This is a genomic window from Streptomyces sp. NPDC040405, from assembly GCF_055595765.1.
In genome coordinates this window covers 228,308-285,365 of the sequence record NZ_JBVIVI010000006.1, presented here as the reverse complement: position 1 = coordinate 285,365, position 57,058 = coordinate 228,308, and the positions used below count along the sequence as shown (strand labels likewise).

The window sequence follows — 57,058 nt, the reverse complement described above, 5'->3', positions numbered from 1 at the left end:
CGTGTACCACGGCTGGGACAACGTGGCGACGGACTTCTTCGGCAGGCTGATGCCGCATTACGAGTCCTTCGGCCCGGTGGCCGAGGAGTTCTCCGCGGACGACGACGACCACGTCTTCGTATACGGCCACTACCACGCCGAGACGAAGACCGGAAAGAAGGCCGACGTCCGGTTCATCCACCGGTGGACTCTCCGCGACGGCAAGGTCGTACGCATGCAGCAGGCCGCCGACAGCCATGTCCTCCAGGAAGCCCTGAAGGGCTGAGACAGCCGCTGTCCCGGACACCCCCCTAGGTATGTTCGGGCGGGTTGATCCGCGAGGTCTTGATGGCGGAGGCACCGGTGCCCCACTTGTCGAGGATGCGGGCATAGGCGCCGTCCTTGATCAGCTCATTGACGGCGGCCCGGAAGGCGCCGGTGAGCCGTGAGCCCTTCTTGAAGGCGAAGCCCACGTCGAGCCGGTGGTACTCGCCCAGGAAGGCGGTCTGCGCGGCCTGCTGCGACGCCTGGTGGCGGAGCCCGTTGATGGTGGACATCTCCACGTCGACGCGGCCCTGCTGGAGCGCCGTGAGGAGGGCGCCGTTCTCCGAGAACACCTTCACCTCGTACGGCTTCTTGCCCGCCTTCACGCACACCTTCTTCCGCGCTTCGAGGGTCGCCTCGAACGTGGTTCCCGCGCCGGTGCCGATGGTCAGGCCGCACAGCCGGGTGAGGTCGGTGACCTTGCTGCCGAGCGCGGTGTTGCCCTTCTTCACCGCGAAGCCCTGGCCGTCGTTGATGTAGGTGGCGAAGTCGATGGTCTTCAGCCGCTCGGCGGTGACGCCGAAGTTGCCGGTCCCGACGTCGTACTTGCCGCTGCCGAGGGCGGGCAGGATCGTCTCGAACGAGGCGTCCTGCCGCTGGAGCTCGACGCCGAGGACCTTGGCCACCGCGTTCGCGAGATCGATGTCCTGGCCCACGGGCTTCCCGCCCGTCCCCTGCGGGTAGTACGCGCCCGGCGGTCCCCCGACCGAACTGCCGATCCGCAACGTGCCCGACTTCCTGACCTCGGCGGGCAGCAGAGCGGCGACGGAGTCGACCTTGTGCACCTCGGCGACCGGGTTCTGGGTCGGTGCGGGGGACGCGGCGCCCGCCGCCGCGGTCCCGCCGGTGCCACCGGAGCCGCAGCCTGCCAGCGTCGACACGAGGACGGTCGCGGCGGCGACCGGACGGAGGCGCAGTCTCGCGCGGGTGTGGTTCACGGGGCGATTGCCTTTCGGGTACGGGCGTCGGTGCGGGTGGCACTGTCGGTGGCGAGGTGTTTCTCGAACGGGAGCGGGCCGATGGTCTCCGGGTCGGCCTCGGTGTCGAACAGCGGTGTGTAGCCGGTGGCCAGGTACAGGCCGCGGGCCTCGGGCTGGCGCGGCCCGGTGGTCAGATAGACGCGCCGGTAGCCGTGGGCCCCTGCCTCGCGCTCCAGTTCGGCCACGACCCGGCGGGCGAGTCCGCGTCGGCGGTGGGCGGAGTGGGTCCAGATCCGCTTCAGCTCGGCCGTGGTCTCGTCGTAGCGGCGGAAGGCGCCGCCCGCGACCGGCTCCCCGTGCTCCAGCAGCAGGAGCAGTACGCCGCCGTGGGCGGGGGTGAACTCCTCGTCGGGGTACCGGGCGAGTTCGGCGTGCGCGTCCTTGCCGTAACGGGTGGAGTACTCGTTGCCCAGTTCACGCAGCAACGGCGCCACGCGCGGGTCGCCGACCTCGGCGGAGACGACGGTCAGCCCGGTGGACGATGCTTGCGTGACCGCGGTCATGCGCGCACCGCCGCGAGGGCCTGCGGGCCGCGCGCCGCGCGCTCGGCATCGCGCTTGGCGACCTCCTCGCGGACGATCGGGATCACGTGTCGCCCGAAGTCGATGGCGTCGCCGAGCAGGTCGTAGCCCCGGGCCGAGAGGATGTCGACGCCCAGGTCGTAGTAGTCCAGCAGCGCCTGGGCCACCGTCTCGGGGGTGCCGACCAGGGCGTTGGAGTTGCCCGCGCCACCGGTGGCGGCGGCGGTCGGGGTCCACAGGGCGCGGTCGTAGCGCTCGCCCTGCTCCGCGATGGCGAGCAGCCGCTGCGAGCCGGTGTTCTCGGGGGCGCCGTTGCGGTGGTGCCGTACGAGCCCCTGCTCACGCCGCGCGCGGATCGCGCCGACCGTGCGGTGGGCCTTCTCCCAGGCCAGTTCCTCGGTCGGGGCGATGATCGGCCGGAACGCCGCCTGGATGCGCGGCACATCGGTACGGCCCGCCGCCCGCGCGGCCGACTTCACCGCCTCGATCTGTTCCGCGGTCTTCTCCAGCGGCTCGCCCCACAGGCAGTAGATGTCGGCCTCCGCTCCCCCGGCCGCGTACGCCGCCGGGGAGGAGCCGCCGAAGGAGACCCCGGGCCTGGGCTGCTGTACGGGGTGGACGTCGCTGACGAAGTCGTGGAAGCGGTAGTACTCCCCCTCGTGGTCGAACGGCTCGCGCGCCGTCCAGATCTTCTTCACGATCCGGATGTACTCACGGGTGCGCTCGTAGCGCTGGTCCTTGGTGAGGGTGTCGCCCTCCCGGCCCTGCTCGTGGTCGTTGCCGCCGGTGATGAAGTGCACCGTCAGCCGCCCATCGCTGATCTGGTCGAGGGTGGCGAAGGTCTTGGCGGCGTACGTGGGGTACGAGACGTTGGGCCGGTGGGCGAGCAGGATCCGCAGGCGGTCCAGTCTGCTCGCGATGTACGCGGCGGCCGGGGCGGGATCCGCCGATCCGGAGCCGTAGGCGAAGAGCACCCGGTCCCAGCCGTGGTCCTCATGGGCCCGGGCGAGCCGGAGCGTGTACTCCTTGTCGAAGGCGGCGCCGGAGCGCGGGGTGGTCTCGGAGCCGTCATGGGTGGCGGCGATGCCGAGGAATTCCACGGGCATGCGAAGGGCCTTTCGGGATGGGTGTCAGGGGTCACGCGGGCAGAGCAACACCCGCTGATTCAGTCGTGGGTGACGGTGGATCAGCGTCGTGCGGAGCGTTGGGGGGGGACAGGCGTGATGAGGCCGGAGGGGTGCGAAGGCAGCGCGTGTCCGGGTCCGCGGGACCGCTCGTAGCCGGGCGGCGCCCGGGTGCTGCGGTCGTACGGGGAGAGAACTCGGCCCGCGACGGGGTCACCGAGGGAGGGAAGGGCCGGTCAGACAGCCCGCTGCCGAGTCAGGCGCAACACATCGCGGACCACACACGACCGAAGTCGATGTGGTCGCGGGAGACCAAGCGCAGCTGGGCAGTCATGCGACTAATTGAGCAGTACGAACGGCGTCGCGTCAACCAGTGCTCGGATGACGGACCGGCGGTGGCCGACCCGGCTGCCACATTGACAGTGGCAGGCGGTCGGCACATACCATCACCCCTTGGACCGGCTCCGCCGCGCGCGGCAGCCGCTCCGGCCGCGTTGAGGGACGTGGCGAGCGTGATGAACCGCCCTGCCCCGGGCCGCACCGTGCCACCGGGGCGCTCCCGCCCACGCCCGCGATCCTTCCCCGGAGAAGCCTCAGATGGCCACGCCTTCCGATGTCACCGCCCCCGATGCCGTGTCCGCATCCGCATCCGCATCCACATCCACGCGCAAGCGGCCGGAGGACGCGGCCCCGGACCCCGGCGATTCCGGCGGCGTGCCGCCGATCGTGCCGCGCCGACACCTCGGCCGGTGGTTCGCCGCGGCCGTCGCGCTGCTTGTGTTCGCCATGGTGGTCAATTCCGTCGTCCGCAATCCCGCGTTCCAATGGGACGTGGTGGGGCGCTACTTCACCACCACCGCCGTGCTGGAGGGGCTGCTGCTGACCTTGTGGCTGACCGCGGTGGTCATGGTGCTCGGCTTTCTGCTGGGCACCCTGCTGGCCGTGCTGCGGTTGTCCGCCAACCCCGTGCTGAACACGCTGAGTTGGGGCTATGTGTGGATCTTCCGCTCCACGCCGCTGCTGGTACAGCTGCTGTTCTGGTTCAACATCGGCGCCCTCTACCCGACGCTCGGTGTCGGCGTGCCCTTCGGCCCCCAGTTCGTCACCGTCAAGACCGTCAACCTGCTCGGCCCCGCCCTCACCGCCGTCATCGGCCTGACCCTGCACGAGGCCGCCTACGCCGCCGAGGTGGTACGCGGTGGCATCCTCTCCGTGGACCCCGGCCAGACCCAGGCCGCCCAGGCGCTCGGCCTGGGCCGGTGGCGCACCCTGCGCCGGATCGTCGTGCCCCAGGCGATGCGCTCCATCGTGCCGACGGCGGGCAACATGCTGATCGGCACCCTGAAGGGCACCAGCATCGTCAGCGTCCTGGCCGTGCACGATCTGCTCTACTCGGTGCAGCTGGTCTACAACCAGACCTACCAGGTCATCCCCCTGCTGATGGTGGCCACTCTCTGGTACATCGCCGTCACCACGGTGCTGAGCGCCGGTCAGTTCTACGTCGAGCGGCACTATGCGCGCGGGGCCGCCCGCACGCTGCCGCCCACTCCGCTGCAACGTGTGCGCGGACATGTGGCCGCTCTGCGCGCCCGACTGCGGTGAGACGGGGGCAGAGCGGCCGTGACGTGGCGTCAGCCGGGCTCGACGGGGGTCCTGAGCCGTGCGTGCGCCGCCCAGTCCAGAATCTGCACCGCCGCTCCGGCGGCCTCCAGCCCCCGGCAGTGCGCGTGATGCCTGCGGGCGATGCCGTCGAGATCGAGGTGGCGGCCGAACGCCGGGTGGGCGGCGAGCCGCCGTGCGTAGGCCCACAGGTGCGGATGGCCGGTGATGCGGTGCACCGCGGCGGCGTCCAGATGCTGTCGGTGCACGGTGTCGAGCCACACCAGGGTCACCCACACCTGCACATCGGAGGCGCTGAGTTCATCGCCCAGGACATGGGTCCGGGTCGCGAGCCGTCGCTCCAGTGCGTCCAGCGCGGAGAACACGGTACCGAGCGCGGTGTCGCGCGCCGCGTCGTCGGTGCCGGGCTGTCCGGCGCGCTGGACGGCATCGTCGATGCCGTGCTCGCAGAGGCGGGCGATCGTCTCCATCTCCCGCTCCGCGCCACACGGGTGGAGCACGGGGCGGTCGTCGCTCGCGGTGCCGAAACGGCGGTCCAGGTCGCGCAGGATGTCCGGCGCGTGGGTGCTGACGATCCTGCCTGACCAGTCGTCGCTGAGCACCGGCGCCGCGGTCGGACCGGCGTAGCGGTGCGCGCTGGCCTCGTACATCAGGCGCAGCGCGGAGTGCCCGCCGTCCGGTCCGTCGGGCACGGCGGGCAACAGGGTCACCGGGAGGGTGTCGCCGAGGCCGAGCAGGCTGTGGGTGATGGCGATCCGCAGACAGTGCCGGCAGGACAGCGACAGATGGAGGCGGTAGCGGCGCGGCACGGCGTAGTGTCCGCTGCGCGCGTCCCGGCCGATCCGGCCCCGGAACGATGCGACGGACAACGAGGACGGCGCGGCTTTCCCAGGTGTGACGGACACGTTTCTCCCCAGGTCGGGTTCTTCGCTGGTGGTGAGACGTACGGTGAGCGGCCTGCCGGGGAGCGCGGGAGTGGGCGCGCGGCAAGGGCTGGCGCGCAGCGCTTCGCCGCGTGACGACGGTCTCGGATTCCCCGAAGGCCGGTCGGCTCAGGTCGGAGAACTGGCCGCGCTGCAGACGCGCAGCAGGTCGATGTGGCGGCGGGAGGTCAGAAGGGGAGAGAGCCGATGCGTGCGGACCGCTCGATCGGCGGCCGCCTGCCCAGGCTCCATCATTCCCCACCTATCCGCTAGGAATCCCTCCCGAGGAGTGTCGAGTGCCGCGCGAGTCCCGTCAAGGGGTGTCCCACGTCCTGGTTACGGGTTCGTCCACGCGTCGGGGTCCTCGGCGAGGTCGAGGACCTGTTCGGGCAGCTCGGCCGCGGCGACTTCGGCGAGGGTGACCTCACCGAGGATCTTGCGGACATTGGCCCGCACCGCGATCCACAGCGGCAGCAACGACTCCGCGGGCCCGCGGTACGACAGCTCGGGCGGGCGCACGCCCCGGACGGATACCAGGGGCCCGTCGACCACGCGGATCACATCGGCGATCGTGATCTCGTCGGCGGGGCGGGCCAGCCGGTAGCCGCCGTTCCCGCCGCGCTGGCTGGCCACCAGCCCGCCGCGGCGCAGATCGCCCAGAATGCCTTCGAGGAACTTGTGCGGAACGCCCTGCGAGGCGGCGATCGCCTCGGCCTTGACCGAGGTACCGTCCGCCGCCACGGCCAGCTCCAGAGCCGCCCGCACCGCATAGTCCGCCTTCGCAGAAATCCGCATGCGGTGATTATCCGCCACCGGTACGCACGGCGGTCAGAAGGGCAGGGCGAACGGAGGGTGCTCACCGTGGAGGAAGTAGTCCCCCACCTCCTGGAGCCGGGGGGCGACCGGAACGCAGAGGGTGTGGGTCCGTACGTTGCGCCAGAACCGGTCGAATCCGTACGCCGAGGCGGCGGAGCGGGCGCCGAGGACGTCCAGCGCCCGGGCCGTGACGTCCTGCGCGGCACCGGCGGCGACCGCCTCGGCCGCCGCCGCCAGCATGGTGATCTCGGCACACTCGTCGTCGGTGAGGTCCTGTCCGCGCGCCAGGCCGCAGTCCAGCGCCTCCAGCGCCTGGTCGGCGAGCGCGGACGCGGAGAACGTGGCGACGGTCAGCTCGCCGTAGGTCGTCAGCACGTACGGGTTCCGCGGCGCGCCGTACGACGGCCCGTCCAGCCGCCAGGGCACGTCCGCGGCCCTGGTGTACTCGCGGGCTTCGGCGAGCACCCCCTGGGCGATCCCGAGACAGATCTGGGCCGAGACCAGCCGCCCGGTCGGCGCGGACAGCCCGGCGAACGGCGACAGGGTGCTGTCGTCCGAGGAGAGCGGGCCGAGAACGGCGTCGGTCTCGACCGCCACCGCGTCGAACTCCACGCTCCCGCCCGCCGCCAGCCGCTGGCCGAAGGTCTCCCCGCCATCGCCCCCGGACACCACGCCGGGCCGGGCGGCATCGACGAGCACGGCCAGCGGCTCCCCCGTCTCGGAGTGGTCGGCGCGTACCGCGAGCCGGTCGGCGACCAGGACGCCGGTGGCATACCCCTGGCGTCCGTTCAGCACATAGCCGCCCGGCCCCGGGGTGAGCATCAGCCGCGGCTCCACGGAGGCCAGCCCGCCGCCCCAGCACCACTGACCGGCCGCGGACTCCCGCTCGACGCGGGCGGCGAGGTCGGGCCCGCCGAAGAACCGCGCGCTGGAGGACAGCAGGTAATGACAGCCGAGCACTTGGCCGATCGCCCCGTCGGCCGCGGCGATCGTCCGGATGACGGCGTGGGCCGTGGGCCAGTCCGCCCCGCCGCCCCCGCTTTCGGCGGGTATCAGCAACGACAGCAGCCCCGCCTCCCGAAGCCGCGAGACCTCGTCGAAGGGCGTCTTCCCGGCCTGGTCGCGGACCACCGCGTCGGTGGCCAGGTCGTCCGCCGCCTCGTGGGCGACCTGCAGCCAACGCGCGCGGTCACGTGTTTCCGTTACCGCATCTACCACCGTCACGCCTGCTCCTCTTCCTCCGGCACAAGCCGCCTCGTCCGGCACAAGCTGCCTGCCATGATTCCCTATTAACCCAGTAGGAAAAATAGGGAATCAAGCCGCAGACGTCCACCCGGGTATCGTCTGGAGCAACTCCACAACGTGGGCGGCGAACAGTTGATGGCGGAGAGCGGCGGCAACCACCGGCAGGCGGCGCAGTTCGAGGCGGCCACGGGCGATGAAGCACCCCTCGATACGGACCCCCGGAAGCGGGCGGCGGCGGTGCGGGCGGCGTTCGACGGCCTGCTGGAGATCCGTCGGCTGATGAACACCGACCAGGACGACCCTCTCGCCGCCCCCGCCGCCTGGGAGCGGCGCCAACCGCTGCGGGCCGTCGCCATCGCCCTGGAGGCGGCGGGTATCCCGCCCTCGGCCACCGCCGACGACGGCCACCGGCTGGCGACGGGATACCGCTGCGCCGAGGCCGGGCAGGCGGGTGCGGTGCGGGTCGAGTGGCTGGGACCCACGGGAAGCGGCGCCGCCTACGCGGCGGGCGAGGAGCTGGGCAACTGCGCCCGGGTGCTCCGCGGGCTGGGCTGGGAGGCCCTGGAGTACCGCGGCCGCGGCCGCCACCGCTACCTGGAGGTCGAACCACTTCCCTGACGCCTTGCCCGTACGGTCCGGGTCATGGTCAGCGGTGCGGCGACGCACGCGGCGGCGAGGAGAATGCCGAAGCCGACCGTCAGGGCGGTGGTGTAGCCGTGCACGGATGCCGCGGCCGGTGTCGCGTGTCGTGCCGACGCCAGGTGGGCCGCCGTGGCACTGGCGGCGATGGTGTTGAGCAGCGCGGTGCCCAGTGCGGCGCCCAGTTGCTGGGAGGCGTGGTACGCCGCCGACGCGGCCCCGATGTCGTGCGGCGGCATGTCGGCGGTGGCCAGACCGGCGGTCGGTGGCAGGACGCAGCCGAGGCCGAGCCCGGTGAGCACCAGGGCGGGTGCCAGGTAGAGCGGCAGGATGTCCGTGCTCTGCGGCGTCAGGCGGGTCAGGACGAGCATCCCGGCGGCCGCGGCGATCAGGCCGGGCAGGATCAGCGCCGCGGGCGCGACGCGGCCGTGCGGCCTCCCGGCGATGCACCAGCACGCGCATCGGCAGCAGCGGGTGGGGAGCGCGGACCTCTACGGCGGCGAACGCGGCCAGCAGCAGCACCCCGGCGGCCAGCAGTGCCCGCACCTTCGGCGCGCCCCAGCCGAGCGGTACGGCTTCGTTGAGGGCGTACACCACCGCGGCGAAGCCGGTGGTGCTGAGCAGCGCGCCCGCGACGTCGAGCCGTCCGCCATCGCGGACCGGGCGGTCAGGCGGCACGAACGCCGTGCCGAGCACGGCGGCGAACACACCCTGCAGGGCCCGGGCCCCGAAGAGCATCCCCGGGATTCACGGCGGCCCCGCCCAGCGCGGACGACGCGGCGAAGCCGAGCAGGCCGGTGACGAACGCACGCCGGTGGCCGAGCGCGCCACTGAACCTGCCGCCGATCAGCAGCAGTCCGCCGAAAGCCAGGGCATACGCGGTGATCGCCCATTGCCGGTTCGCATCCGACATTCCGAGCGCGCTCTGCGCGGAGGGCAGGGCGATGTTCACGATCGTCCCGTCCAGCACGACGAGCAACTGGGCCGCGCTCACCGCCAACAGCGTCCACCACCGCCGCGGCGGTGCGGGGGCAGGTTCAGGGCGGGTGGGCGGATAACCCTCAACCCTTCGGTTGAACCCGGCCGCGCAGCGTGATCAGGTCGTAGCCGTACCCGGTGTAACCCACCGATGCCAGATGCGCGGCCAGTTCGCCCACACCACAGCCCGCATCGAAGGCCCGGCCGCCCTCGGCGGGGGCGGGCACGTGCGTGGCCAGCAGCGCGCGCTCGGTGTCCCGCAGGGAACCGGGGTCAGGTCCAGCCGAGCTCGGTGTAGAGGCGCCCGTGGCGGATGCCCTCGATCGCGGCGCGGGTGTAGGCGACGGTCGGGTCCGGCAGGGCGTCGGGTGGCCACCAGTCCCAGCTGACGCATTTGTCGGGCTCCCGGACTTCGGGCTCGCCTGTCCACCGCCGGGCGCGGAAGAACATCTGCATGCGCGGCTGTGCGCCGGGCGTATCGATGAGGTGGACGGCGTGTACGAACTCGACGTCATCGGCGTCGATCAGCAGTCCCGCTTCCTCCTTCGCCTCCCGGATGAGGCAGGCGACCGCGGACTCCTGCTCGCAATGTCCGGCCAGGGCGTGGTGTTCCAACGGTGCGAAGGCCGAGTCGGGGTGGCGCAGCCCGAGCAGGATCCGGCCGTCGCGCTCCAGATAGAGGTGCACACCGATGACGTTCTTCACGGTCCGCGTGTCGTGACGCGCAAGCGAATGCGGCGCGGGCACGACTCCGTCGGCCTGGTGACGGGCGATGGCTTCGGCTGCCCACGACGACATCGTCAGCTGCGCGGTGGTCTCGGCGTCGAAGAAGGCGAACATGATGCCCTCGGTCACCGGCAGGCGCGCGGGGTCGCCGTCCCAGTGCCCCAGGTAGATCTGGATCTCTCCCCCGATGGTGCCGTAGCTGCCGGTGCGTTCGACGACCGTGACCGTGAAGGGGGTGAGGTCGTCGATGACGAGCCCGGTCTCCTCCAGGAGTTCGCGCGCGATCGCCTCCTTTGGGGTCTCGGTCCCCTCCGGGGCGCCGCCCGGGAGGGACCAGGTGCCCGGGTCGTAGATGGGTTTGTGCGCGTCGCGGAGATGCAGCAGATACTGCCCACGGCTGTTGACGAGGAGGGCCGCCGTTCCGGTGCACGGGAAGTCGGTCGTGGGCCGCGTGGTCATGAGACCTCCGGGTCTGGGTGGGGGTCCGGCGACGCAACCCGGCCGCAGGGCCGGGCTGTTGAGCGTGACTGCCGAAGACTTCCCCTCCACGTTCCGGCATACGCCCGGGCCACCGGGCGCCGGAGGGACGCCCCGGGTTTTGACTGGTCCAACCAGTCGGTATGTTGCAGGTCTGCCGAACAGACCTGTTGGGAGTGGACCATGACGCAGCAGTCCGTGCCGTCCGTACCGCACATCGAAGGCCACTGCGACCCGCGGTTCGCCGCCGTGCGCGCCGCGTTCGAAGCCAACTTCGCCGAGCGCGAGGAGCTGGGCGCGGCGGTGGCCGTCCAAGTGGGCGGGGAGACCGTGGTGGATCTGTGGGGCGGCTGGGCGGATGCCGGGCGCGAGCGGGCGTGGGAGCGGGACACCGTGGTGAACGTGTGGTCCACCACCAAGGGGGTGACGGCGCTGTGCGCCCATCTGCTCGCGGACCGGGGGCTGCTGGACTTCGACGCCCCGGTGGCCTCGTACTGGCCGGAGTTCGCGGCGGCGGGCAAGGACACGTTGCCGGTGCGCCATCTGCTCTCCCACCGGGCGGGCCTGGCCGGGCTGCGGGAGAAGCACACCGTGGCGGATCTGTACGACTGGGAGAAGACCTGCGAGCGGCTGGCCGCCACCGAGCCGTGGTGGGAGCCCGGCACCCGTTCCGGCTACCACGCCATGACGTACGGCCACTTGGTCGGCGAGGTCATACGGCGCATCACCGGTGTCCTGCCCGGTGAGTTTCTGCGCCGGGAGATCACCGGGCCGCTGGGCATCGATTTCAGCATCGGTCTGCCGGAGAAGGAGGCCGGGCGGGTGGCGGAGCTGGTGCATCCGCCCGCCGCCGCGTCCAGTGAACAGGCCGCGGTCTTCTCCCAGTTGGAGCCGGTGGCGATCGCCGCGCTGGCCAACCCGCTCGTCGGGGCCGCTGCCGCCAATACGCCGCAGTGGCGGGCGGCCCAGCTCCCGGCGGCCAACGGACACGGGACGGCCCGTGCACTCGCCACCCTCTACGGCATCTACGCCCGCCACGGCCTGGCCGGGGACCGCCGTGTGCTCTCGCCCGAGGCCGTCGAGCGGGCTCGTGAGGGGCAGGGGGCGGGCCGTGACCTGATCGTGGGGCATGGTTTCCCGCACGACACCGAGCTCGGGCTCGGCGTGTTGCTGAGCGGCGCCAACGGCTCGTACGGCCCCAACCCCCGTGCCTTCGGCCACGACGGCTTCGGCGGCTCCTGCGGCCACGCGGACCCCGAGGCCCAGGTCAGCCTGGGCTATGCGATGAACCGCATGGGTCCGCACATCTCCGACGACCCCCGGAAGAAGGCCCTGATCGACGCGGTGTACACGGCGCTGTGACCACGGGGTAGCAAAAAACTGTTATCGGCGGTGGTGTGGCTCCGTCTCCTGAACGTTCCCTGTCGTTCCCGTTCAGGAGTTGAGCCACATGCCGCACGACAACAAGCACCGCCTCAGCCGCAGGGGCCTGTTCACCCTCGGCGGTGGCCTCGTGGCGGCCGGGGCGCTCGGCGGCGGGACCGCCGCGCTCGTCGGAGGTGGCGCGGAGGCCGCCCCGGCGGGGTTCGCGCACCCCGGCGGGCTGCACAGCGCCGGGGACCTGCACCGCGCCAAGGTGCGGGTGGCGGCCGGCGACGACCCGTGGTCGGCGGGCTGGAAGAGACTCACCGCCAACCGGCACTCGGCGAGCACGTGGCAGCCCAGGCCCCAGGCCACGGTCGTCCGCGGTGGCACCGGCCAGAACTACCCCACCCTCTACCACGACGTCCACGCCGCCTATCAGAACGCCCTGCGCTGGAAGATCGGCGGCACCACGGCGCACGGCGACACCGCCGTGGCGATCCTCAACGCCTGGTCGGCCACGCTGAAGGAGATCACCGGCAACGCCGACCGCTTCCTGGCCGCCGGTCTCTACGGTTACCAGTTCGCGAACGCCGCCGAGCTGATGCGCGACCACGACGGCTTCGACCTCACCCGCTTCCGCGCGATGCTGAAGCGCGTCTTCCAGCCGCTCAACGAGGCTTTCCTCGCCCGCCACAACGACGCCTGCGTCACCAACTACTGGGCCAACTGGGACCTGTGCAACACCGCCTCGCTCATGGCGATCGGCATCCTCTGCGACGACACCGCGGCGTTCGACCGAGCCGTGACGTACATGAAGTCCGGCGAGGGCAATGGCTCCCTCCGGCACGCCGTCCCCTTCGTGTACGAGAAGGAGGGGCTCGCCCAGTGGCAGGAGAGCGGCCGCGACCAGGGCCACACCATGATGGGCATCGGGCAGCTGGGCGCGGTCTGCGAGATGGCCTGGAACCAGGGCGTCGACCTGTACGGCTACGACGACAACCGGTTCATGAAGGCCGCCCAGTACGTCGCTCGATACAACCTCGGGCAGGACGTGCCCTTCACCACCTACACCTGGGGCACCGGCCAGAAGTGCGCACAGCGGTCGCAGACGGTGATATCCGACGCGGGCCGTGGGCAGCTTCGCCCGGTCTGGGCGGTCTTGCGCTACCACTACGCACGCCGCCGCGGACTCTCCGTCCCCTTCATCACGGCCATGGCTGAGAAGGTGGGCGCCGAGGGCGGGGGCGGCGACTACGGGCCGAACAGCGGAGGCTTCGACCAGCTCGGCTTCGGGACGCTCCTCTACGCGAAGTGATCGACCCGTACGGGAAGGGACGACGGAAGGGCGGATCGTGGACGGGCGGCAGTGGCGCGCCACCATCGCGGCGGCGCAGAACGGCGACCGGCGCGCCCTCGACGAGCTGGTCGAGGGCTGGCTGCCGCTCGTCTACAACATCGTCGGGCGGGCGCTGAACGGCCATGCGGACGTGGACGACGTGGTGCAGGAAACCATGCTGCGCGCCGTCCACGGCCTGGGCTCGCTGCGCGACCCGGAGGCTTTTCGGTCCTGGCTGGTCGCCATCGCCATGCGCCAGATACGCGACCGGGCGCGCCGGCGGACCGCCGACGCATTGCCCGACGACGCCCACGGCGCACCGGATTTCGCCGAACTGACCGTGCTGCGGCTTCAGTTGGAGGGGCAGCGGCGGGAGGTGGCGGAGGCGGTGCGCTGGCTCGCCGACGAGGACCGGGAACTGCTGTCGCTGTGGTGGCTGGAGGTCGCGGGCGAACTCACCCGGCGCGAGCTGGCGTCGGCCGTCGGCATCAGCAGGCAGCACGCCGCCGTGCGGGTCCAGCGGGTGAAGGGGCGGCTGGAGACCGCGCGGGGCATCGTCCGGGCGCTCGACCGCGCGTGTCCCGGCCTGCGCGAGGTGACCGACGGCTGGGACGGACGGCCCGATTCGGTGTGGCGCAAGCGGCTGGCCCGGCACATCCGGGGCTGTACGCGCTGTTCCGGAGGGCGCGAGGACGCCGTACCCGCCGAGCGGCTGCTCGTCGGCATCGCGCTGGTGCCGCTGCCGGTCGGCTTCACGCTCGCGACGGCGCTGGGCGGCAAGACGGCGGCCGCGACCGCCATATCCGCCACCGCCACATCCGCCGCTGCCGCCGCGGCACCGGCGGGCTGGTCGGCCAAGGTGCTCGGCGCGCTGGCCAAGCCCGCGGTGGCGGTGACCGCCGGGGCGGCCATCGCCGCGGGCGGCGCGTACGTCGTGACGCAGGCGCCGGACGACCCCGCGCCGCGCGCCGCGCCGCCCACCGCCGCGAGCACGGCGCCCTCGCCGTCGACCGCGTCCCCGCCCTCCCGTACGTCGTCGACCTCGCGCCCCCGGAGGCAGCTGTACGGCACGGTCGTCGACGCGGCCGACCGCGCCCCCGCGGCCACCGCCCGGCCCGCGGCGCTGCCCCGGCGCGCGGACGGCACGGTGACGCTGACCGGCGCGCCGCCGACCGGGCTGACCCACCGGGGCGAGCAGGTCACGTTCGCGGGGCGCGGCTACTTCCGGGTGCGCTGGCAGGTGCTGCCCGGCCGGCGCCCCGGTGCTCTCGCCATGGCGACGTGGACCGGTCTGCGCGGCAAGCTCTTCCACGTGGCCTCGGGCGGCGGACGGCGCCTGGACGACGTACAGCCGGGTTCGACGGACGGCACGACCTGGATGGGCGGGCCCGCCACGGGCTCCACCGTGCTGCCCGCCGGGACCCAGCAGATGTGGCAGAACGAGTACTTCTGGCTGGACGGCAGCGTCACCCTGCACCAGAACGAACGGGACGCGGACTACAACCTCTTCGCCCAGGCGTCCCGTTGGGACCAGGTCACCGAGGACGTGGCCACGCCGCCCGACGCGGGCGCGGGCATCGTCCGTTACGGGCTGGTCCGCGACACCGGGAAGGACACGGCACCGGTGCCGCAGTATCTGACGCGCGCGCGGCCCGCGGACCCCGCGACCGTGCGGCAGCGCTCACAGGTCACTCCCCCGCCTCACTGAGACGTGTGCCAACTCTCGTCCCGCCTATTGACGCGTCCTGATCGGCGTTCTACTTTCTGGTCGCCTTTCCGAACGACGTTTGACATATCGAACAGCCACCTGCCCGTCGCCCCCAGAAACGAGGCCATCCATGGCACCCGCACCCGCCAGACGCGCCGTTCTCCGTGCCGCAGCCCTCGTCGCGGCGGCCCCGGCGCTGTCCTCGCTCGCCACCGGCCGGGCAACCGCCGCTCCACAAGCCGCATCCGGGTTCCCGGCCGCCTGGACACTGCGGCCGTTCGACCCCGAGGACGTGGCGCTCCGGAAGAGCGACTTCACCGCCAAGCGCCAACTGATGCTGGACTACGGCCGCGGATACGACGTGGACCGGCTGCTCCAGGTGTTCCGGGCGAACGCGGGCCTCTCCACCCGTGGCGCGGTCGCGCCGGGCGGCTGGGAGGGGCTGGACGGCGAGGCCAACGGAAACCTCCGCGGACATTTCACCGGCCACTTCCTCACCATGCTCGCCCAGGCTCACACCGGCACCGGCGACACGGTGTACGCGGACAGGATCCGCCATATGGTCGGGGCGCTGGACGAGGTCCGCGAGGCGCTGCGGCGCGATCCCGCGGTGCTCAGCGTGCCGGGCAGGTTCGGCACCGCCGCGGAGAACGTCCGGGGGTCCTACCAGTACGTGGACCTGCCGGACACCGTGCTCGGCGGCGCCACCGCGGTCACCCTCGCGGCCTGGGTGAAGCCCACGCACCACGCGGGCTGGACCCGGATTCTCGACTTCGGCGACGACACCACCCGCTATCTCTATCTGACCGCCCGCAACGGACAGGGCAATCCCCGCTTCGCCATCACCACCTCGGGGGCGACCGGCGAGCAGAGCCTGGACGGCACGGCGCCACTGCCCCTGGACACCTGGAGCCATGTGGCGGTGACGATCGCGGACGGCACCGGAATCCTCTACGTCGACGGCGCCGCGGTCGCGAAGAACACCGCGATGACCCTCACCCCGGCCGCCCTGGGCACCCTGCGCGACCACTGGCTCGGCCGGTCCCACTACGCGGCCGATCCGGTGTTCGCGGGGGCGTTCGACGAGGTCAACATCTGGTCGCGGGCCCTGACCGCGGCCCAGATCGCCGAGCTTCGGGACCATCCGGCCGCCGAGTCGTCCGCCGGGGCCGGAGACCTGGCCGCGTACACCTTCGAGGAGACCACCGGCGGTACGTGTCCCGACTCCTCGGGCAACGACCGGCACGCCACCCTGCGCCGCACCTGGGGAGGGCCGAGCCACCCCGGGTTCCTCGCGGCGTACCCGGAGACGCAGTTCATCAGGCTGGAGTCGATGACCAGCGGCGACTACACCGTGGTGTGGGCGCCGTACTACACCGCGCACAAGATCCTGCGCGGGCTGCTCGACGCCCATCTCAGCACGGGCGACGCGCGGGCCCTGGACCTCGCCGAGGGCATGTGCGACTGGATGCACTCCCGGCTGTCCAAGCTGCCGAAGAGCACCCTGCAGCGGATGTGGGGCATCTTCTCCAGCGGCGAGTTCGGCGGCATCGTCGAGGCGATCTGCGATCTGTACGCGCTCAGCGGCAAGCCCCAACACCTCGCGCTGGCCCGCCTGTTCGACCTCGACAAGCTCATCGACGCCTGCGCCGCGGGCAACGACATCCTCGACGGACTGCACGCCAACCAGCACATCCCGATCTTCACCGGTCTGGTCCGGCTGTACGACGAGACGAAGGAGGAGCGCTACCTCACCGCGGCGAAGAACTTCTGGGACATGGTCGTCCCGACCCGGATGTACGGGATCGGCGGCACCAGCAACAAGGAGTTCTGGGGCCCGCGAGGCGCCATCGCCAAGACGCTCAGCGACACCACCGCCGAGAGCTGCTGCGCCTACAACATGCTCAAGCTGAGCAGGATGCTGTTCTTCCACGAGCAGGACCCGAAGTACATGGACTACTACGAGCGCGCCCTGTACAACCAGGTCCTCGGCTCCAAGCAGGACAAGGCCGACGCGGAGAAGCCGCTCGTCACGTACTTCATCGGCCTGGTGCCGGGGCATGTGCGCGACTACACCCCCAAGGCGGGCACGACCTGCTGCGAGGGCACCGGCATGGAGAGCGCCACCAAGTACCAGGACTCGGTGTACTTCAGACACGCCGACGGCACCGCCCTGTACGTCAACCTGTACAGCCCGTCCACGCTCACCTGGGCCGAGAAGGGCATCACCGTCACCCAGTCCACCGGCTATCCGAGGGAGCAGGGGTCGACGCTGACCTTCCGGGGCCGCACCGCCGCCTTCGATCTGCGGCTGCGCGTGCCCGCGTGGACCACGAGCGGCTTCCGGGTGACAGTCAACGGCAAGGTGGTGAAGGGGACCTGGTCCCCCGGCGGTTACGCCTCGGTGTCCCGCACCTGGCGCGACGGGGACACCGTCCGGATCCACATCCCGTTCCGGCTGCGGGTGGAGAAGGCGCTCGACGACCCGGCCGTGCAGACCCTGTTCCACGGCCCGGTCAATCTGGTGGCGCGCGACCCGCGTACGTCCTTCCTGACGTTCGGCCTCTACCGCAACGCCGCCCTCTCCGGCGATCTGCTGCCCACGCTCACCCCCGTACCGGGCAAGCCGCTCCACTACACCCTCGACGGCGTCGAGTTCGCCCCGTTCTCCGAGGGCACCGAGGAGCCGACGCACGCCTACTTCCGCCGCTCGGAGCCGACCGTGGTCTTCGGTACCACCGACTCCGGCATCGCCAACCCGGCCCGGGACGACGGCACCACCCTCCTCGACGCGATCTGGGCCGCCGCGCCGTACCGGAACAAGGACGCGCTGATCACGCGCGTCCGGTCCACCGTGGATGCCTGGGTGGCCGCGGGGCAGTTGAGCGCGGCGGACGGCCGGAGCGTAGTCGCCGCGGCGAGGAAGGCCGACTACGTATCCTGAACGAACAGGCGTGCGGGGGCACTCGGCGCAAGCCCGGCGCCCTCGCGCCCTGCTCAAGGCGGCTGTCCACGGCTATGGTGAGCGGGGTTCAAAGGGGTAGGGGCCCGGCGGGGGAAGCGCGCCGGCGCTGGTGAGGGAGGGGCTGCTGTGGACGGCGGCACGGTGGGCCTGAAGATCGCATCGGCAGTGGTCGTGCCGGTGGTCAAACGACTGCTGGTGCCGCCCGCGAGCGCACCGGCGGCCGAATTCGGCGAGCGCCCGGTCCCGATCCGCCGCCTGGTCTCCTTCGCCCGGGAGCACCGCACCTTATCCGAGGACGATCTGCACAAGCTCGCCCGGGAACTGGTCCGCCGCGCCGTGCGGGCCGCGGGTCCCCACGATCCGCCGATCGGCGCGGACGAGCACGACTCCGTCGGGCAGGCGCTGACCCGCACCCTGCACGCGCTCGGCGATCTCGACATGGACGACGTCCACGCCTTCGCGCTCGGCCCCGAGCGGCTGGCCGCGGAGCTGTCCAGGAGCGCGGGCCCCGACACCCGCAGGCTCCTCAGCGACGACGCCGCCCGCTTCCACGACCGGCTCCTGGAGACGGCGTGCGTGCATCTGATGCGCTTTTTCAGCCAGCGGCCCGGTTTCGCGGCCCGTGCCCAGATCGAGCAGAGCCGCGAGATCCGGGAGCAGAGCGAGAAATTGGACAGGATCCTGCGGCGGCTGCCCGACATCAGCCGCCAGGACGCGGAGTTCGAGGAGGACTACGCGCGCTACGTCGTGGAGTGCCACGGCAGGCTCACGATCTACGGCGTCGATCTGCGCGAACCGGACGGCCAGGACTGGCCGCTGGAGACCGCGTATCTGAGCCTGGAGGCCAGGCCGTACCGCGAGGGAACCGATCCGCTTCCGGTGCTGAACGGCGAGACGGGCGCCGACCGGGACGCGGAAGCCGACCGGGCCGCAGGTCCCGCCGAGGCGGTCTTCGCCCGCCATGAGCGGGTGCTTCTGCGCGGGGTCGCGGGCACCGGCAAGACGACCCTGGTGCAGTGGCTGGCCCTCGCCACGGCGCAGCAGGACCGGGTGCCGGGCGGGCTGTCGCAGCTGTTCGGGCGCGTCCCCTTCGTCCTGCCGCTGCGCACCCTGGCGCGCAAGGGCGCCGAGCTTCCCATGCCCGAGGACTTCCTGCGCTGGATCGGCTGCCCGCTGGTGGGCACGGAACCGGACGGCTGGGCGGCGCGGGTGCTGCAGCACGGGCGCGGTGTGCTCCTGGTCGACGGGGCCGACGAGATCCCGAAGGAGGACCGGACCCGCACGCGGGCCTGGCTCAAGAAGCTGCTCTCCGTCTTCCCCGGCAATCTGTGGCTGCTGACCTCCCGTCCCGCGGCCCTGGAGCGGGGCTGGCTGGCGCGCGAGGGCTTCCAGGAGTTCGCGCTCGCCGCGATGCGGCCCGCCGACATGAAGCAGTTCATCCGGCGCTGGCACGCGGCGGCCGGGGCGTCGGAGGAGCTGGGCGAGTCCCTGACGCTGTCGCTGCGCAGAAGCCCCGAGTTGAGCCGTCTGGCGACCAATCCGCTGATGTGCGGCCTGATCTGCGCCCTGCACCGGGAGCGCCGCGGCTTTCTGCCCCAGGGCCGCGCCTCCCTGTACGAGGCGGCGTTGTCGATGCTCCTGGAGCGGCGTGATCTGGAGCGCGAGGTGTACGGCCGCAGCCGCCCGGTGCTGGACCAGAGGTCGGCGACGGAACCGCTGCAGAAGCTGGCGTACTGGCTGATCCGTAACGAGCGGACGCAGCTGGACCGTCCGGACGCGGTGGACGTGGTGCGGCGGCTGCAGCCCTCCGTACCCAGGCTGGCGGAAGTCGGGACGGCGGAGGAAGCTTTGCAGCATCTGCTGGAACGTTCCGGTCTGTTGCGGGAACCCGCCACGGGTGCGGTGAACTTCATTCACCGGACTTTTCAGGATTTCCTGGGCGCCCGGGCCGTACTGGAAGAACGCGACATGGGCATGCTGGTGAACAACGCGCACTTGGACCAGTGGGAGGACGTGGTGCAGATGGCCGTCGCACAGGCCCGTCACCAGGAGCGCGCCGATCTGCTGACCCGCCTTCGCGAGCGGGGCGACCGGGAGCAGGACGCGGCGGTACGGGCGCGGCTGCGGCTCCTCGCGCTCGCCTCCCTCGAACAAGCCACCCGCCTGGAGCCGACGGTGCGCGAAGCGATCGAGGACCGGGCCGCGCGGCTGCTCCCGCCGCGCAGTCTGCGGGAGGCCAGGTCGCTGGCGCAGACGGGCCCGCTGCTGCTCGGCCTGCTGCCCGCCGCGAAGGACCTGGAGGGCGACGAGGAGCTGGCCACCGTCCACGCGATATGCCAGATCGGCGGGGACGCCGCCATTCCCAGGCTCCGGGAGTTCCTGCGCACCGGCCAGCCCGCGGTGCGCGCCCAGCTCCTCGGCCACTGGGACCGGTTCGACACGGCGGCGTACGCCGAGGAGATCGTGCGCCCGCTCCTCGATACGGCCCCCGAGGAGATCGTCACGGTGCGCTCGCACGCCGAGCTGGACGCGCTGCGCACCATGTCCGGCTATCAGCGCGTGGGCCTGCACGGCGACTTCGGCCCCGACGAGATCCGTGCCTCGCTCGACCCTCGGCGGCTGCGCGAGCTGCGCCTGCGCAACACCCTCCAGCTGGAGGATCTCGGCCTGCTCTCCGCCTATCCCGAGCTGGAGACACTGGCCCTCCAGGGGTGCCGGAACGTCAAGGACCCGGCGCCGCTGACCCGGCTGCCGCGGCTGCGGACGCTGGAGCTGCGGGACCTCCCCCAGTTCGAGACGCTGCTGAAGCTGGCGGACTGCCCCCGTCTGGAGGGTCTTCTCGTCGGCCCCGAGGTGCCCTGGCGCGGCCTGTCCGACCTTCCGCGCGCCGCCGAGCTGCGGCTGCTGGCGCTGCCGTCGGCGGCGGCCCAGCTCGCGGGCATCGCGGCCTGCCGGGGGCTGGAGGAGCTGCGGCTTCAGGACGCGAGCGAGCGGCTGACGCCGGACGAGTGGGGCTCGCTCGTCGCCGAGTTGCCTCAGCTGCGCAAGCTGACGCTCTCCCCGCAGCAGCTGAGCATGCTGCTGTTCGCCCCTCGTACCGAGATCCCCCAGGTCACCCACCTGGAAGTATGGGCCAGGGCGGGTGCGGCGGTTCCGCTGCGGCGGATCGCCCGGCGCCTTCCGGGGCTGGAGGAGATCCATCTGTCGCAGGTCGCGGAGCTGGATCTCGCCTCCCTCGCCGGGCTGCGCCGCCTGCGCCGGGTACGGCTGGTCTACCCCGGCGAGATCCGCGGGGCGGACGCGCTTCCCGACAGCGTCGAACTGGATGTCTATCCGCGCCCCTGAACCCCGGAACCGACCCCGCACCCGTGTTCGACGCCAGGTCCCGGCTGGTCACTACCTGGTACCGATCCCACTTTCACCTGGTGTGTTGCCCTGGTAACCGGGTAAATTCAATGCTTACAGGCGTAGTTGATACGGATGTCAGCGGCTGATGTCTCGGGGGAGCGGTGCCGCCCGCCTCCGGAGTTGTGGCCGCCGACGGCGTTGAACAACGGAGGCGGGACACAGCCAGATGCGCGTATCGGAAGGGTCACCGCTCTACGGCCGGGACCCCCTCCTGCGCTCGCTCGTCCCCCGGCTCACGGGCCTGACACTCGACGAGAGATCCCGTACGGCCCGCGAACACCACGGCGACCTGCCGGTGGTGCTGGTGACGGGTTACCACGGCATAGGGCGCAGCGCCGTCCTCGCGGAGCTGGCCGCGTGCTACCGGGACCGGCTGCCGCTCGCGCACATCAAGGTGGTCGCCGCCGAGAACGGCGCGTTCCGGCCCGCCCCGGCCGGCGGCGCGGTTCCCACCGCCGCCACCCTGGTCGAGATCCTGGCGGAGCTGGTGTGCGGGCTCGCACCCGGGCTGCGCCGCCGGTTCCCCGTCCTGGTGCCCGGCCTGTTCGCCGTGTCCGGCTGGCACCACGGCAACGCGGAGCAACGGGACGCGGCGTGTCTGCGGTTCGCCCGGCTGCTGCTCGCCTGCCGCCTCACCGGCGGGGACGAGAGCACGCTGCGGCACGCCTGGGCCACCGCCGTAGAAGGCCGTCTGGAGGCCGACAGCCCGGACCCCGACACCGATTCGGTCCCTCCGGACCGGGACGCGGTCACCGCCGCCGTGGTGGCCGAGTACGCCGACCGGCACCAGCCGGCCGCGGCCCTGGAGTGGTACCGGCGGCGCTTTCCCCGGGGCGCGGAGGGCCAGGATCCGCTGGTCCTGCTCGGACAGTGGTTCCAGCAGGGCGGCGACTACCGGCACGCGGCCGAGCAGACCCTGATGGCCGCCTTCCTGCACGATGTGGCCGCCTCCTACGGCAGGCTGCAGCGGTGGAACCGGGAGCCGTGGCCGCTCATCCTGCTCGACGACACCCACCACCCGCCCGGGCAGAACTTCCTCGATCTGCTGCTGGAGCACCGGGCGAGGCCCGAGCGCCGCGACCACGAGGAAGTGGTCGTCGTGGCCACCCGGCTCGGCGGCCTGCCGGAGGGCGCGTCCGCCGCGGTCCGCCGCAACCTCCCCGACCTGGTGAAGTCCTCCGGCTGGGAACGCAAGGGCCTCAGCCCCTCCGCCGGGCTGCTCGCCGTCCCCCTCACTCCGCTGAGCCGGGACGACATCCTGCCCCTCCTGGTGCCGGACCGGCCCGCCCGGCCGCTCCACCCCTATCTGGCCTCCGCCGTGCACTCCCTCACCGGCGGACATCCCGCGGTGATCACCGTGCTGTGCGCGGCGATACTGGACGCCACCGCGGAGGGTGGCAGCGTGGGCCCGCGGGACCTTCTCCACCTGCGCGCCAAGGACGGGCGCCCGGTCACCGAAGCGCTCCTGGAGCGGCTGCTTCCGGACCGGCGCCAGCGCGACCGGCTGACGCTTCTCTCGCTCGCCCGCGACAGCACCGCGGCCGAGGCGCTGGCGGACCATCTGCGCCTCCAGGGCCCCGATCAGCTGCCCGCCAACTCCGCCACCGACTACCTCGAAGAGCAGCAGTGGCAGCAGCTCACCCCGCCGGACCAGCCGCTGGTCACCGACCGCCTGCTGCGGACCCTGCTGGTGCACGAGGCGCGCCGTACCTCGCGAGCGGCCGAGGACGGCCGCGGCTGGCAGGACATCCACCGCTTTCTGCGGATGCACCACGCGCAGCGCGGCGAGAGCGGGGAGGCGGACGCCCTGCGGCACACGCTCGCGTCCGGGAACGCCGAGGCCGTGGTGGCCATGCTGGCGGAGGAGTTCCAGTCCGAGCAGGACGAACACGCCGCCGCGCACTGGCTGCTGTGCCTGCAGTACGCCGCCACCGCGCCCACCCCGCCCGCCGGGGAGTGGACCGACGAACGCATGCAGGTCGCTCTCGGCGCGCACGACGGCCGGTACGCGGGGCTGCACGAGATCGAGCGCTGCGTCAACCGGCTGCTGCACGCCCTGTGGCATGTGTGCGAACCGCACGCCGAGCCGGACCCCGACATGTGCAAGGCCGTCGGCGAAGAACTGGCCTACCTCTCACCGCGGCACCCGTCCTGGCACGCCGTCCTGGGCCAGGCCGCCCGCAGCTGGCCTGCGGCGGCGCGGAAGAAGCGCCCCTTCCCCATCACCGGTCAGTGAGGAAGCATGCTGCTGCGTCTGTTCCGTCGTCATCCCCGCGAGTGGGGTCCGGTCGAATGGCTGGCGGTCTGCGGACTCGGCGCCCTGGCCGCCGCCGCAATCGCCGTCGTCGTCAGCATGGCGCGGGGCCCCGGCAGGTGCGGTGAGGACCTGCGGGACATCGACGGGGACTGCGTCGGCGTCACCGCGAACGCCTTCGAGGCGGATCCGGGCATCAAGAGCCTCATCGAGGCGGTGGCGGACGAGAACGCCCGGGTGGAGCAGAACGCGGAGTCCCCGTCGAGCGGCCCCGAGATCCCCTACGTGCGCATCGCGCTGATGATGCCCTTCACCGCGGACGAGCACAGCGCCATGACGACGGACATGATCCGCCGCGGCCTCGCCGGGGCCCTCGCCGCGCAGCGGCAGGCCAACCGCTTCGGCGGCCCGCACTACCAGCTGCTGCTCGCCCCCGACGGCCGCAACCTCGACCAGTGGGAACCCGTCGTCGCGCGCCTCGCCGAACTGGCCGAGGACACCCGCGCGCCACTGGTCGGCGTGACCGGCATCCCCAGCAGTACGCCGGACACGCGCCGGGCGATCGCCGCGCTCAGCAAGCACAGCATCCCCACCGTCGGCCCCGTCATCACCGCGGCCAACATGAACTCCCCGTACTTCTTCAAGACCTCGGCCAACAACGACCAGTTCGCCCGCGCCCTGGGGCAGTACCTGGCCGAGAAGCCGGGGAAGCACCGGGGTTTCCTGGTCTGGGACAACCGCGACGAGGACGTCTACTCGCAGAACCTGCGCGCCGTCTTCGAAAGACACTTCGGCGACGCGTACGGCCTGGCCCACCACAACTCGAACTTCACCGGCACCTCCGGCACCGACAAGGGCATCCCCCAGCGGTTCACCGACGCCGTACAGAAGATCTGCAACGAGAAGTCCGACACCGTCTTCTTCGCCGGACGCGACCAGGACCTGCCCGCGTTCATCGAGCGCCTGGCCCAGGAGGGCGACTGCGGCCGCACCACGAAGCTGCGCATCCTCAAGGTGGGCATCGGCCTGGAACCCACTCTCACCGCCGACGCCCCCACGCAGCGGCTGGACGATGCCCGCGCCACGATAGTCGACGCGTCCTGCGTCGACCCCGCCTGGTGGAACGGCAAGAACAAGCCCAAGAAGGCACTCGGCAGCTTCCTCGGCCACTTCGAGGAGCTGACGAAGCGGCACAAGCTCGGCACCAAGCCACTCGACGACGGCTACGCCGTCATGTACCACGACGCGTTCGCACTCCTCGCGGGCGCCGTGGACCGCACCTACACCGAGATCAACGAGGGCGGCCACAAGACCCCGAAGTCCCCGAGCATCCCCACGAAGGACGACGTCTACAACACCCTCATCATCCCGAGCATCTCGGGCGACTCCTGCAGTTCCTGCCTGATCGGCGCGGGTGGCACCTACGGCTTCGAAGGCCCGGGCAAGAACGACCAATGGGCCGTCTGCAAGCCGGTCCCCGTGGTCGAATACCCGCCCGCCACCCGCACCGGAGCGCAGAGCCCGACCACCCTCTACCGCACCTACCGCGACGGCCCCCGGGACGCCTGCCCCTCCTGAACGCGCCCTTCGTGATCCGGATGTCACACATCGCGCGCCGCGGTGCACTCCTTAAGGTCCGCCGACGATGCAATGGGGCACCGTCGACCGAGGTAGTTGTGAGGAGCCGCATGGAGATCGCGGTCGCGGCAGCCGTGGGAACGGTCTGCGCCGCGGGAGCGCGCCTGCTGTACGCCTGGATAGGCAGTCGGGCCGACGTTCGGCTGGCCCGGCTGCGTCAGCAGGGCATCAGCGAGCGCGTGCGCGCGCTGCCACCGGGCACCACGCTGAGCGAAGCACACCACGGCGACAGCATCCGGGTCCAGGTCGGTCCACCGACGGGAGGAGCGCGTGGATAGCCGCACGAGCCATACCGTCCGCGCCCTGCCCGTGTCCCTCCCCGGCCAACGTGGGGTTTCCGTGCCCGCCCACCAGGACGAGGCCCTCCGTGAGAGCTTCTCCCGCTACTACGAGCAGCACATGGCGTCCCTGATCAGGTTCGTCATGCGCTACGGGGCCAGTCCGCACGAAGCGGCCGATGCCGCTCAGGCCGCCTTCATCGAGGGCTTCCGGGTGTGGCATCTGATCGAGTCCCCCGGCGCGTGGCTGCGCAAAGTGGCCTTCCGTCAGTATCTGCGGCAGGCCCCGCGCCCGCAGGAGGAACTCACCGACGAGGTGCCCGACCGCCCGGCGTTCTCCTGCCCGTTGGAGAGAGTGGAGCTGGCCGACGAGGAGAAGCGGGTGTTCGAGGCGCTGGCCCAGCTGCCGATGAGGCAGCGTCAGGTGATGGCCTGGCTCCTCGACGGCTACTCGACGAACGAGATCGCGGAGACGTTGGAGATGCGGCCGAACGCGGTCCGGCAAAACGTCGCCCGCGCCCGTGCCCTGCTGAAGGACATCCTGGGCCTGACACCCGCTGGAGGTGCGAAATGACCCATCCGGACACGGCACTCGACGCTCTCCTCGCCGCAGCAGACGCTGCCGTACTGGATACCGTGAGCGCCGGCCTCGACACCGACCGCGGCGCCGCCCTGGTGCACTGGCACGCGGTCCCCACCGAAGACGTACCACTGCCCAGTGGGCCCGATCTGTACGCGGCGTACCGCGACATCCACATCGACGGGGCCGTCACCCTCCGCATACCGGGGACGGAGGCGGGGACGGACGCCACCGGAACCTCCGACGCGGCGGCCGGGCGGCCGCCCACGTTCGCCGAGCTGCTCGCGGACGCCTACCAGGACACCACGCTGCTGGCGCGGCTCCTCCCGACCGGCCAGGTCTCCGGCGACACCTGCCTGCTGCGGAACCAGCTGGACGCCAGGATCGCCTACTACCACAACCGGCTCGTCACGTGCGGTCCGTACACCGGCCAGGGGCTGACCGGAACCGCCGCGATGCACTTCACGCTCGCGGTGTGGGGCAGTGCGTGCCGCATCCGGCGGCGGCTGGGGCAGGGCCGGGAGGACGACACCCTGCCCCCGGGGGCCGTCCTGCACGCCATCTCGTTGTGCACGTCGGTCATCGACGCGATGGAGGCCATCCGGGACAGCCTCTCGGCCCGATTCGGCATCGGGGCCACCGCCGCGATGACGTGATGCTGCGCGGCCGCGCCCGGGCGCGGGCCAGGCGCCTAGACGCAGGTCGGGCACAGTCCCCGGTAGGTGACCTCCGCCCCGGACACCGTGAAGCCGAACCGCTCCTCCGTGGGGAGGGCGGCCAGTGGATCGCCGATGGGGTGGACGTCGCGGATGGTGCCGCAGCCGGAGCACACCAGGTGCTGATGGGGGTGGTGCGCGTTGGGGTCGTAGCGCTTGGCGCGGCCGTCGGTGGTGACCTCGGTCACTTCGCGGAGGGAGACCAGCTCGCCCAGGGTGTTGTAGACGGTCGCCCGGGAGATCTCGGGCAGCCGCTCCGCCGCGCGGGCGTGCACCTCGTCGGCGGTGAGGTGCACATGGTCCCCGTCGAGGACCTCCGCAACGACGCGTCGCTGGGAGGTCATCCGCCAGCCACGCCCTCGTAGTCGCCGCAGCAGGTCACTCATACAGGCTCACCTATTCACGTTCGGTGGGATGCCCGGATCCTACCCATGGGTGTCCGGGACTCTGATGGGATCTGGGTTTGGCGTGCTTATTGACTTAGACCCTGTCCATCGTAGGATCGGTTCCGGCGATAGCCAAGGGACAGGAAGACTCCAATTCGGCAGAGACGGAGACGTGGGGCCCGTGCCCCGACTGTTCCACCGCCCGCAGTTCCCTGGGCACCTGATCCGCCTGGTCCGGAAGGATTCCCATGTCTGACAACCATGAAGCAATCGTCGTAGACGCGAACACGGAGGGCGAGGGCGCAGGTGGCTGCCCGGTCGCGCACGGGGGCACTCCGCACCCGACCCAAGGCGACGGAAACCGCCAGTGGTGGCCGGAGCGGCTCAATCTGAAGATCCTGGCCAAGAACCCCGCCGTGGCCGACCCGCTCGGCGAGGACTTCGACTACGCCGAGGCGTTCAACGGCCTCGACCTTGCGGCCGTGAAGCAGGACATCGCGGAGGTGCTGACCACCTCGCAGGACTGGTGGCCCGCCGACTTCGGCCACTACGGCCCGTTCATGATCCGGATGGCCTGGCACAGCGCGGGCACCTACCGGATCAGCGACGGCCGCGGCGGTGGCGGCACCGGCCAGCAGCGCTTCGCCCCCCTGAACAGCTGGCCGGACAACGGGAACCTCGACAAGGCCCGCCGTCTGCTGTGGCCGGTCAAGAAGAAGTACGGCCAGAGCCTCTCGTGGGCCGACCTCATGATCCTCACCGGCAATGTCGCCCTGGAGTCGATGGGCTTCGAGACCTTCGGCTTCGCCGGCGGCCGCGCGGACGTCTGGGAGCCCGAGGACGACGTGTACTGGGGCCCCGAGACCACCTGGCTCGGCGACGAGCGCTACTCCGGCGACCGCGAGCTGGAGAACCCCCTCGGCGCGGTGCAGATGGGCCTCATCTACGTCAACCCGGAGGGCCCCAACGGCAACCCGGACCCGCTCGCCGCGGCCCGCGACATCCGTGAGACCTTCCGCCGGATGGCGATGAACGACGAGGAGACGGTCGCCCTGATCGCGGGCGGTCACACCTTCGGCAAGACCCACGGCGCGGGCCCGGCGGACCACGTCGGCGCCGACCCCGAGGCCGCCACCATGGCGGAGCAGGGCCTGGGCTGGAAGAGCACCTACCGCACCGGCAAGGGCGCGGACGCCATCACCTCCGGTCTGGAGGTGACCTGGACCACGAGCCCGACCCAGTGGAGCAACGGGTTCTTCAAGAACCTCTTCGAGTACGAGTACGAGCTGACCCAGAGCCCGGCCGGGGCCAACCAGTGGGTGGCCAAGGACGCCCCGGAGATCGTCCCGGACGCGCACGACTCGTCGAAGAAGCACCGTCCGCAGATGCTCACCACCGACCTGTCGCTGCGCTTCGACCCGATCTACGAGCCGATCTCGCGCCGCTTCTACGAGAACCCGGAGGAGTTCGCGGACGCGTTCGCCCGGGCCTGGTACAAGCTGACCCACCGCGACATGGGCCCGAAGTCGCTCCTGCTCGGTCCCGAGGTCCCGGAGGAGACCCTGCTGTGGCAGGACCCGCTGCCCGCCGCGGAGGGTGAGACCCTCGGCGCCGAGGACATCGCGGCCCTCAAGGCCAAGCTCCTCGACTCGGGTCTGACCGTCTCGCAGCTCGTCGGCACCGCGTGGGCGTCGGCCTCGACCTTCCGCGGCAGCGACAAGCGCGGCGGCGCCAACGGTGCGCGCATCCGCCTGGAGCCGCAGCGCGGCTGGGAGGTCAACAACCCCGACCAGCTCGCGACGGTGCTCCGCACCCTCGAGGGCATCCAGCGGGAGTTCAACTCGGGCGCCAAGAAGGTGTCCCTGGCCGACCTGATCGTGCTCGGCGGCTCCGCTGCCGTGGAGAAGGCGGCCAAGGACGCGGGCCACGCCGTCGAGGTGCCCTTCACCCCGGGCCGGGTCGACGCGACCGATGAGCACACCGACGCCGAGTCGTTCGCCGCGCTGGAGCCGACCGCGGACGGGTTCCGCAACTACGTCGGCAAGGGCAACCGGCTCCCGGCCGAGTACCTGCTGATCGACCGGGCGAACCTGCTGACCCTGAGCGCCCCCGAGCTGACGGTCCTCGTCGGTGGCCTCCGCGTGCTGGGCGCCAACCACGCCCAGTCCTCGCACGGCGTCTTCACCGACGCCCCGGGCACGCTGACCAACGACTTCTTCGTCAACCTGCTCGACCTGGGCACGGAGTGGAAGTCGACGTCCGAGGCCCAGGACACGTTCGAGGGCCGCGACGCCGCCACCGGCGAGGTCAAGTGGACGGGCACCCGTGCCGACCTCGTCTTCGGGTCGAACTCCGAGCTGCGCGCGCTCGCGGAGGTCTACGCGAGCGATGACGCGAAGAAGAAGTTCGTGAAGGACTTCGTCGAGGCGTGGACCAAGGTGATGAACCTCGACCGGTTCGACCTCGTCTGATCGCCCAACCGCCTGACCAGTGACGTCCAGGCCGGTCCGCACGGACCGGCCTGGACGTTCTGCGTCCGGTGACCGCGGCTCAGCCGGTGAACGGCAGCGGAGACAGCCCGGGCGGCATGTTGTACGGGGTGACCACCTGGATCGCCGAGGGCAGCGCGGGCCCCTCGCCGGGCAGCGCCTTGTGGGCGCGCATGATCGTCTGGCAGGCGCGGCGCATGTCCTGGCGCAGGTCGTGATGGAGGACCGCGGAGAGGCGCCGTTCGCGCAGCAGCCGGGTGTTGTCGTGGTCCAGATCGTGGGCGACGAACGCCGCGCACTCCCGCCCGAGGGCGTCGAAGGCGTCGAGGGTCGCGGCGTTGCCCCCGCCGATCGAGTAGACGGCGACGATGCCGGCGTCGCGCTTCAGCGCCGCCACGACGAGGTCGCGCTGGGTGGCGTCGAGACCGTCACTGTCGGTGACCTCCACCACCGACCGCCCGGGGTGGGCGCTGCGCATCGCGCCGCGGAAGCCCATCTCGCGTTCCTCCTCGCCGCGGAAGGAGCCCCGGCTGAGGGTGGCGAGCACATTGCCGGGCCGGGGGCCGAGCCACTGCCCGATGAGGTAGGCGGCGGTGGCTCCGGCGGCGCGGTTGTCGATGCCGACGTAGGCCGAGCGTGCGCTGCCGGGCAGGTCGGTGACCAGCGTGACGACGGGGATGCCTGCCTCGACCAGCCGGCCGACGGCGGCGCCGATCTCCGGCAGGTCCGGGGCCTTGAGGAGCACGCCCTGTGAACCCCGCTTGGCGATCTTGTCCATGGCCGAGATCAGTTCCGAGGAGGGGCCGGTCTCCCGGAAGTGGAAGCGCGAGCGCACCACGGCGGGGTGGAGCGAGGGCAGTTCGGCTTCGAGCGCGTCGCGTACGGCGGTCGAGAACCGGTCCGGCGCCTGCATCACGATGTCGATCATGAAGGTGCGGCCCCCGATGCGGACCTGGGTCCGCTGGCGGTCCAGGTCCTCGACCGCCTGGCGCACCTCCCTGACGGTGCTCTCCCGTACGCCGCCCCGGTCGTTGAGGACCCGGTCGACGGTGGCCTCGCTCAACCCGGCCTGCCGGGCGATCTCCCTGATCGGATAGGGGTGCCGCATGACTGATCCCCGAAAGTCGATGATGGTTTTTTGATGGTCCGCTGAGGATTGCTTGATGGAAGCAGGTTCATAAGACTGGCAGAAAAGCAGGCATGGCGAAAGGATCCAGATGTCCCCCTCCGACGCGGGATCACGGACGTGGCTGACCGAGGACGACTGCGCTCTCAAGGAGTTCCGTGCCCTGGTAGAGCAGGGCACCGACCCGCATGACCACCCCTCGGCCGAACGGATCGAGCAGGGTGTCCCGCTGTACGACAGCGACCGGCTCCGCGGCCTCGCGGCCACCCCGCGGGGGCGCCGGGCGGTGCAGGACGAGCTGGTGCGGTCCCTGCTGGACGGGCCCGGCGTGGTGGTGCTGCGGGGCGCGTATCCGGACCCCGCCGTCGTGGACGGCGCGTCGGAGGCGTTCCGCGCGCTGATCGAGGAGGAGCGCGCGCGGGGCGGCGCCCGCGGCGACCACTTCGCCAAGCCGGGCGCCAACGACCGGGTGTGGAACGCGCTGGACAAGATGGCCGTGCGCGCGCCGGAGGCGTTCGCGGACTACTACGCCAACGACATGCTGGCGCTCATTGCCGAGGCGTGGCTGGGCCCGGCGTACCAGGTCACCTCGCAGGTCAACGTGGTCAACCCGGGTGGCGCCGCGCAGAGCGTGCACCGCGACTACCACCTGGGCTTCCTCCCGCAGGAGCAGGCGGCCGCGTACCCGGCGCACGTCCACCGGCTGTCGCCCGTGCTGACCCTGCAGGGTGCGGTGGCGCACTGCGACATGCCGGTCGAGTCGGGGCCGACGCTGTACCTGCCGCATTCGCAGAAGTACGAGCCCGGGTATCTGGCGTGGCGGCTGCCGGAGTTCATCGAGTACTTCGAAGGCCACCACATCCAGCTCCCGCTGGAGAAGGGCGACGCGGTGTTCTTCAACCCCGCGCTCTTCCACGCCGCCGGGCACAACCGCTCGGCCGGCATCAAGCGCATGGCCAATCTGCTCCAGATCTCCTCCGCCTTCGGGCGCGCGATGGAGAGCGTGGACCGCGAGGCGATGGCGAACGCGCTCTTCCCCGTGCTGCTGCGCCGCAAGGCCGAGGGCGTCTGTGAGGAGTGGCTGCACCGGGTGGTGGCCGCCACGGCCGAGGGCTACGCCTTCCCCACCAATCTGGACCTCGACCCGCCGGTCGGCGGGCTGGCTCCGCGCTCCCAGGCGGATACTCTCCGGCAGGCCGTGGCCGAGGACTGGGCCCCGGAGCGGCTGCGTCAGGAACTGCACGCGGGCGCCGAGCGCCGCCAGAGCTGAAGGGGATACAGCACACTCATGGGACTGCTCGAAGGCAAGATCGTCCTGGTCAATGGCGGCAGCCAGGGCGTGGGCGCGGGAACCGTACGGGCCGCCGTGCGCGAGGGCGCGACGGTCGTCTTCACCGGACGCCGGGCCGACGTCGCCGAGAAGCTCGCCGCGGACACCGGCGCCCGCTTCGTCCGCGCGGACCTGGCGGATCCGGCGCAGGCGCGGACAAGCGTCGTACGGACCGTGGAGGCGCACGGGCGCGTCGACTGCCTGGTCAACGCGGCCGGGCTGACGTCGCGCGGCTCGCTGCTGGACACCACGCCGGAGCTGTTCGACGCGCATATGGCGATCAACCTGCGCGCGCCGTTCTTCGCGATGCAGGCGGCGGTGGCCGACATGACGGCCCGCGAGGCGCCGGGCACCATCGTCAACATCGGCTCCAACTGCGCCCACGGCGGTCCGCCCCATCTGGCGCCGTACGCCGCCGCGAAGGCGGGGCTGGCGGGGCTGACCCGCAACGCGGCCTACGCCCACCGCTGGGACCGCGTCCGCGTCAACGGCCTCAACATCGGCTGGACGGACACCGAGGGCGAGGACGCGACGCAGCGCGCCTTCCACGGTGCGGGCGACGACTGGCGGGAGAAGGCCGCCGCGTCACAGCCGATGGGAAAGCTGGGTCAGGCCGACGAGATCGCGGACTTCGTGGTCTTCCTGCTCTCCGAGCGCAGCGGCGTGGTCACCGGATCGGTCATCGACTGGGACCAGAACATCATCGGCGGGTTCGAGTGAACGGCCCACGGGCCGGAGGGGCGGAATTGCCATGCGTATAGGCATCATGGGGCTGGGCCGGATCGGCGCGTTTCACGCGCAGACCCTGGCCGGACTGGACACGGTGGACTCCCTCGTGGTCACCGACCCGGTGGCCGCCGCCACCGCCGGGGCCCCCGAACGATGGGGGGCCACCGTGGTGGACTCCCCCGAGGCCGTGTTCGCCGCCGGGGTCGACGGCGTCGTCATCGCCGCCGCGACCGACACCCACCCGGATCTGATCCTCGCCGCGGTCAAGGCGGGTGTGCCCGCGTTCTGCGAGAAGCCCGTGGCCCGCGGGGTCGAGGAGGCCGCCGACGTACTGCGCGCGGTCGAGGGCAGCGGGCTCGAGGTGCACATCGGCTTCAACCGGCGCTTCGACGCGGGCTGCGTGGCCGCGCGCGCGGCCGTGCTGAGCGGTGAGCTGGGGGCGCTGCACACCGTGCGGTCCACCACGCTGGACCCCGCCCCTCCCCCGGCCTCCTACGTCGCGGTCTCCGGTGGCATCTTCCGCGACTGCGGTGTGCACGACTTCGACATCGTGCGCTGGGTGACGGGACGCGAGGTCACCGAGGTGTACGCGACCGGCGGCAACCGGGGTGCGGAGTACATCCGGGAGGCGGGCGACGTCGACACGGCGTCCGCGCTGCTCACCCTGGACGACGGCACCCTCGCCGTCGTCTCCAACTCCCGCCATAACGCCCGCGGTTACGATGTGCGTCTGGAGCTGCACGGCATGCGGGACAGCGTCGCGGTCGGGCTGGAGGACAGACTGCCGCTGCGGTCGGTCGAACCGGGTGTCACCTTCCCGGCCGGGCCGCCGCACGACTTCTTCATGGACCGCTTCGCCGACGCCTACCGCGCCGAACTCACCGCCTTCACCGAGGTCGTGGCGGGCGCCCGGCCCTCGCCCTGCACGGTGGCCGATGCCATCGAGGCGAGCTGGATCGCCGAAGCCTGCGCGGTGTCGCTGCGCGAACACCGGCCGGTGCGGCTCGAAGAGGTGCGTACGGCATGACGGATGAGCCCCTGCGGATCGGTGTGCTGGGCGCGGCCCGGATCGCCGAACTGTCCCTCGTCGGTCCGGCCCGTGCGGGCGGCCACCGCCTGGTCGCGGTGGCCGCCCGCGACCGCGGCCGGGCCGAGGAGTTCGCCGTCGCGCACGGCGTCGAGCGAGTGGTCGCGTCGTACGCCGCCCTCGTCGCCGATCCGGAGATCGAGGTGGTCTACAACCCGCTGGCCAACGGGCTGCACGGACCGTGGAACCTGGCCGCCCTCGCAGCGGGCAAACACGTCCTCACGGAGAAGCCGTCCGCGAGCAACGCGGAGGAGGCCGCCGAGGTCCATCGCGCAGCCCGCATGGCGGGCACCGTCTTCATGGAGGGCTTCCACTATCTGTTCCACCCCGTCACCCGGCGGCTGCACGACCTGCTGGAGGGCGGGGAACTGGGTGAACTCCGGCATGTGGAGACCATGATGGCCATGCCCGCGCCATCGGACACCGATGTGCGCTGGTCGCTCCCGCTCGCGGGTGGCGCGCTCATGGACCTGGGGTGCTACAGCCTCCACGCACAGCGGATGCTCGCCCCCTGGGCCGGTGGCGAGCCCCGTCCGGTCGCGGCGCGTGGCGAGGAGCGGGCCGGGACACCGGGAGTGGACGCGTGGCTCGATGCCGACCTGGAGTTCCCGGGCGGCGCGACCGGTACCGCCCGCTGCCACATGGCGTATCACGAGTGGCGGATGAGCTGCCGGGTCGTGGGAACACGCGGCGAGGCGACGGCGGTGAACTTCGTCCAGCCCCATCTGGACGACCGGGTCGTGGTGCGTACGGCCGCCGGTGAGCGCGTCGAACAGCTCGGCCGCCGGTCCTCGTACACGTACCAGCTCGAAGCCTTCGCCGCCCATCTGCGCCACGGTGCGCCACTGCCCCTCGGCGCCGAGGACGCGCTGACGACCATGCAGCTCATCGACGACTGCTACCGGGCGGCCGGTTTCCCGGTCCGCCCACGGACGGTCGTTCCCACCGCGGTGTGAACGGCGGGTGAGGGGGGCCGCCCCGGCCCCCTCACCGCACCGCACCGCACCGCGAGGGCTGTCTCACCGCGCGGGGTCGAGCACCCCCACGGCCGTGCGGTACGCCACGTCGGCGGCCTCCCGCACCGGGAGCGCCCGGTGCGCGTCGGACAGGATCTCCACTCCCCACGGGCCGGACCAGCCGGTGTCTCGGAGCGCGGTGACGATGCCCGGCAGGTCGAAGGAGCCCTCGCCGCACAGGCGGCGACGCCGGACGGTGTCCTCGAAGAGCGTGCCGACGACCCGGCTGTCCGCGTCGTTCAGCTCCACGCCCACGATGCGCGACCGCGGTACGGCCGCCAGCTCGGCCGGTGGGGTGTGGGCGCGCTCGGTGTGCCAGACGTCGATGATGAGGCCGCCCGCCGGATGGCCCGCGGTCTCGACCAGCCGGAGTCCGTCGTGCACGGTCTTGAGGTTGGACCAGGGCAGGAACTCGATTCCGAGCCGGGCGCCCACGCCATCCGCCTGCGCGGCCAGCACGGCGAACTCCCCGGCCCAGGCGTCGGGGTCCCACGGCCGGTCCTCCACATCGGGTCCGATCTTCAGGTGGTGGGCGCCGAGCGCCTCGGCGGTCCGCAGGAGGTCGCGTCGTACCGCGTCCGAGGCCGCGCGCCGGTGGCCGTCGGCCCACCAGTCGGTCAGGAGCTCCAGCTCCAGCTGGACCAGCCCGTTGTCCGCGAGAAGCGAGCGGATCCCCGCGAGCCCGTACGCGCGCTCGGCCTCCACCAGATCCGCGTACAGCAGCCCGAAGCCCCTGAACCCGGCGGCGCCCGCGGCCTCCGCCCGCTCCCGCAGGGTCAGCGGGCTGCGCTCGTCGCCCCGCCCGGGCGCGGCGTCCCCGGCGGTGGTCCAGCAGGTGGCGAGCAGATTCTCGGTGTCCGGTGCTTGTTGCTGCATGACGGGATCCTTCCCTTCCGCAGGCGGCGCCGAATCGTGCCCGGGCGCGATTCTGAAGGGGCGGGAACCATCATTAACCCGTCATCGACAAGTGGGAAGTCTGCGGTCGGTCGAGACCGCGCTCGTGCTGCGCCGCGTCGAGCAGCTCACCCCGGATGTCCCGGGCGGTGGCCGCCGTGGCTACCGTGAGGGCTGCGGGCCGGTCTGAGCACGACGCTCACGCTGGTCAGGGACCCTGCCCACCGTTTCGTGAAAGGCACCCATGACGACTGTCGAAACCTCGGTGCGCGAGGGGGTGGCGCATCTGGTGCTCCACCGCGCGTCCGCGCTCAACGCACTCGACACCGACACCGTGCTGGCCATGCGCGGCGCGCTGGACCGGTGGCGCGGCGATCCCGGTGTCCGCGCGGTCGTCGTCCGCAGCGGCACGCCACGGGCGTTCTGCGCGGGAGGAGACATCCGGGCGATCCGTGAGGCGGCGCTGCGTGGCGACTTCGCGGCGACGACCCGGTTCTTCCGCGAGGAGTACGCCCTGAACCAGGAGATCGCCGAGTACCCCAAGCCGTATCTGGCCCTGATCGACGGGGTGGCGATGGGCGGCGGTCTCGGCATCTCCGTGCACGGTGCGGTGCGCGTGGCCACCGAGCGGTCGGTGTTCGCGATGCCGGAAACCCTGATCGGCTTCTTCCCCGATGTCGGCGCCTGCTCGTTCCTGCCCCGGCTCGGCGGCGCGCTCGGCCGCTACCTCGGGCTGACCGGCGCGCGCCTGGGCGGGGCCGACGCGGTCAAGGCCGGGCTCGCGACCCACTTCGTGTCCTCCGCGGACCTGCCCGAGTTCCTCACCGCGCTGGACACCGCCGAACCGGACGACGCGCTCGCCAAGTACGCCCGTACCGCGCCCTCGTCCGACCTGGACGACCTCGGCGACCGTATCGCCACGGCCTTCGCGCCGGGCTCACTGTCCGACGTGGCCGGCCGCCTCCGGGCGGACGGTTCGGCATGGGCGGAGACGGCGCTCGGCTCGCTCGCGGCCGCGTCTCCGCTGAGCCTCGCCCTGACCGACGAGATGCTGCGGCTGGGCGGGCGGGACAGCCTCGCCCAGGTCCTCCGGCGGGACCTGGTGGTGGCGTCCCGGCTGGTCCGTGAGCCGGACTTCGCCGAAGGTGTCCGTGCGAAGCTGGTGGACAAGACCGGGGACGCGCGCTGGTCGTTCGCGTCCACCGAGGCGGTTCCCCACGAGCGGATCGCCGAACTGCTGGGCGGCGAGGGGGAAACCGCACCCGGTCGGTGAGGGCCGAAGGTAGGGTCATCGCACCGCCGCCCACCACGGCGGCGGGTGGTTTCACCAACGGGAGAATCTACGTGCGCAGGCATTCACTCTTGAGCCGGTCGGCGGCTACGGCAGGGGTCCTCATGCTGGCCCTCGCCGCCTCCGCCGGGACGGCTCAGGCAGCGGAATCACGGGGAGGCGTCGCCACGTTCGCCGCGGCCCCCACATGTGTGAAGGTCAATGTCGACGAGGGCACCATCTCGAAGACGGCCTATGTGAAGAACGGGTGCTCGACGACCAAGCGCGTCAAGGTCGTCTGGTCCTTCGCCCCCGATTCCGGCTGCAACACCCTCAAGCCCGGGCAGAAGTTCAAGAGCAAGCGCGGCCTGGCTCCGCAGTTCGACGGTCTGGCCCTGTGCTGACCGCACTCTGATCCGCCTCGCGGGCCCCGGACACCGACGCGGGTGTCCGGGGCTCGCGCGCGTACCGGCGCTGACCTACTGTGGCGATGCTTCGTCCGTACCACCGCGGGGAGAGTGATGTGCCGTGTCCACGATGGACGAGGCCGAGCTGCGCCGGGCCGTGGCGGTGGCCGGTGAGCTGGCGCGCTGGGCGACGGAGGCCATGCGCCGTCCCCGTACCGGCGACGTACGGTACAAGGCCAACGCGGCCGACCTGGTCACCGACACCGATGAGCTGATCGAGCGCCGGGTCCGCTCCGTGCTGCTGCGCGAATTCCCCGGCCACCGGGTGGAGGGCGAGGAGTACGGGGTGCGCGAGGGCGCGGCGGGGGCGCCGAGCTGGGTGGTGGACCCGGTCGACGGCACCACGAACTACGCACACGGAGTGGGCTGGAGTTCGTTCTCCCTCGGCATGTCCGACGCGTCCGGGCCGCTGCTCGGCCTGGTGGCCGATCCATGGCGGGGCGAGGTCTTCACGGCGGTGCGCGGCGAGGGCGCCCGACTGGAGGGGGAGCCGATCCGGGCCACCGGCGCCACGGGGGTGCGGGGGCAGGTCGTGATGACGGAGTGGGCGGCCCATGCGCCGTGGCGCGGCATGGACCGGGTGCTCGCGGAGCTGTCCCGCCGTCTGTGCACCGTGCGGATCATGGGCTCGACGGCGCTGTCGCTGGCCCAGGTGGCGGCGGGCCGGGCCAGCGCGGGGGCGATCGGCAGGTTCCAGGCGGTGGACGGCCTGCCCGCCCTGCTGATCTGCCGGGAGGCGGGCGCGCTCGCGTTCGACGACACCGGGCCGACCACGGGCGTGCCGTCGGGCGGGCTGCTGGTCGCGGCGCCCGGGGCGGCGGACGAGATGCACGGCATCTGGCGCGCCGCCCGGGCGGGCAACGGCGGCGGTTAGCCGCGGGCGTCCTGGTGGCCGTCCTGCTGGCCGTCCAGGTGGGCGAGGAAGTCCCGCAGGGCGGCGTTGACTTCGTCCGGGCGCTCCTGCTGGGTCCAGTGGCCGCAGCCGTGCAGGGTCACCTCGTCATGCAGCCGGGGGACGATACGGCGCAGTGAGGCGCGCAGGGTGTCCACGCCGCGGAACGAGGTGACCAGGTCGCGGTCGCCCACCATGTACAGCGCGGGCACCTCGATGCCACGGCCCCGGAAGGGGGCGAGGAGTTCCTGGTTGCGCTCGATGTTGCGGTACCAGTTGAGGGGGCCGGTGAAGGCCCGGGTGCCGTGTTCCGCGTAGTCGCGGGCGAAGACCTCGATGTCCGCTTCGGTGAGCCAGCCGGGCAGCTGGTCCGGTTCCGGCACGGTGTCCAGCAGGGCCTTGCCCTCGGGGATGACCCACGGCCGGGGCCGCTCGTTCTTCGGGTTGTCCCCGGAGCCGCTGAACAGGATCCGGCGGAGGGACGAGGCGATGTCCTGCCCCAACTCGGCGTCGGCGATGCCCGGTTGCTGGAAGTAGTTCTGGTAGAAGCCCTCGCCGTAGTACTTCCGGGTGGCGGAGGGCGGGGCCATTCCGGCGGGCAGCGCGGGCGGGACGCTCAGCCCGGCCACGCCGCGTACGACGTCAGGGCGCAGCATCGCCGTGATCCAGGCGACCGGGGCGCCCCAGTCGTGTCCGACGACGACCGCCTGCTCCTCGCCGAGGGCGCGGATCAGCGCGATCACGTCTCCGGCCAGGTGGAGCAGGCTGTACGAGGCGATGTCCTCGGGCTGCTCACTGCGGGCGTAGCCGCGCTGGTCGGGGGCGACGACGCGGTATCCGGCCTCGGCCAGCGGGCCGAACTGGTGGCGCCAGGAGTACCAGCTCTCCGGAAAGCCGTGCAGCAGCAGGACCAGCGGCCCCTGCCCCTGCTCCGCGATGTGCAGCCGCACACCGTTCACCTCGACGACGTCATGCTTGACCGGGCTGTGCACTGTGGTTCCTCTTCCGGTTGCTTTACTGCCGAGTAACGATGCTATATGCACGCGTTGCCGCGTGCGTGCGAAAAGCCGTTGCGTACGCCACGTCCCGGCGGGCAGGGTGCGGCAGGTGAACACCGCTGCTTCGGAAGGAGCCTTCGTGCCGCATTCCGCTTCGCCCTCCGTCCGGGAGTTCCCCGTGTCGGACGAGCGGTCGGGCCCGTACGCGCTCGCCACCGGCCCTGACGGCGCCCTGTGGCTCACCCTCGTGCACAGCGGCCAGATCGCCCGGCTCACCGTCGATGGCGGCCTCACCACCTACGACCTGGACTCGCGCACCTGCCGGCCGACGATCATCACGGCCGGGGCGGACGGGGCGTTGTGGTTCGCCCGGTCCCAGGACCACCGGATCGGCCGTATCACGACCGACGGCCGGTCCGAGGCGTACGCCGTGCCGACGCCCGGGAGCGGGCCGTTCGGCATCACCGCCGGTCCGGACGGCGCCCTGTGGTTCACGGAGATGAACACCGACCGCATTGGCCGCATCGGCCTCGACGGCGCGATCACCGAGTTCACCCTGCCGGTCGAGGGCGGGTTCCCTTCCGCCATCACGGCGGGCCCGGACGGCGCGCTGTGGTTCACCCTCAACCAGGCGAACGCCATCGGCCGGATCGACCTGGCCGGTGAGGTCGCCCTCCATCCGCTGCCGACGGCCGGCGCCGGGCCGGTGGGGATCGCCTGTGACGGCGACGCCCTGTGGTTCGTCGAGATCGCGGCGGGCCGGATCGGCCGGATCGCGGTGGACGGCGGGATCGAGGAGTTCCCGCTCCCCGACCGTACGGCCAAGCCGCACGCCATCGTCGCGGTGTCCGCCGGGGCGTGCTGGTTCACCGAGTGGGGCGCCAACCGCGTCGGCCACATCACGGCGAACGGCGAGATCTCGGAGTACGGCCTGCCGGCGTCGTCATCGGAGCCGCACGGCATCGCCGTGGGACCGGACGGGGCGCTCTGGGTGGCCCTCGAAACCGGCACGGTCGCCCGGGTGGAACCGTAGTCAACGGCGCGCGTCGGCGGGGTCGACGCCGGTCATGGTGCGGCTCAGGTCCCACAGCCGCGCGGCCGCGGCGGTGTCGGTGAGGTGCTCCCACACCGGCTCGGTACGGGGGCTGCCGCGCAGGCCGAAGGCGCGCGGCCCCCACAACTGACCGCCGCGCACGGCGGGATCGAGCACCGCCCGCACCGCGGGCCACGCCCCGGCGTGCTTGCCCTGGAGGAGGACACCGGCGGGCGCCCCGCGCAGCCGGGCGCCCACGGACCGTACGTGCACGGGCGGCCGCGAGGGGGTGAGGGAGTCGAGGGCCCCGCCGGGGTGGACCACCACGCTCGCCACCGTGCTGCGAGCGGCGCGCAGACGGCGGTCGAGTTCCAGGCCGAAGTACATCTGCGCCAGCTTGGACCGCCCGTAGGTGCGCTTCGGCCGGTAGTCCCGCCGGGACTGCGGGTCGTCCAGGTCGAGCCGTTCGGTCTTCGCCGCGAAGCTGCCCATGGTGACGACGCGGCCCGCCGGGGCGGCCGACAGCAGCGGCATCAGCCACCGGGTCAGCGCGAAGTGTCCCAGGTGGTTCGTGCCGAACATCAGCTCGTGGCCCTCCGCGGTGGTGCGGCGCGGCGGGTCGTCGAGGGCCACCCCGGCGTTGTGGACCACCGCGTCGAGGTGTGCCGACTCCAGTGCGTCCACCGCGGTTTCGAGCGAGGCGAGGTCGGCGATGTCCAGCCGCAGGACACGCAGCCTCGCGCCGGGGACCCGCTCCCGGACCGCGGCCACCGCGGCCTCGGCCCTCGCCGGACTGCGGCTGCCCAGCACGACGGTGGCGCCGGTCGAGGCCAGCTGCTCCGTGATGAAGTACCCGATGCCCGCGTTGCCGCCGGTGACCAGGAAGACGCGGCCATCGGCACGCGGCAGCCGATGAACATCCCAGAGCGGGGCGGAGGACACGGATGACATGGCGGCAAGCTCCCTTACGGCAGAGGGCCCTTACGGCCCGGAGGTCGTAAGGGACGAACGCTCGGGGTGAGCGCCCTGCCGTCGAACATTCCAGCAGCCACCGACACATCGGCGACGGACCGGCTACAGATCGCCGACGGCCCGCTCAGTCGAGGACCGCGGTGGCCTCGACCTCGACGAGATGATCGGGGATGTCCAGTGCCGCGACACCCAGCATCGACAGCGGCGGGACCGGAGTGACCCCGAGCTTCGCGTTCGCCCGGGAGACCCCCTCCAGCAGGAGGGGCATCTTGTCGGGGGTCCAGTCGACGACGTAGAGCTTCAGTTTCGCCACGTTCTCGAAGGACGCACCGGCAGCGGCCAGAGCGGCGGCGACGTTGAGGTAGCACCGCTCGACCTGCGCGGCGAGGTCGTCCTTGCCGATCGTGTTCCCTTCGGCGTCCCAGGAGACCTGCCCGGAGACGAAGACCAGCTTCGACCCGGAGGCGATCGACACCTGCCGGTAGATGTCGATGACGGGCAATTCGCTGGGATTTACCAGGGTGATGGCCATGTTGCGAGCTCTCCTTGTCATGGGCCACAAGCTCTCTTGTGGTTACTTGGAAACCGTAGGAGAGTCTCCTTTGACATGGAAGAACGCACTTTTCAGTGACTGAGGAACCTTATGGAGACCAAGCAGTTCAAGGGCGGCCCGACCGACGAAGCGGACCTGAGGCGCGCGGATTCCCTGGCGCGGGAGATCTTCTCAGACGTCGCCAACAAGTGGGCGTTGCTGATCATCGAGATGCTCGGCGACCGCACCCTGCGCTTCAGCGAGCTGCGGAACGAAGTCGAGGGCATCAGCCACAAGATGCTCACCCAGAACCTGCGCATGCTGGAGCGCAACGGCCTGGTCGAGCGCACGGTGCACCCCACCGTGCCGCCGCGGGTCGAATACACCCTCACCGAACCGGGCCGGGGCCTGCGGAAAACGGTCGACGCCATGTGCGGCTGGACCCACCGGTACCTCGGCCACATCGATGCCGCCCGCCACCGCTTCGACACCTGAGGGCACCTGAGCGGCGGAAGCTTCGTCAGAAGTCCATTTCCACGTAGTCGATGTCGGTGAACTCCACCAGCAGCCCGTCCGCGCGGCGGCCGCTGTCCTTGAAATAGATCTCCTGGAACCCCTCGGCGGCGATGTCCCGGAGTTGCTGTTCGGTGGCGCCGGCGGACTGGGCCTCGAAGAGGCGGGCCGCGTAGTCGGGCGGCAGGTGCTGGGTGATCAGGCGGATGCGGCCGTCGTCGGTGGAGCCGGGGGCGGCGGTGAAGCCGAAGCGGGCCCGGGTCTCGATGACGATGCCGGTGGAGGTGGCCGCCTGCTTCCTGGCCCGGGCGCGCACCCGGGGCTGCCAGTCCTTGCGCACCTCGGCAGCGAGGCGGGCGGCGAGGTCCTTGCGGGGACGCTTGAACTGGCCGGTGAGATAGCGCTCGACCGTGCGCTGCGATACGCCGAGCCGTCGCGCGACCGCCTTGGTCGAGCCCTTCTCCTGCTTCACCAGGAAACGCATCTGCGCGGGGGCGGACTTCGGGATGGGGCGGGTGAAGGTGGCCTCCCCGGCCTTGTCGAGGCTTTCGCCCATGATGCCCATCGTGCTCGTCTACTCCCCGTCGATCGCGGCGTCGGTGCCCTTGATGTGGCGGGCGGGATTGTGGCCCTCGTCGAGGAGCTGCGCCGCCCACAGGAACTCCTGGGTGCCCTCGTGCTTGACCATGCCGGGCGAGACACCGAGGCGGAAACCGCCGGGCAGGGGCTTGCCGTCGGGGGTGTGCGGCAGGAAGTCGAGCGGGCTCGGGCCGTCGGAGAGGTAGACGGCGCAGTCCGAGAGGACGGCTACGGGCAAGAGTCCGGCGTCCGCGAGCTTGCGCATCTTGCGGTGCATGTTCACCCGGGCGGTGGAGATGACGGCGGCGCGGATGTCGGGGCGCCAGGTGGGGCGTTCGAGGGCGGGCCAGCGTTCGCCGGGGCGGTAGCGGGCGCCCTGGGGCCGTTCGCGCAGCTTGCCGATGCCGCCCTTGACGGTGGCCTTGATGGCGGACAGCACGGCGGCCTGCCCGGCGTCGGCCTGCTTGTGGCGCTCCATGGCGGCGAGGAAGTCCGGCGGGCTCATGCCGGACACCACGCCGAGCCGCTCCATGGTGGCCATGTAGGCGTCGCGCAGCCGCGTGTACCAGGCGTCGAGGTAGGGGCCGGTTTCGGGGCGGATCCACGCTTCGACGGGCCGTACCTCGTGGCCGAGTTCCACGGCGTACGCGACGGTCGGCGTGGCGTACCAGGCGGGGCCCTCGGGGCGGTTGCCGTGCGGGGTGAAGGGGTTCGGGAGGCGCGGGTCGAGGTCGATGTGGGACAGGTCGACCAGCCAGCTGCCGGGCAGCGCCTTGTCGAAGGCGGGCGCCCTGAGGTGTTCCGGCGCCCCGAGCCCGACGTTGAGGCGGTTGGCGGCGGCGGCGAACGCCATGTTGACGTCGATGCCCACGGCGTGGGTGTGCGCGCATTCGGCGTCGGTGAGCAGCTCGGGGTCGCGGCTCCAGTCGTACGCCTCCTCGTCCAGCATGTCGGCCGGGGTGCGCTGGTGGCCGCGCGGGAACAGCTGGGCGACGACGGGATGCTCGTCCGGTGCCTCCGGCGGCGCCGGGTCGACCGGCGCGGTCAGCGAACCGGGCTGCGGGCCGGACACCCAGGCGCCGGTCGCCTCGTCCTGCACGGCGCGGGTGGGCGGGCGCAGGGCGGTCATCAGCTCCAGCCCGGTGACGGCGGTGGTGCCGCGCGGGGTGATGACGCGGGTGGCGTAGTCGCCGAGTACGCGCGCCAGTTCGGCCGGGGCGAACCGGTCGGCGCTCCCCCAGGCGCGGGAGTCGAGCGCGCCCCACGGGAGGACCGCGACCTGGACGCAGTGACGCCGGTTGCCCTGAGCCGGGCGGTAGACCCAGGCCCAGGGGCCGAAGCCGCGGCGGGTGAGCTGCCACTTGGCCCTGGCGATCTGCTTGACGACCTTGTGGTCCTCGGGCAGTCGCAGATTTCGGCGGTCGGTCAGTTCGGCGGGCAGTCCGAGGCGTTCGGCGGCGGAGGCGGTGAGGACGAGCAGGGGGTCGGCGTCCTTGCCGTTGCGGTGCAGCCGTGGCGCGCCCAAGTGGCCCTCGGTGAGGGCCCAGGTGACCAGGGTCGGAATGTCCTTCAGCGGGCAGTCCAGAATCAGGCCGCCGGTGCAGTACGCGGAGCCGTCACCGTCCACGACGGCCAGCGGGCCGTTGGCGAACCGGGGTTCGACGGCGGCCGGGGCGGCGGCGGGCGGTGCTGTGGGGGGCTTGCGCGCGGCGGGCCGCTTGGTGGCCTGCCGGGTCGCCAGCCGCGGGGCCGCACCGTCGACGGGCGGGGCCGGGCGGCGGGGTGCCGCGGATTCCGCGGCGGGCGGCCCGGACTCCCCCGCGGGCGGCGGAACCGCCGGGGGCGCGGAGGGAGACACGGGAGCGGCCGGGGGCGCGGGAGACGCGGGGTGCGCCGTCTCGGAAGCGGAAGCGGGGGCGGGAGCCGGGTCCGGGTCGGGAGCCGGGTCCGTCTCCGGGTGCAGCTTGGCCAGTTCGCTCAGGAAGTGGGCGTACGCCTCGCGCTGCGGCGGCCGGGGATCCGTCCTCCCGCTCTCCCAGTTGACCACCGTCGCACGGCGCACCTTCAGCGCCTTGGCGACCTGCTCCCGGCTCAGGCCGTGTGCCTTGCGCAGCCGCTCCCGCTCCGCCGGTGACGGCAGCGGGGTCTGGCCCGCGATCAGTGCGTCGATCGCGTCGAACAACTCGGACATGGAACGCCTCCCGCCCCCGTTATACACAGCGGCGGACTTCCGGCGCACATATCGCGGACGGCGGCGGCCGCCACCTCCGCCGGTGCGCAGCTGCAGGCCGAGGCCGAGGAGGGCTACGTCGAGACGTCGTCCAGGTCGTCCCACTGGGCGAGCAGGTCCTCCTCGGTGGGTTCGGGGCCGGGGGCCTCGGCGGTGAGGGGCTGCTCGGCCCAGATGATCTTGCCGGTGAGGGTGTAGCGGGTGCCCCAGCGCTTGGCGAACTGGGCCACCAGGAACAGGCCCCGGCCGCCCTCGTCCGTGGAGGCGGCGCGGCGCAGATGCGGCGAGGTGCTGCTGCCGTCGGAGACCTCGCAGATGAGGCTGCGGTCGCGCACGAGCCGGACGCGGATGGGGCCGGAGCCGTAGCGGATGGCGTTGGTGATCAGCTCGCTGAGGATGAGTTCGGTGGTGAAGCCGCTCTCCTCAAGCCCCCATCCGGCCAGCCGCCGGGCGGCCTCGGCGCGGATTCCGGCGACGGCGGAGGGGTCGGAGGGAACCTCCCACTCGGCGACGGAATCGGGGTCCAGCAGATGGGTGCGGGCGACGAGGAGGGCGACGTCGTCCCGTGGCTGCGGGGAGGTCATCGCGTCGAAGACGGCCCGGCAGATCTCCTCGGGACCGCGCCCGGGATGGCCCGCCAGGGTGCTGCGCAGGAGGCGGAGACCGGTGTCCCGGTCGCGGTTGCGGTCCGCGACCAGACCGTCGGTGTACAGGGCCAGGCGGCTTCCCTCGGGCAGCAGCAGTTCGGTCGTCTCGACGGGCTCGCCGCCGAGGCCGAGCGGCGGGGCGAGGGGGACCTCGGGGAAGGTGACGGTGCCGTCGGGGTACGTCAGGGCAGGGCCCGGGTGGCCCGCCCGGGCCATGGTGCAGCGGCCGGTGACCGGGTCGTAGATCGCGTACAGACAGGTGGCCCCGCTGATCGGCGCGGCGTCGCTCTCCGCGGAGGTCTGGTCCTGGTCGAAGCGGGTGACCAGCTCGTCGAGGTGGGTGAGGATCTCGTCCGGCGGCAGGTCCAGGGCGGAGAAGTTGTGCACGGCGGTACGCAGCCGCCCCATGGTGGCGGCGGCGTGCAGTCCGTGGCCGACGACGTCGCCGACGACCAGGGCGACCCGGGCGCCGGGCAGCGGGATGACGTCGAACCAGTCGCCGCCGACCCCGGCCTGGGCGGGCAGATAGCGGTGCGCCACCTCCATGGCGTCCTGTTCGGGCAGGCCCTGCGGCAGCAGGCTGCGCTGGAGGGTGGCGGCCATGGAGTGCTCGCGGGTGTAGCGGCGGGCGTTGTCGATGGCGACGGCGGCGCGCGCGACCAGCTCCTCGGTGAGGGCCACGTCCTCCTGGTCGAACGGCTCGGACTTCTCCGAACGCCAGAAGGTGGCGATGCCCAGGGTGACGTCCCGGGCGCGCAGCGGAATGGTGATCATCGAGTGGATGCCGTACTCGACGATCCGGACGGCCTGCTCGGGGTCCTGCTCCTGCCAGCCCGCGAAGTCCCGGATGTCGGCGTCGAGCACCGGCCGCCCGGCGCCGAAGCCGAGCGCCTGCGGTGCGCCGCGCACGTACGTCGTCCGCTTGCCGACCCGCCACAGCGGGTGGTCCTCGCGGATGCCGAAGGTGGCCGTACGGCACATGGCGTCGCCGGACGGCTCGTCGCCGCGCAGCACCGGGTCCACCAGGTCGACGGTGGCGAAGTCCGCGAACCACGGCACCGCGAACCGGGTCAGTTCCTCGGTGGTGCGGGCGATGTCGAGGGTGGTGCCGATCTTCGCGCCCGAGTCGTACAGCAGCCGCAGCCGCTTCTCCGCCACCTCGGCCTGGCCGGACAGCGCACGCAGTTCGGTGGTGTCCCGGAGGGTGGCGACGCTGCCGGGCAGACCGCCGTTCCACTGGGTGGAGCGCTGGTTGACGGCCAGCAGCCGGTCCCCCGCGAGATGCACCTCGTCGGTGGCCACCCGGCCGGAGGACAGCAGCTGGGCGGTGCGCGGTTCGAGCCCCAGGTCGCCGACGTGGCGGCCCTCGGCGTCCGGGGGCAGGTCGAGCAGCCGGCGCGCCTCGTCGTTGACGAGGACGAGGCAGCCGTGGCCGTCGACGATGAGCACACCCTCGCGGACGGAGTGCAGCACCGCGTCGTGGTGCTCGTACATCCGGGTCATCTGGGCCGGGCCCAGGCCGTGGGTCTGGCGCCGCAGCCGTCGGCCCACCAGGGCGGTACCGGCGGTGGCGAGGGCGAGCGCGCCCCCGGCTGCGCCGAGGACCAGCGGCAGCTGGCGGGTGACCCGGCCGCTGACGTCGTGGGCGGTCATCCCGGCGCAGATCACGCCGACGACCTTGCCGTCGGCCCGCCGGATCGGGACCGTGGCCTGCACTTCCTTGCCGAGCGGGCCCTGCACGGTCTCCGTGACGACCTTGCCGCGCAGCGCGGGCTTGTAGTCCGCGACGAGCTGCTTGCCGATCTGCCGCGGCAGCGGGTGGGTGTAGCGGACGCCCTTGGGGTTCGCCGCGACGACGAAGTCCAGACCCGCCCGCTTACGGACCTGCTCGGCCCGCGGCTGGAGCACCGCGGTCGGGTGGCTGGCCGTCATGGCCTCCGCGGTGCCCGGAGAGCCCGCGAAGGCCTGGGCGACGGCGGTGGACCGGTTGACGGCCTCCTGCTCGCTGTCGTTACGGGCCTGGAGGACGAGCGCCAGCGTCGCCACGGCGATGAGCATGACGACGACGATCGCCTGTACGGCGAACACCTGCCCGGCGATGCTGCGCACGCCGAGCAGGGAGCGCAAGCGTCCCCGCGACCGGACAGGCGGGGAGGAATCCGATCGACCGAAAAATCCGATCACCCCCTATTCCTAACACCTCACGGCGCCGGGACGTGAGCGGCCGGAGTGAGACAGTACCCCGGACCGGGCGGTTGATACGTTCCAGTCACGCACCGCTGGCCGTCGGTGGCTTTGCGTAGGGGTTCGGGGGCGAGGTCCGGAAGGCGGGTTCGGAAGGCGGGAGGGAGGGGAAGGACCCTGCCGCCGGGCCGTGGTTCCCGTGTCCGTCCGGCATCCGCACCACTATGGAGGCGAGTGCCGATGTCGACACGTCATGAGCGGCTCCGGATGGAGAGACCCCGGATCGAGAGACCCCGGTTACGGACGCGGGCCACCGTCGGGGCCGTCGTCCTGTCGGTGCTGGCCCTCCTGGTACCGGCCGCCGTGTCCGGCCCGGCCGTGGCCGCGGGGCGCGCCGCGGCCGTTCCCGGCGTGATCCCGGCGCCAATACGGTGGACCGGCGAGGACGGCACGCTGCGGCTGGCCGCCACGGCGGCGGTGGTCGCGCGGACGCCGGAGCTGCGCGGTGATGCCGCGACGTTCGCCGACGACGTGGCCGACGCGACGGGGCTGCGGCTGTCCGTGGCGACCGGCGGGGACGGCGCGGCGGGCGATGTGGTGCTGGGGGTGGACGCGTCCCGGAAGGATCTGGGCGCCGAGGGGTACGAACTGGTCGTCGGTGACACCGTGCGGATCACCGGGGCCACGGCCGCCGGGGCGTTCCTCGGGACCCGGACCGTCCTGCAGATGCTCGGCGACGGGCGCGAGCTGCCGCACGGCAGGACGGTCGACGTGCCGCGGTACGCCGAGCGCGGGGTGGGGGTGTGCGCCTGCTACATCCACGTCTCGATGGAGTGGTTCGAGCGGCTGATGCGCGAAATGGCGTATCTGAAGCTGAACCAGCTGTGGATCGAGGCGAAGGTGGCCAGCGACGACTACCCGAAGACGAAGTTCTGGGGCTACTACACCAAGGACGAGGTGCGGCGGCTGTCGGCGATGGCCCGGAAGTACCACATCACGCTCGTACCGGAGATCAACTCTCCCGGGCACATCGACCCGTATCTGCAGAACCACCCCGAACTCCAGCTCACGGACACCAAAGGGACCCGGTCGCCGTCGCGGCTGGACATCACCCGGCCCGAGGCGTTCGCCTTCTACACCGGTCTGCTGGACGAGGCGCTGGCCGTATGGGACACCCCGTACTGGCACATGGGCGCGGACGAATACATGCTCGGCTCCGACTACGCCGCGTATCCGCAGATCGCCGCGTACGCCAAGGACAAGTACGGCGCCCGGGCCACCCCGCAGGACGCGTTCGTGGACTTCGTCAACCGGGTCGACGACCATGTGCGCGCGGGCGGCCGCACCCTGCGGATCTGGAACGACGGGCTGACCGGCGACAACACCATCCCGGTGAACAAGGACATCCGGGTCGAGCACTGGATCGCCGAATCCGAGCAGCCGCCCTCGGCCCTGCTCGCCCAGGGCCATCAGGTGATGAACTCGGCCTACGCGCTCTATCTCATCCGCGGCGGCTCCCCCATGAAGACGCGGGAGCTGTACGAGAGCGACTGGACGCCGCTGCGCTTCGAGGGCGAGACGCTGAGCGGCCCGCAGCCCGGCATCACCGGGGCGAAGATCACCATGTGGCCGGACTCGGCGGCGGCCCAGACCGAGAACGAGGTCGAGACGGAGGCGTTTCTGCCGCTGCGCTTCCTCGCCCAGGCCACCTGGGGCAGCCCGAAACCGGCCGCCACGTACGACGGGTTCAGCGCGCTCGCCCGCGGCATCGGCCACGCGCCCGGCTGGGAGAACACGGTGCGGCTGCCGGTGAAGGACGGTACGTACGCCCTCACGCAGCCCGGCTCCACGACCCGGCTGACCACCACGGGCGGCGGCGAGGGCGCCACCGCGCGGTTCGGGGCGGACACCAGCGCTTCGTGGCAGCTGTCGGCCACCGCGGACGGCTACTACACGCTCCGCGCCGTGCGCGGCGGCGCGGCCACCGCCTACTGCCTGGACATGGTGAAGGGAGCCCGCTACCTCGGCGCCCCGCTGGAGGCGGGTGCCACGGTCACCACGCAGACGTGCTCCGCCGCGGCCCGCACCCAGCGATGGCAGCTGACCGGCACCGGGACGCGGGTGCGGCTGGTCAACGCCGTCTCCCAGCTCGGCCTCGCGCAGCGCGCCGCCGACGGGGTCGCGGTGCAGCAGCCGCCGGACCAGCAGGCGGCGGCCGTGCTGCGGCCGGTGGCCGTCGCTCCGTCCGCTGGGGGCCGCGGCTGACCCGGACCGGTCAGAGACCGGAGTCCGTCAGGAACGACGACACGAGCGTGCTCGCCCGCGGACGGCACTCCTCGAAGTAACCGTGCCGGGCGCCCTCGAAGAGGTGCGTACGGGCGCCCGGGATACGGGAGGCGAGCAGGGGCGCGTTGGCCGCCGGGGTGAGCCGGTCGTCGTCCCCGTGCAGGATCAGCGTGGGCGCGGCGATCTCCGGCAGCACGTCCCAGGCGTCGTGTTCGTTGCTGGCCACCAGGTGGCGCCGCCGCGCGTGCGGGGGCATGCCGGGGTCGCCGAGGGTCGGGTACGGGCCGGGGTGCGCGGACCGCCAGGCCGGGGTGTACATCAGGTCGATCAGCGCTTCCCGCGACGCGCGTGGGTCGGGCTGGGCCAGGGACCGGCGTACGGCGTTGTCGCGCTCGGTGGCGTGGGGCCCGCCGGGTGAGGTGCAGCCGAGCACCAGCCGCCGTACCCGGGCCGGGTGGCGAGCGGCGACCCACTGGGCCACCCGGCCTCCCATGGAGGTCCCGTAGAGGTCGGCGCGCTCGATGCCCAGGTGGTCGAGGACGGCGATGACATCGTCGGCGAGGGCCCGCGTGTAGTAGTGCTCGTCGGGTTTCCCGCTGTCCCCGGTGCCGCGCCAGTCCATCGTGAGGGTGCTGTGCGTGGCGTGGAAGTCCGCCCGTACGCCGTCCCACCAGTGGTGGTTGTTCGCCTGCCCCGCCAGCAGCACCAGCGGCGGCCCGGCCCCCTCGCGCTGGTAGGCCAGCGGTATGCCGTCGAGGGCGGGGGCGTGTCCGCGGATTCGTTCGCCGGTTTCGGAGTCGGTATCTGTGCCTGTCACGCGACTCATGATGACATCGGGCTCCGCGGCATCGAGTCGCTGTGCATATCGCTGACATACATATCAGGACCTTTACAGTATGGAACCCGGTTGGTGGACTGGCCGGGTGAACGACGACATGACTCTCCTGGCCGCTTACGGCGCCCTGGACAGCGCCGCGGTCAGCGACGCGCTCGACGGGCTGGACCTGCCCCCCGGCCTGGGCGGCATCAGGCCGGTCTGGGGCAACCGCACCGTGGTGGGATTCGCCGCGCCGGTCGCACTCGCACCGGGCGCCCCGGGCCCGTCCGGGGCCCACATCGCCTCCTCGGCCGTGGCCACCAGCGGCCCGGCGGACGTCCTGGTGGTCGCCAACGGCGGGCGCACGGACGTCTCCTGCTGGGGCGGCCTGCTGAGCCTGGGCGCCTCGCTGCGCGGGGTTCGCGGTGTGGTTGCCGATGGGGCCTGCCGCGATGTCGGCGAGGCCCGCGAGGCGGGCTTCCCGGTGTACGCCCGGGCCACCACCCCCGTGACCGCGCGGGGCCGCCTGCACCAGGTGTCCTCCGGCGAGCCGGTGCGGGTCGGCCCGGCCACGGTGGCGCGGGGGGACATCGTCATCGCCGACGAGACCGGCGTGGCCTTCGTACCCCGCGCCCGGGCCCATGAGGTCCTGCGGGCCGCCCGGGCGGTGGCCCGGCGCGAGAGCGCCATCGCCGAGGAACTGCGCGGCGGAGCGTCCCTGCCGGACGCCATGCATGACGCCCGGCTCGCCGGAACGCCTGCCGGAACACCCGCCGGAACATCCGGCGGAACGCCCGCCGGAACGGAGGAGCAGCACTGATGGACACGACCGTCCAGCGGGCCTCGGCCCTGCCGACCGCCGCGCTGTCCGACGCCCTCGACGCCCTGGGGCTGCCCGGCTCCGTCCTCGGCGTGGCGCCCCTGTCCCTCACGGCCCGGCTGACGGGGCCCGCCTTCACCGTCCGCTACGAACCGGCCGACGCCGGCAAGGGCAGCGTCGGCGACTTCCTGGACGATGTGCCTCCGGGCGCGGTGGTGGTCATCGACAACGACGGGCGCACGGACTGCACGGTGTGGGGCGGGATCATGACCCGGACCGCGGCGGTCCGCGGCGTCGCGGGCACCGTGATCCACGGCGCCTGCCGCGATGTGGCCACCTCGGTCGAGGCGGACTATCCGCTGTTCAGCCGCGGCCGGTTCATGCGTACCGGCAAGGACCGGGTGCGGCTCGCCGCGGTCGGTGAACCGCTGTCCCTGGGCGGAGTTCCGGTGGCCCCGGACGACCTGGTACGCGGCGACGCCGACGGCGTGGTGGTCGTACCCGCCGCCAGGCTGCGCGAGGTCGTCGAGCTGGCCGAGCGGATCGAGCACACCGAGCGCGAGATCGTCACCGCGGTGTGCGCGGGGAGCGGTCTGCGCGAGGCCCGTGCCTCCTTCGGCTACCACCTGCTGCAGCGGGGCGACCGATGACGGGCCTCGCCACCGGCGGCCACTCGACCGCCACGCTGTACGAGGCGTCCGCCGCCGACTGCGCCTGCGCACCGGGGCTGCGCCCGGTGTGGCCCGGCGCCCGGCTGGCCGGGCCCGCCTACACCGTGCGGGGCGTGGGCGGGGACAACCTCGCGCTGCACAACGCGGTCGCCGCCGCCCCGCCCGGCCATGTCCTCGTCGCCGATCTGCAGGGCGCGGTCCACGGGCACTGGGGCGAGGTGCTGGCCGTGGCCGCCCAGGTGCGCGGCCTGCGGGGACTCGTCATCGACGGCGGGATCCGCGACACCGCCGAACTCGCGGAGCTGGACTTTCCCGTCTTCGCCTCGTCGGTCGCGGTCTTCCGCACCACCAAGGACCACCCCGGTGCGCTCGGTGTGCCCCTCGTGCTGCGCGGCGTCCCGGTCGGCACCGGCGACCTGATCGTCGCCGATGCCGACGGCGTGGTGTGTCTGCCCCGCGAGGTCGCGCCCTCGGTCGTGGCCCGCGCCGATGAGCGCGTGGCGAAGGAGGAGCACATCCTCGGTCAGCTCCGTGGCGGGCGCACCACCCTCGACCTCTACGGCCTCTCCCCCGACGGATGAGCCGACGGATGAGCCGACCCGTGAGCCGACCGCATCGCTCGATGGGGCCATATCCTGCGCCTATACATCGCCCCATCGACGAGACGGCAGCCGACTCAATGATCGAGGTCCGCCAGGCCCGTTACTTCATCGCGGTCGCCGAGGAACTGCACTTCGGCCGGGCGGCCGAGCGTCTGCAGATGTCCCAGCCGCCGCTCAGCCAGGCGATCCGGCACCTGGAACGACAGCTCGACGCCCAGTTGCTGGAGCGCTCCAGCCGTTCCGTGGCCCTGACGGAGCCCGGCGCGGTGTTCCTCCAGCACTGCTATGCGCTGACCGCGGCGGCCGAGCGCGCACAGGTGGCCGCGGCGCAGGCGCAGGCCGGTTTCCTGGGCACCCTGACCATCGGCGCGGTCACCTCGGCCTTCTCCGAGGCGCTGCCCGCCATCTTCGGCGGTTTCCGCGCCGAGCGCCCGCACATCGAGCTGCGGGTACGGGAACTGGACACCACCGAAGGCGTGCGGGGCCTCCTCGACGGACGGCTGGACATCGCCGTGATCCGCCACACCGGCAACGACGAGCGGCTGCGCTCGGATCCGCTGCGCCGGGACCGGCTGGTGGCCGCCCTCCCGGAGGCGCATCCGCTCGCCGACGCGGAGAGCGTGGACCTCGCCGGTCTGGCGGACCAGCCGTGGGTGTGGATCCCGCGAGCCATCTCGCCGAGGTACCACGACGAACTCGTGGCGGTCTGCCGTCAGGCCGGTTTCAGCCCGGAGCCCCGGCATCAGGCGAACTCCATCCATTCGCAGCTGGCCATGGTCGGCTGCGGTCTGGGGGTCGGCCTCGTGCCGCACACCTCGTCCCAGCCACCGGTGCCCGGTGTGGTCTGCCTTCCGCTGCGGGACCCGGCCTACCTCGTCGAACTGGCCGTGGTCCGCCGCGCGATGGATCCCAGCCCCCTGGTGGCGCAGTTCGTGCGGCACGCGCTGCCCGAAACCTGAGAAAGAGAAACGCACCATGCACTCAAGCAATGCCTTCGACTGGACGCGTCAGGAGCTGACCGTCGACGGGGTGGCACTCGATGTCGCGACCGCGCGGCGGGACGGGGCCCACGCCCCGATCCTGTTCCTGCACGGCTTCGGCTCGTCCAAGGAGGACTACACCGACATCGCCCTCCACCCCGCCTTCGACGGGCACCCGGTCGTGGCGTACGACGCCCCCGGCTGCGGCGACACCGTCTGCGGTGATCTGACGGCCGTCTCGATCCCCTTTCTGGTGGACACCGCGCTGGCCATGCTCGACCGGCTCGGCATCGAGCGGTTCCACCTCGTCGGGCATTCGATGGGCGGGCTCACCGCCCTGATGCTGGGCGCCCGCCACCCCGGCCGGGTGCTCAGCTTCGTGGACATCGAGGGCAACGTCGCGCCCGAGGACTGCTTCCTCAGCCGTCAGATCGTCTCCCACCCGGCCGCGGACGGCGACGCCTTCCTCGACGGCTTCATCGAGCGCAACAGGCGCTCGCCCGCCCATGCCGCCCCGCTGTTCGCCGCCGGTCTGCCCCACAAGGTCCGCGCCGGTGCGATCCGCGGGATCTTCGAGTCGATGGTCGAGCTGAGCGACCACGGCGACCTCATGACCACGTTCCTGGGTCTGCCGTTTCCCAGGATGTTCATGTACGGCGACCAGAACGCGTCGCTGTCCTATCTGCCGCGGCTGGCCACGGCGGGCGTCGAACTCGCCGAGATCCCGCGGTGCGGACACTTCCCCATGTACTCCAACCCGCCGGTCATGTGGGCCCGCATCGCCGACTTCCAGGCAAAGGTGCCGACGCACGCGTGAATGTCCGGGGCGGGTGTCCGCATGGTGTCGGCCCCGTGGTGGTGGGCCCGGGATCGGCCTATCCTGCGCACGGGTTGATCGACTTCCTACGGAGGACGCATGACCGTCGGCAACACTCCCTCCCGGGCCGTGGTGGTGGGCACCGGATCCCGTGCGCAGATGTTCACCACGGCACTGGCCCGCCGCCCCGGGCTGCGGGTCGCCGCGCTCTGCGACCCGAACCCGGTGCGCATCGCCCACCACCAGCGGCTGCTGAAGGAGGCCGGTGAGCCGGAGGCGGCCGCCTGGAGCCCGGACGAGTTCGAGCGCCGACTGCGTGCGGACGACATCCAGGAAGTGGTCGTGACCTGCGTGGACGCGCTGCACGACGCATACATCGTGCCCGCGCTGCGGGCCGGTTGCCGGGTGGTCACCGAGAAGCCGATGACCACCGACGCCGCCAAGTGCCGCCACATCCTCCGGACCGTCGAGGAGACCGGCAACCCGCTGGCGGTGGCCTTCAACTACCGCTTCAACCCGGTGCACGAGGAAGTCCACCGGCGGCTGTCCTCGGGCGCCATCGGCGAGGTGCTGTCCGTGCACTTCGAGTGGCTGCTGGACACCCGGCACGGCGCGGACTACTTCCGCCGCTGGCACCGCGAGAAGCAGCACAGCGGCGGGCTGATGGTGCACAAGTCCAGCCACCACTTCGACCTGGTCAACTGGTGGCTGGGGGCCCGGCCGCAGGAGGTCTTCGGCTACGGCAGGCTCGGCTTCTACGGCCGCGACGCGGGCGAACGCAGCGGTTACCGCCGCGAGTACGAGCGGGCCCACGGCGCGTCCGCCGCGAGGGACGACCCGTTCGCGCTGGAGCTGGCCGACAACGACGCGCTGCGCTCGCTGTACCTCGACGCCGAGGGCGCGGACGGCTACCACCGGGACCGCAATGTGTTCGGCGACGGCATCACCATCGAGGACGACATGTCGCTGCTGGTGCGCTACGACACCGGCGCCACCATGACTTACCACCTGACCGCGTACTCCCCCTGGGAGGGCTACCGCGTGATGTTCAACGGCACCCGCGGCAGGCTGGAGCTGGAGGTGGAGGAGAGCCGGTGGCAGCCGCCCGTGCTGGGAACCGCCTCCGGCCGGGGCACGATCCACGGCGACGAGGCGCTCGCCAACGCGGGCGGCCCGCGGGTGGTGCTGCGCCCGCTGTGGGAGCCGCCGCGCGAGGTGGAGCTGCCCGCGTTCGACCACGCGGGACACGGCGGCGGGGACGAGCGCATGCTGACGGCGCTGTACGGCCCGCAGGACCCCGCGGCGGCCACGGCGACGTCCGCCGCGGTGGACGGCTCCGACGCGTCGAAGCAGCGGGCCACCGAGGCGGACGGAGCGCTGGCCCTGGTCACGGGCCTTGCCGCGAACGAGTCGTTCCGTACCGGCAAGCCCGTGGCCACGGCGGACGTGGTACCCGGGCAGGGGCTCGATCAGCGCTAGGGGGGTGTCCGCACAGTCGCGTTGGATCAGCCCGCGGCGTCTGGTGCGTGCGATCGCACGGCGGAGGGTCGTCCTCGTAGTGGGCCTACTCGGACGCGCCCGACAACGCAGCGAGCGTGCGTGCCAGGCGTCGCGGGCCCGACGGGACTTTGCGGACACCCCCTAGGCGCTCAGCCGTTCCTGCTGTGCCGTCAGTTCCAGACCCATGTGCTGGGCGAGGCCGACGGCGAGGGCCGCCACGGTCGGATGCTGCCAGACGAAGTTTCCGGCGAGCTTGATGTTCAGGCCGGTTTCCAGCCGTACCCGCAGCTCCATCGCGAGCAGCGAGTCGAACCCGAGGGACCTCAGCGGGGTCTGCGGGTCGAGGGTGGTGCTGCTCAGCCGCAGGACGACCCGGATGTGGTCGGTCAGATACGCCTCCAGGGCGGCCCGGCGGGCGAGTCCGGGCGGGACGGCGGTCAGCCGGGCCCGGATGTCGTCGGTTTCCTCCTGGGTGTCGGCCGGGTGGTCCTCGCCGGGGAGGAGCTGTCCGAAGAGGGACGAGTGGTGCCCGGCGGCCGGGATCCAGCTGGTGGGCTCGCCGGGGATGACACCGGTGTGCACCCGCCCGTA

The 57,058-nt window shown here is 72.1% G+C and carries 49 protein-coding genes and 1 pseudogene (2 of these 50 cut by a window edge); 30 read left to right on the top strand and 20 right to left on the bottom strand.

Annotation, left to right across the window (positions count from 1 at the left end; genetic code table 11):
- Positions 1-265, top strand: the 3' portion of a protein-coding gene (locus ACZ59A_RS25585) for a nuclear transport factor 2 family protein (RefSeq protein WP_470962514.1). 128 nt of this gene lie to the left of the window's left edge; only the last 265 of its 393 coding nucleotides appear in the window; the start codon falls outside the window, past its left edge; its stop codon occupies positions 263-265.
- Positions 266-290: 25 nt separating this feature from the next.
- Here the strand turns inward: ACZ59A_RS25585 and ACZ59A_RS25580 are convergent, their stop codons facing one another.
- The 3 genes from ACZ59A_RS25580 to ACZ59A_RS25570 are packed head-to-tail and all read right to left on the bottom strand — an operon-like array spanning position 291 to position 2,910.
- On the bottom strand, positions 291-1,241 hold the full coding sequence (locus tag ACZ59A_RS25580) for an ABC transporter substrate-binding protein (RefSeq protein ID WP_470962511.1): 951 nt from the start codon (positions 1,239-1,241) through the stop codon (positions 291-293).
- Positions 1,238-1,786, bottom strand: coding sequence for a GNAT family N-acetyltransferase (locus tag ACZ59A_RS25575; RefSeq protein WP_470962508.1), 549 nt, complete (start codon positions 1,784-1,786; stop codon positions 1,238-1,240). Before ACZ59A_RS25575 ends, ACZ59A_RS25580 begins: the two co-directional genes overlap by 4 nt.
- Positions 1,783-2,910, bottom strand: coding sequence for an LLM class flavin-dependent oxidoreductase (locus ACZ59A_RS25570; RefSeq protein WP_470962505.1), 1,128 nt, complete (start codon positions 2,908-2,910; stop codon positions 1,783-1,785). The genes ACZ59A_RS25575 and ACZ59A_RS25570 overlap by 4 nt, the downstream gene beginning before the upstream one ends.
- 615 nt (positions 2,911-3,525) lie before the next feature.
- On the opposite strand from ACZ59A_RS25570, the gene ACZ59A_RS25565 reads away from it, so the two are divergent.
- Positions 3,526-4,530, top strand: coding sequence for an amino acid ABC transporter permease (locus tag ACZ59A_RS25565; RefSeq protein ID WP_470962502.1), 1,005 nt, complete (start codon positions 3,526-3,528; stop codon positions 4,528-4,530).
- Positions 4,531-4,559: 29 nt separating this feature from the next.
- Here the strand turns inward: ACZ59A_RS25565 and ACZ59A_RS25560 are convergent, their stop codons facing one another.
- The 3 genes from ACZ59A_RS25560 to ACZ59A_RS25550 form a co-directional block, all read right to left on the bottom strand.
- A complete protein-coding gene (locus ACZ59A_RS25560; protein WP_470962499.1) occupies positions 4,560-5,453 on the bottom strand; it encodes a glutathione S-transferase C-terminal domain-containing protein in 894 nt (297 codons plus the stop codon).
- A 354-nt stretch (positions 5,454-5,807) separates the two neighbouring features.
- The gene (locus ACZ59A_RS25555; RefSeq protein WP_468043786.1) at positions 5,808-6,266 is read right to left on the bottom strand and encodes an RrF2 family transcriptional regulator; all 459 of its coding nucleotides are present in this window, start codon (positions 6,264-6,266) and stop codon (positions 5,808-5,810) included.
- Between the two features lie 33 nt (positions 6,267-6,299).
- A complete protein-coding gene (locus ACZ59A_RS25550; RefSeq protein ID WP_470962496.1) occupies positions 6,300-7,511 on the bottom strand; it encodes an acyl-CoA dehydrogenase family protein in 1,212 nt (403 codons plus the stop codon).
- A gap of 138 nt (positions 7,512-7,649) precedes the next feature.
- Between ACZ59A_RS25550 and ACZ59A_RS25545 the strand changes: the two genes are divergently transcribed.
- A complete protein-coding gene (locus ACZ59A_RS25545; RefSeq protein WP_470962493.1) occupies positions 7,650-8,150 on the top strand; it encodes a hypothetical protein in 501 nt (166 codons plus the stop codon).
- On the opposite strand, the pseudogene ACZ59A_RS25540 reads toward ACZ59A_RS25545, so the two are convergent.
- From ACZ59A_RS25540 to ACZ59A_RS25530, 3 genes and pseudogenes are all read right to left on the bottom strand, one after another.
- Positions 8,123-9,174: pseudogene (locus ACZ59A_RS25540) on the bottom strand (MFS transporter). The gene ACZ59A_RS25545 and the pseudogene ACZ59A_RS25540 sit on opposite strands and share 28 nt — an antisense overlap.
- Before the next feature lie 58 nt (positions 9,175-9,232).
- Positions 9,233-9,376 carry a hypothetical protein gene (locus ACZ59A_RS25535; RefSeq protein WP_470962490.1) on the bottom strand — a complete coding sequence of 48 codons (144 nt, stop codon included), beginning with the start codon at positions 9,374-9,376 and terminating at the stop codon, positions 9,233-9,235.
- 46 nt (positions 9,377-9,422) lie between these two features.
- Complete coding sequence (locus ACZ59A_RS25530) at positions 9,423-10,334, bottom strand: NUDIX hydrolase (protein WP_470962487.1); 912 nt, start codon at positions 10,332-10,334, stop codon at positions 9,423-9,425.
- A 201-nt stretch (positions 10,335-10,535) separates the two neighbouring features.
- Between ACZ59A_RS25530 and ACZ59A_RS25525 the strand changes: the two genes are divergently transcribed.
- The 10 genes from ACZ59A_RS25525 to ACZ59A_RS25480 all read left to right on the top strand — a co-directional run bounded on the left by ACZ59A_RS25525 (position 10,536) and on the right by ACZ59A_RS25480 (position 26,540).
- The gene (locus ACZ59A_RS25525) at positions 10,536-11,714 is read left to right on the top strand and encodes a serine hydrolase domain-containing protein (protein WP_470962484.1); all 1,179 of its coding nucleotides are present in this window, start codon (positions 10,536-10,538) and stop codon (positions 11,712-11,714) included.
- 88 nt (positions 11,715-11,802) lie between these two features.
- Positions 11,803-13,032: an alginate lyase family protein gene (locus ACZ59A_RS25520; protein ID WP_470962481.1), complete on the top strand. Its 1,230-nt coding sequence runs from the start codon at positions 11,803-11,805 to the stop codon at positions 13,030-13,032.
- 37 nt (positions 13,033-13,069) lie between these two features.
- Positions 13,070-14,761 carry an RNA polymerase sigma factor gene (locus tag ACZ59A_RS25515; RefSeq protein WP_470962478.1) on the top strand — a complete coding sequence of 564 codons (1,692 nt, stop codon included), beginning with the start codon at positions 13,070-13,072 and terminating at the stop codon, positions 14,759-14,761.
- Between the two features lie 130 nt (positions 14,762-14,891).
- Positions 14,892-17,705, top strand: a complete 2,814-nt coding sequence (locus tag ACZ59A_RS25510; protein WP_470962475.1) for a beta-L-arabinofuranosidase domain-containing protein — start codon at positions 14,892-14,894, stop codon at positions 17,703-17,705.
- 147 nt (positions 17,706-17,852) lie between these two features.
- Positions 17,853-21,071, top strand: coding sequence for an NACHT domain-containing protein (locus ACZ59A_RS25505; RefSeq protein WP_470962472.1), 3,219 nt, complete (start codon positions 17,853-17,855; stop codon positions 21,069-21,071).
- A gap of 229 nt (positions 21,072-21,300) precedes the next feature.
- Positions 21,301-23,370, top strand: a complete 2,070-nt coding sequence (locus tag ACZ59A_RS25500) for a P-loop NTPase family protein (protein WP_470962469.1) — start codon at positions 21,301-21,303, stop codon at positions 23,368-23,370.
- A gap of 6 nt (positions 23,371-23,376) precedes the next feature.
- Positions 23,377-24,966: an ABC transporter substrate-binding protein gene (locus ACZ59A_RS25495; RefSeq protein ID WP_470962466.1), complete on the top strand. Its 1,590-nt coding sequence runs from the start codon at positions 23,377-23,379 to the stop codon at positions 24,964-24,966.
- A 110-nt stretch (positions 24,967-25,076) separates the two neighbouring features.
- Positions 25,077-25,304, top strand: a complete 228-nt coding sequence (locus ACZ59A_RS25490) for a hypothetical protein (protein WP_470962463.1) — start codon at positions 25,077-25,079, stop codon at positions 25,302-25,304.
- Positions 25,297-25,878 (top strand): RNA polymerase sigma factor, encoded by a 582-nt coding sequence (locus tag ACZ59A_RS25485; RefSeq protein ID WP_468043814.1) that lies wholly within the window; start codon positions 25,297-25,299, stop codon positions 25,876-25,878. The genes ACZ59A_RS25490 and ACZ59A_RS25485 overlap by 8 nt, the downstream gene beginning before the upstream one ends.
- A complete protein-coding gene (locus tag ACZ59A_RS25480) occupies positions 25,875-26,540 on the top strand; it encodes a hypothetical protein (protein WP_470962459.1) in 666 nt (221 codons plus the stop codon). Before ACZ59A_RS25485 ends, ACZ59A_RS25480 begins: the two co-directional genes overlap by 4 nt.
- Before the next feature lie 35 nt (positions 26,541-26,575).
- Here ACZ59A_RS25480 and ACZ59A_RS25475 read toward each other — a convergent pair whose 3' ends face one another.
- Positions 26,576-26,986, bottom strand: coding sequence for a Fur family transcriptional regulator (locus ACZ59A_RS25475; protein WP_470962456.1), 411 nt, complete (start codon positions 26,984-26,986; stop codon positions 26,576-26,578).
- A 248-nt stretch (positions 26,987-27,234) separates the two neighbouring features.
- Between ACZ59A_RS25475 and katG the strand changes: the two genes are divergently transcribed.
- Positions 27,235-29,457: a catalase/peroxidase HPI gene (katG, locus tag ACZ59A_RS25470; protein ID WP_470962453.1), complete on the top strand. Its 2,223-nt coding sequence runs from the start codon at positions 27,235-27,237 to the stop codon at positions 29,455-29,457.
- A 79-nt stretch (positions 29,458-29,536) separates the two neighbouring features.
- Here katG and ACZ59A_RS25465 read toward each other — a convergent pair whose 3' ends face one another.
- Positions 29,537-30,583, bottom strand: a complete 1,047-nt coding sequence (locus ACZ59A_RS25465; protein ID WP_470962450.1) for a LacI family DNA-binding transcriptional regulator — start codon at positions 30,581-30,583, stop codon at positions 29,537-29,539.
- A gap of 109 nt (positions 30,584-30,692) precedes the next feature.
- Here ACZ59A_RS25465 and ACZ59A_RS25460 point away from each other — a divergent pair, with 109 nt between their 5' ends.
- The 4 genes from ACZ59A_RS25460 to ACZ59A_RS25445 are packed head-to-tail and all read left to right on the top strand — an operon-like array spanning position 30,693 to position 34,703.
- Positions 30,693-31,871: a phytanoyl-CoA dioxygenase family protein gene (locus tag ACZ59A_RS25460; protein WP_470962447.1), complete on the top strand. Its 1,179-nt coding sequence runs from the start codon at positions 30,693-30,695 to the stop codon at positions 31,869-31,871.
- Positions 31,872-31,889: 18 nt separating this feature from the next.
- Entirely contained in the window at positions 31,890-32,651 is a 762-nt protein-coding gene (locus ACZ59A_RS25455; protein WP_470962444.1) for an SDR family oxidoreductase, read from the top strand.
- 31 nt (positions 32,652-32,682) lie between these two features.
- Positions 32,683-33,687: a Gfo/Idh/MocA family protein gene (locus ACZ59A_RS25450; protein WP_470962441.1), complete on the top strand. Its 1,005-nt coding sequence runs from the start codon at positions 32,683-32,685 to the stop codon at positions 33,685-33,687.
- Positions 33,684-34,703, top strand: coding sequence for a Gfo/Idh/MocA family protein (locus tag ACZ59A_RS25445; RefSeq protein ID WP_470962438.1), 1,020 nt, complete (start codon positions 33,684-33,686; stop codon positions 34,701-34,703). The genes ACZ59A_RS25450 and ACZ59A_RS25445 overlap by 4 nt, the downstream gene beginning before the upstream one ends.
- A 63-nt stretch (positions 34,704-34,766) precedes the next feature.
- On the opposite strand, the gene ACZ59A_RS25440 is transcribed toward ACZ59A_RS25445, so the two are convergent.
- On the bottom strand, positions 34,767-35,639 hold the full coding sequence (locus tag ACZ59A_RS25440; protein ID WP_470962435.1) for a sugar phosphate isomerase/epimerase family protein: 873 nt from the start codon (positions 35,637-35,639) through the stop codon (positions 34,767-34,769).
- Positions 35,640-35,901: 262 nt separating this feature from the next.
- On the opposite strand from ACZ59A_RS25440, the gene ACZ59A_RS25435 reads away from it, so the two are divergent.
- From ACZ59A_RS25435 to ACZ59A_RS25425, 3 genes are all read left to right on the top strand, one after another.
- Positions 35,902-36,930 carry an enoyl-CoA hydratase/isomerase family protein gene (locus tag ACZ59A_RS25435; protein ID WP_470962433.1) on the top strand — a complete coding sequence of 343 codons (1,029 nt, stop codon included), beginning with the start codon at positions 35,902-35,904 and terminating at the stop codon, positions 36,928-36,930.
- A gap of 122 nt (positions 36,931-37,052) precedes the next feature.
- The gene (locus ACZ59A_RS25430) at positions 37,053-37,331 is read left to right on the top strand and encodes a hypothetical protein (RefSeq protein WP_470962430.1); all 279 of its coding nucleotides are present in this window, start codon (positions 37,053-37,055) and stop codon (positions 37,329-37,331) included.
- 133 nt (positions 37,332-37,464) lie between these two features.
- Positions 37,465-38,268, top strand: coding sequence for an inositol monophosphatase family protein (locus tag ACZ59A_RS25425; RefSeq protein WP_470963131.1), 804 nt, complete (start codon positions 37,465-37,467; stop codon positions 38,266-38,268).
- On the opposite strand, the gene ACZ59A_RS25420 is transcribed toward ACZ59A_RS25425, so the two are convergent.
- Positions 38,265-39,278 carry an alpha/beta fold hydrolase gene (locus tag ACZ59A_RS25420; RefSeq protein WP_470962427.1) on the bottom strand — a complete coding sequence of 338 codons (1,014 nt, stop codon included), beginning with the start codon at positions 39,276-39,278 and terminating at the stop codon, positions 38,265-38,267. The genes ACZ59A_RS25425 and ACZ59A_RS25420 overlap by 4 nt on opposite strands.
- Before the next feature lie 145 nt (positions 39,279-39,423).
- On the opposite strand from ACZ59A_RS25420, the gene ACZ59A_RS25415 reads away from it, so the two are divergent.
- Positions 39,424-40,317, top strand: a complete 894-nt coding sequence (locus ACZ59A_RS25415) for a Vgb family protein (RefSeq protein ID WP_470962424.1) — start codon at positions 39,424-39,426, stop codon at positions 40,315-40,317.
- Here the strand turns inward: ACZ59A_RS25415 and ACZ59A_RS25410 are convergent, their stop codons facing one another.
- Together ACZ59A_RS25410 and ACZ59A_RS25405 are read right to left on the bottom strand one after the other, a co-directional pair.
- Entirely contained in the window at positions 40,318-41,268 is a 951-nt protein-coding gene (locus ACZ59A_RS25410) for an SDR family NAD(P)-dependent oxidoreductase (protein ID WP_470962421.1), read from the bottom strand.
- Positions 41,269-41,413: 145 nt separating this feature from the next.
- On the bottom strand, positions 41,414-41,821 hold the full coding sequence (locus tag ACZ59A_RS25405) for a RidA family protein (RefSeq protein ID WP_470962418.1): 408 nt from the start codon (positions 41,819-41,821) through the stop codon (positions 41,414-41,416).
- A gap of 111 nt (positions 41,822-41,932) precedes the next feature.
- On the opposite strand from ACZ59A_RS25405, the gene ACZ59A_RS25400 reads away from it, so the two are divergent.
- A complete protein-coding gene (locus tag ACZ59A_RS25400) occupies positions 41,933-42,316 on the top strand; it encodes a winged helix-turn-helix transcriptional regulator (RefSeq protein ID WP_470962415.1) in 384 nt (127 codons plus the stop codon).
- Between the two features lie 25 nt (positions 42,317-42,341).
- On the opposite strand, the gene tpg is transcribed toward ACZ59A_RS25400, so the two are convergent.
- From tpg to ACZ59A_RS25385, 3 genes are all read right to left on the bottom strand, one after another.
- Positions 42,342-42,899 (bottom strand): telomere-protecting terminal protein Tpg, encoded by a 558-nt coding sequence (tpg, locus tag ACZ59A_RS25395; RefSeq protein ID WP_470962412.1) that lies wholly within the window; start codon positions 42,897-42,899, stop codon positions 42,342-42,344.
- Between the two features lie 9 nt (positions 42,900-42,908).
- Complete coding sequence (tap, locus tag ACZ59A_RS25390; RefSeq protein ID WP_470962409.1) at positions 42,909-45,104, bottom strand: telomere-associated protein Tap; 2,196 nt, start codon at positions 45,102-45,104, stop codon at positions 42,909-42,911.
- Positions 45,105-45,217: 113 nt separating this feature from the next.
- The gene (locus ACZ59A_RS25385; RefSeq protein ID WP_470963128.1) at positions 45,218-47,908 is read right to left on the bottom strand and encodes a SpoIIE family protein phosphatase; all 2,691 of its coding nucleotides are present in this window, start codon (positions 47,906-47,908) and stop codon (positions 45,218-45,220) included.
- A 306-nt stretch (positions 47,909-48,214) separates the two neighbouring features.
- On the opposite strand from ACZ59A_RS25385, the gene ACZ59A_RS25380 reads away from it, so the two are divergent.
- Positions 48,215-50,239, top strand: coding sequence for a family 20 glycosylhydrolase (locus ACZ59A_RS25380; RefSeq protein ID WP_470962406.1), 2,025 nt, complete (start codon positions 48,215-48,217; stop codon positions 50,237-50,239).
- 10 nt (positions 50,240-50,249) lie between these two features.
- Here ACZ59A_RS25380 and ACZ59A_RS25375 read toward each other — a convergent pair whose 3' ends face one another.
- Positions 50,250-51,077 carry an alpha/beta fold hydrolase gene (locus tag ACZ59A_RS25375; protein WP_470962403.1) on the bottom strand — a complete coding sequence of 276 codons (828 nt, stop codon included), beginning with the start codon at positions 51,075-51,077 and terminating at the stop codon, positions 50,250-50,252.
- A gap of 106 nt (positions 51,078-51,183) precedes the next feature.
- Here ACZ59A_RS25375 and ACZ59A_RS25370 point away from each other — a divergent pair, with 106 nt between their 5' ends.
- The 6 genes from ACZ59A_RS25370 to ACZ59A_RS25345 all read left to right on the top strand — a co-directional run bounded on the left by ACZ59A_RS25370 (position 51,184) and on the right by ACZ59A_RS25345 (position 56,446).
- On the top strand, positions 51,184-51,897 hold the full coding sequence (locus ACZ59A_RS25370) for an RraA family protein (protein WP_470962400.1): 714 nt from the start codon (positions 51,184-51,186) through the stop codon (positions 51,895-51,897).
- Positions 51,897-52,547, top strand: coding sequence for an RraA family protein (locus ACZ59A_RS25365; protein WP_470962397.1), 651 nt, complete (start codon positions 51,897-51,899; stop codon positions 52,545-52,547). Before ACZ59A_RS25370 ends, ACZ59A_RS25365 begins: the two co-directional genes overlap by 1 nt.
- Positions 52,544-53,149, top strand: coding sequence for an RraA family protein (locus ACZ59A_RS25360; RefSeq protein ID WP_470962394.1), 606 nt, complete (start codon positions 52,544-52,546; stop codon positions 53,147-53,149). Before ACZ59A_RS25365 ends, ACZ59A_RS25360 begins: the two co-directional genes overlap by 4 nt.
- Before the next feature lie 98 nt (positions 53,150-53,247).
- Positions 53,248-54,129, top strand: coding sequence for a LysR family transcriptional regulator (locus ACZ59A_RS25355; protein ID WP_470962391.1), 882 nt, complete (start codon positions 53,248-53,250; stop codon positions 54,127-54,129).
- A 16-nt stretch (positions 54,130-54,145) separates the two neighbouring features.
- Positions 54,146-54,967 (top strand): alpha/beta fold hydrolase, encoded by an 822-nt coding sequence (locus ACZ59A_RS25350; RefSeq protein ID WP_470962388.1) that lies wholly within the window; start codon positions 54,146-54,148, stop codon positions 54,965-54,967.
- 99 nt (positions 54,968-55,066) lie between these two features.
- Positions 55,067-56,446, top strand: a complete 1,380-nt coding sequence (locus tag ACZ59A_RS25345) for a Gfo/Idh/MocA family protein (protein WP_470962385.1) — start codon at positions 55,067-55,069, stop codon at positions 56,444-56,446.
- Positions 56,447-56,608: 162 nt separating this feature from the next.
- On the opposite strand, the gene ACZ59A_RS25340 is transcribed toward ACZ59A_RS25345, so the two are convergent.
- Positions 56,609-57,058: the final stretch of an SDR family NAD(P)-dependent oxidoreductase gene (locus ACZ59A_RS25340; protein WP_470962381.1), read on the bottom strand. It continues 5,991 nt past the right edge of the window; 450 of the gene's 6,441 nt are visible here — the last part of the coding sequence; its start codon lies off the right edge, out of view; the stop codon is at positions 56,609-56,611.

Coding starts and splice junctions, on each gene's coding strand:
- ACZ59A_RS25450 (WP_470962441.1), top strand. CDS start 32,683: ATGCGTATAGGCATCATGGGGCTGGGCCGGATCGGCGCGTTTCACGCG.
- ACZ59A_RS25440 (WP_470962435.1), bottom strand. CDS start 35,639: ATGCAGCAACAAGCACCGGACACCGAGAATCTGCTCGCCACCTGCTGG.
- ACZ59A_RS25555 (WP_468043786.1), bottom strand. CDS start 6,266: ATGCGGATTTCTGCGAAGGCGGACTATGCGGTGCGGGCGGCTCTGGAG.
- ACZ59A_RS25355 (WP_470962391.1), top strand. CDS start 53,248: ATGATCGAGGTCCGCCAGGCCCGTTACTTCATCGCGGTCGCCGAGGAA.
- ACZ59A_RS25360 (WP_470962394.1), top strand. CDS start 52,544: ATGACGGGCCTCGCCACCGGCGGCCACTCGACCGCCACGCTGTACGAG.
- ACZ59A_RS25425 (WP_470963131.1), top strand. CDS start 37,465: ATGGACGAGGCCGAGCTGCGCCGGGCCGTGGCGGTGGCCGGTGAGCTG.
- ACZ59A_RS25410 (WP_470962421.1), bottom strand. CDS start 41,268: ATGTCATCCGTGTCCTCCGCCCCGCTCTGGGATGTTCATCGGCTGCCG.
- ACZ59A_RS25350 (WP_470962388.1), top strand. CDS start 54,146: ATGCACTCAAGCAATGCCTTCGACTGGACGCGTCAGGAGCTGACCGTC.
- ACZ59A_RS25510 (WP_470962475.1), top strand. CDS start 14,892: ATGGCACCCGCACCCGCCAGACGCGCCGTTCTCCGTGCCGCAGCCCTC.
- ACZ59A_RS25345 (WP_470962385.1), top strand. CDS start 55,067: ATGACCGTCGGCAACACTCCCTCCCGGGCCGTGGTGGTGGGCACCGGA.
- ACZ59A_RS25520 (WP_470962481.1), top strand. CDS start 11,803: ATGCCGCACGACAACAAGCACCGCCTCAGCCGCAGGGGCCTGTTCACC.
- ACZ59A_RS25380 (WP_470962406.1), top strand. CDS start 48,215: ATGTCGACACGTCATGAGCGGCTCCGGATGGAGAGACCCCGGATCGAG.
- ACZ59A_RS25480 (WP_470962459.1), top strand. CDS start 25,875: ATGACCCATCCGGACACGGCACTCGACGCTCTCCTCGCCGCAGCAGAC.
- ACZ59A_RS25475 (WP_470962456.1), bottom strand. CDS start 26,986: ATGAGTGACCTGCTGCGGCGACTACGAGGGCGTGGCTGGCGGATGACC.
- ACZ59A_RS25460 (WP_470962447.1), top strand. CDS start 30,693: ATGTCCCCCTCCGACGCGGGATCACGGACGTGGCTGACCGAGGACGAC.
- ACZ59A_RS25445 (WP_470962438.1), top strand. CDS start 33,684: ATGACGGATGAGCCCCTGCGGATCGGTGTGCTGGGCGCGGCCCGGATC.
- ACZ59A_RS25575 (WP_470962508.1), bottom strand. CDS start 1,786: ATGACCGCGGTCACGCAAGCATCGTCCACCGGGCTGACCGTCGTCTCC.
- tpg (WP_470962412.1), bottom strand. CDS start 42,899: ATGGGCATCATGGGCGAAAGCCTCGACAAGGCCGGGGAGGCCACCTTC.
- ACZ59A_RS25405 (WP_470962418.1), bottom strand. CDS start 41,821: ATGGCCATCACCCTGGTAAATCCCAGCGAATTGCCCGTCATCGACATC.
- ACZ59A_RS25570 (WP_470962505.1), bottom strand. CDS start 2,910: ATGCCCGTGGAATTCCTCGGCATCGCCGCCACCCATGACGGCTCCGAG.
- ACZ59A_RS25435 (WP_470962433.1), top strand. CDS start 35,902: ATGACGACTGTCGAAACCTCGGTGCGCGAGGGGGTGGCGCATCTGGTG.
- katG (WP_470962453.1), top strand. CDS start 27,235: ATGTCTGACAACCATGAAGCAATCGTCGTAGACGCGAACACGGAGGGC.
- ACZ59A_RS25490 (WP_470962463.1), top strand. CDS start 25,077: ATGGAGATCGCGGTCGCGGCAGCCGTGGGAACGGTCTGCGCCGCGGGA.
- ACZ59A_RS25500 (WP_470962469.1), top strand. CDS start 21,301: ATGCGCGTATCGGAAGGGTCACCGCTCTACGGCCGGGACCCCCTCCTG.
- ACZ59A_RS25430 (WP_470962430.1), top strand. CDS start 37,053: ATGCTGGCCCTCGCCGCCTCCGCCGGGACGGCTCAGGCAGCGGAATCA.
- ACZ59A_RS25495 (WP_470962466.1), top strand. CDS start 23,377: ATGCTGCTGCGTCTGTTCCGTCGTCATCCCCGCGAGTGGGGTCCGGTC.
- ACZ59A_RS25455 (WP_470962444.1), top strand. CDS start 31,890: ATGGGACTGCTCGAAGGCAAGATCGTCCTGGTCAATGGCGGCAGCCAG.
- ACZ59A_RS25465 (WP_470962450.1), bottom strand. CDS start 30,583: ATGCGGCACCCCTATCCGATCAGGGAGATCGCCCGGCAGGCCGGGTTG.
- ACZ59A_RS25400 (WP_470962415.1), top strand. CDS start 41,933: ATGGAGACCAAGCAGTTCAAGGGCGGCCCGACCGACGAAGCGGACCTG.
- ACZ59A_RS25565 (WP_470962502.1), top strand. CDS start 3,526: ATGGCCACGCCTTCCGATGTCACCGCCCCCGATGCCGTGTCCGCATCC.
- ACZ59A_RS25365 (WP_470962397.1), top strand. CDS start 51,897: ATGGACACGACCGTCCAGCGGGCCTCGGCCCTGCCGACCGCCGCGCTG.
- ACZ59A_RS25530 (WP_470962487.1), bottom strand. CDS start 10,334: ATGACCACGCGGCCCACGACCGACTTCCCGTGCACCGGAACGGCGGCC.
- ACZ59A_RS25525 (WP_470962484.1), top strand. CDS start 10,536: ATGACGCAGCAGTCCGTGCCGTCCGTACCGCACATCGAAGGCCACTGC.
- tap (WP_470962409.1), bottom strand. CDS start 45,104: ATGTCCGAGTTGTTCGACGCGATCGACGCACTGATCGCGGGCCAGACC.